Annotated in this window: 52 protein-coding genes (1 of these 52 only partly in view); 23 read left to right on the top strand and 29 right to left on the bottom strand. The window is 64.4% G+C overall.

Annotation, left to right across the window (positions count from 1 at the left end):
* The 13 genes from EPN80_RS15870 to EPN80_RS15810 form a co-directional block, all read right to left on the bottom strand.
* On the bottom strand, positions 1-2624 hold the 5' portion of the coding sequence (locus tag EPN80_RS15870) for a neuraminidase-like domain-containing protein (RefSeq protein WP_293029335.1). The gene continues 1060 nt to the left of window position 1, outside the view; only the first 2624 of its 3684 coding nucleotides appear in the window; it begins with the start codon at positions 2622-2624; its stop codon lies off the left edge, out of view.
* A gap of 23 nt (positions 2625-2647) precedes the next feature.
* The gene (locus EPN80_RS15865) at positions 2648-6208 is read right to left on the bottom strand and encodes a Tc toxin subunit A (RefSeq protein WP_293029332.1); all 3561 of its coding nucleotides are present in this window, start codon (positions 6206-6208) and stop codon (positions 2648-2650) included.
* A 58-nt stretch (positions 6209-6266) separates the two neighbouring features.
* Entirely contained in the window at positions 6267-6572 is a 306-nt protein-coding gene (locus EPN80_RS15860; protein ID WP_293029329.1) for a phage holin family protein, read from the bottom strand.
* The gene (locus EPN80_RS15855) at positions 6569-6931 is read right to left on the bottom strand and encodes a putative holin (RefSeq protein WP_293029326.1); all 363 of its coding nucleotides are present in this window, start codon (positions 6929-6931) and stop codon (positions 6569-6571) included. The genes EPN80_RS15860 and EPN80_RS15855 overlap by 4 nt, the downstream gene beginning before the upstream one ends.
* An 89-nt stretch (positions 6932-7020) precedes the next feature.
* Entirely contained in the window at positions 7021-10248 is a 3228-nt protein-coding gene (locus EPN80_RS15850; protein WP_293029324.1) for a fibronectin type III domain-containing protein, read from the bottom strand.
* Positions 10249-10487: 239 nt separating this feature from the next.
* Positions 10488-11213: a sulfite exporter TauE/SafE family protein gene (locus EPN80_RS15845; protein WP_293029321.1), complete on the bottom strand. Its 726-nt coding sequence runs from the start codon at positions 11211-11213 to the stop codon at positions 10488-10490.
* A 43-nt stretch (positions 11214-11256) separates the two neighbouring features.
* Positions 11257-12006, bottom strand: coding sequence for a glucose 1-dehydrogenase (locus EPN80_RS15840; RefSeq protein ID WP_293029318.1), 750 nt, complete (start codon positions 12004-12006; stop codon positions 11257-11259).
* A 25-nt stretch (positions 12007-12031) separates the two neighbouring features.
* Positions 12032-12814 carry an ABC transporter ATP-binding protein gene (locus tag EPN80_RS15835; RefSeq protein ID WP_293029315.1) on the bottom strand — a complete coding sequence of 261 codons (783 nt, stop codon included), beginning with the start codon at positions 12812-12814 and terminating at the stop codon, positions 12032-12034.
* Between the two features lie 28 nt (positions 12815-12842).
* Positions 12843-13694, bottom strand: coding sequence for an ABC transporter permease (locus tag EPN80_RS15830; protein ID WP_293029312.1), 852 nt, complete (start codon positions 13692-13694; stop codon positions 12843-12845).
* A 74-nt stretch (positions 13695-13768) separates the two neighbouring features.
* On the bottom strand, positions 13769-15061 hold the full coding sequence (locus tag EPN80_RS15825; protein ID WP_293029309.1) for an ABC transporter substrate-binding protein: 1293 nt from the start codon (positions 15059-15061) through the stop codon (positions 13769-13771).
* Between the two features lie 117 nt (positions 15062-15178).
* Positions 15179-16660: a pyruvate carboxylase subunit B gene (locus tag EPN80_RS15820; protein ID WP_293029306.1), complete on the bottom strand. Its 1482-nt coding sequence runs from the start codon at positions 16658-16660 to the stop codon at positions 15179-15181.
* A complete protein-coding gene (gene accC, locus EPN80_RS15815; protein ID WP_293029303.1) occupies positions 16657-18015 on the bottom strand; it encodes an acetyl-CoA carboxylase biotin carboxylase subunit in 1359 nt (452 codons plus the stop codon). Before accC ends, EPN80_RS15820 begins: the two co-directional genes overlap by 4 nt.
* Before the next feature lie 89 nt (positions 18016-18104).
* Complete coding sequence (locus EPN80_RS15810; RefSeq protein ID WP_293029300.1) at positions 18105-18707, bottom strand: biotin/lipoyl-containing protein; 603 nt, start codon at positions 18705-18707, stop codon at positions 18105-18107.
* A 221-nt stretch (positions 18708-18928) separates the two neighbouring features.
* Here EPN80_RS15810 and EPN80_RS15805 point away from each other — a divergent pair, with 221 nt between their 5' ends.
* From EPN80_RS15805 to EPN80_RS15790, 4 genes are all read left to right on the top strand, one after another.
* Positions 18929-19762, top strand: coding sequence for a 3-keto-5-aminohexanoate cleavage protein (locus tag EPN80_RS15805; protein WP_293029299.1), 834 nt, complete (start codon positions 18929-18931; stop codon positions 19760-19762).
* Positions 19763-19843: 81 nt separating this feature from the next.
* Positions 19844-20662 (top strand): IclR family transcriptional regulator, encoded by an 819-nt coding sequence (locus EPN80_RS15800; protein WP_293029296.1) that lies wholly within the window; start codon positions 19844-19846, stop codon positions 20660-20662.
* A 264-nt stretch (positions 20663-20926) separates the two neighbouring features.
* Positions 20927-22246, top strand: a complete 1320-nt coding sequence (locus EPN80_RS15795) for an MFS transporter (RefSeq protein WP_293029294.1) — start codon at positions 20927-20929, stop codon at positions 22244-22246.
* Positions 22247-22451: 205 nt separating this feature from the next.
* On the top strand, positions 22452-22988 hold the full coding sequence (locus tag EPN80_RS15790; RefSeq protein WP_293029291.1) for a hypothetical protein: 537 nt from the start codon (positions 22452-22454) through the stop codon (positions 22986-22988).
* A gap of 23 nt (positions 22989-23011) precedes the next feature.
* Here EPN80_RS15790 and pal read toward each other — a convergent pair whose 3' ends face one another.
* The 3 genes from pal to EPN80_RS15775 all read right to left on the bottom strand — a co-directional run bounded on the left by pal (position 23012) and on the right by EPN80_RS15775 (position 24894).
* Positions 23012-23551: a peptidoglycan-associated lipoprotein Pal gene (pal, locus tag EPN80_RS15785; protein WP_293029289.1), complete on the bottom strand. Its 540-nt coding sequence runs from the start codon at positions 23549-23551 to the stop codon at positions 23012-23014.
* Between the two features lie 213 nt (positions 23552-23764).
* A complete protein-coding gene (locus tag EPN80_RS15780; RefSeq protein ID WP_293029286.1) occupies positions 23765-24325 on the bottom strand; it encodes an acyloxyacyl hydrolase in 561 nt (186 codons plus the stop codon).
* A 47-nt stretch (positions 24326-24372) separates the two neighbouring features.
* Positions 24373-24894, bottom strand: a complete 522-nt coding sequence (locus tag EPN80_RS15775; RefSeq protein WP_293029284.1) for a DinB family protein — start codon at positions 24892-24894, stop codon at positions 24373-24375.
* Positions 24895-25133: 239 nt separating this feature from the next.
* Here EPN80_RS15775 and EPN80_RS15770 point away from each other — a divergent pair, with 239 nt between their 5' ends.
* Positions 25134-25778, top strand: a complete 645-nt coding sequence (locus EPN80_RS15770) for a restriction endonuclease (protein ID WP_293029281.1) — start codon at positions 25134-25136, stop codon at positions 25776-25778.
* Positions 25779-25791: 13 nt separating this feature from the next.
* Here the strand turns inward: EPN80_RS15770 and EPN80_RS15765 are convergent, their stop codons facing one another.
* From EPN80_RS15765 to EPN80_RS15745, 5 genes are read right to left on the bottom strand one after another with little or no spacing between them, the layout of a single operon-like run.
* Positions 25792-27336: a class I adenylate-forming enzyme family protein gene (locus EPN80_RS15765; protein WP_293029278.1), complete on the bottom strand. Its 1545-nt coding sequence runs from the start codon at positions 27334-27336 to the stop codon at positions 25792-25794.
* 5 nt (positions 27337-27341) lie between these two features.
* A complete protein-coding gene (locus tag EPN80_RS15760) occupies positions 27342-28079 on the bottom strand; it encodes a CoA-transferase subunit beta (RefSeq protein ID WP_293029276.1) in 738 nt (245 codons plus the stop codon).
* Positions 28072-28905 (bottom strand): CoA transferase, encoded by an 834-nt coding sequence (locus EPN80_RS15755; RefSeq protein ID WP_293029274.1) that lies wholly within the window; start codon positions 28903-28905, stop codon positions 28072-28074. The genes EPN80_RS15760 and EPN80_RS15755 overlap by 8 nt, the downstream gene beginning before the upstream one ends.
* A 16-nt stretch (positions 28906-28921) precedes the next feature.
* Positions 28922-29692, bottom strand: coding sequence for an enoyl-CoA hydratase/isomerase family protein (locus tag EPN80_RS15750; protein WP_293029271.1), 771 nt, complete (start codon positions 29690-29692; stop codon positions 28922-28924).
* On the bottom strand, positions 29689-30864 hold the full coding sequence (locus EPN80_RS15745; RefSeq protein WP_293029268.1) for a CoA transferase: 1176 nt from the start codon (positions 30862-30864) through the stop codon (positions 29689-29691). Before EPN80_RS15745 ends, EPN80_RS15750 begins: the two co-directional genes overlap by 4 nt.
* 156 nt (positions 30865-31020) lie before the next feature.
* Between EPN80_RS15745 and tcuC the strand changes: the two genes are divergently transcribed.
* Together tcuC and EPN80_RS15735 are read left to right on the top strand one after the other, a co-directional pair.
* Positions 31021-32319, top strand: a complete 1299-nt coding sequence (gene tcuC / locus EPN80_RS15740; RefSeq protein WP_293029266.1) for a tricarballylate/proton symporter TcuC — start codon at positions 31021-31023, stop codon at positions 32317-32319.
* Between the two features lie 77 nt (positions 32320-32396).
* A complete protein-coding gene (locus EPN80_RS15735; protein ID WP_293029263.1) occupies positions 32397-33146 on the top strand; it encodes an IclR family transcriptional regulator in 750 nt (249 codons plus the stop codon).
* A 26-nt stretch (positions 33147-33172) separates the two neighbouring features.
* On the opposite strand, the gene EPN80_RS15730 is transcribed toward EPN80_RS15735, so the two are convergent.
* Positions 33173-34399 (bottom strand): MFS transporter, encoded by a 1227-nt coding sequence (locus tag EPN80_RS15730; protein WP_293029261.1) that lies wholly within the window; start codon positions 34397-34399, stop codon positions 33173-33175.
* Positions 34400-35039: 640 nt separating this feature from the next.
* Between EPN80_RS15730 and EPN80_RS15725 the strand changes: the two genes are divergently transcribed.
* The 13 genes from EPN80_RS15725 to EPN80_RS15665 all read left to right on the top strand — a co-directional run bounded on the left by EPN80_RS15725 (position 35040) and on the right by EPN80_RS15665 (position 46378).
* Positions 35040-35219, top strand: coding sequence for a Flp family type IVb pilin (locus EPN80_RS15725; protein WP_293029389.1), 180 nt, complete (start codon positions 35040-35042; stop codon positions 35217-35219).
* A gap of 93 nt (positions 35220-35312) precedes the next feature.
* Positions 35313-35810, top strand: a complete 498-nt coding sequence (locus EPN80_RS15720; protein ID WP_293029258.1) for a prepilin peptidase — start codon at positions 35313-35315, stop codon at positions 35808-35810.
* Between the two features lie 22 nt (positions 35811-35832).
* Entirely contained in the window at positions 35833-36816 is a 984-nt protein-coding gene (gene cpaB / locus EPN80_RS15715) for a Flp pilus assembly protein CpaB (RefSeq protein WP_293029256.1), read from the top strand.
* 64 nt (positions 36817-36880) lie between these two features.
* Positions 36881-38287 carry a type II and III secretion system protein family protein gene (locus EPN80_RS15710; protein WP_293029253.1) on the top strand — a complete coding sequence of 469 codons (1407 nt, stop codon included), beginning with the start codon at positions 36881-36883 and terminating at the stop codon, positions 38285-38287.
* A gap of 21 nt (positions 38288-38308) precedes the next feature.
* Positions 38309-38701, top strand: a complete 393-nt coding sequence (locus EPN80_RS15705) for a CpaD family pilus assembly lipoprotein (RefSeq protein WP_293029251.1) — start codon at positions 38309-38311, stop codon at positions 38699-38701.
* A gap of 16 nt (positions 38702-38717) precedes the next feature.
* Positions 38718-39944 (top strand): AAA family ATPase, encoded by a 1227-nt coding sequence (locus EPN80_RS15700; protein ID WP_293029248.1) that lies wholly within the window; start codon positions 38718-38720, stop codon positions 39942-39944.
* Entirely contained in the window at positions 39944-41338 is a 1395-nt protein-coding gene (locus tag EPN80_RS15695; RefSeq protein WP_293029246.1) for a CpaF family protein, read from the top strand. Before EPN80_RS15700 ends, EPN80_RS15695 begins: the two co-directional genes overlap by 1 nt.
* Positions 41335-42312: a type II secretion system F family protein gene (locus EPN80_RS15690; protein ID WP_293029243.1), complete on the top strand. Its 978-nt coding sequence runs from the start codon at positions 41335-41337 to the stop codon at positions 42310-42312. Before EPN80_RS15695 ends, EPN80_RS15690 begins: the two co-directional genes overlap by 4 nt.
* A 5-nt stretch (positions 42313-42317) precedes the next feature.
* Positions 42318-43259, top strand: a complete 942-nt coding sequence (locus tag EPN80_RS15685; protein WP_293029386.1) for a type II secretion system F family protein — start codon at positions 42318-42320, stop codon at positions 43257-43259.
* Complete coding sequence (locus EPN80_RS15680; RefSeq protein WP_293029241.1) at positions 43256-44137, top strand: tetratricopeptide repeat protein; 882 nt, start codon at positions 43256-43258, stop codon at positions 44135-44137. The genes EPN80_RS15685 and EPN80_RS15680 overlap by 4 nt, the downstream gene beginning before the upstream one ends.
* Positions 44138-44175: 38 nt before the next feature.
* Entirely contained in the window at positions 44176-44607 is a 432-nt protein-coding gene (locus EPN80_RS15675) for a TadE/TadG family type IV pilus assembly protein (RefSeq protein ID WP_293029384.1), read from the top strand.
* Positions 44608-44616: 9 nt separating this feature from the next.
* Positions 44617-45681, top strand: coding sequence for a TadG family pilus assembly protein (locus EPN80_RS15670; protein WP_293029238.1), 1065 nt, complete (start codon positions 44617-44619; stop codon positions 45679-45681).
* 67 nt (positions 45682-45748) lie between these two features.
* The gene (locus tag EPN80_RS15665; RefSeq protein ID WP_293029236.1) at positions 45749-46378 is read left to right on the top strand and encodes a class I SAM-dependent methyltransferase; all 630 of its coding nucleotides are present in this window, start codon (positions 45749-45751) and stop codon (positions 46376-46378) included.
* 40 nt (positions 46379-46418) lie between these two features.
* Here the strand turns inward: EPN80_RS15665 and EPN80_RS15660 are convergent, their stop codons facing one another.
* Positions 46419-46733, bottom strand: coding sequence for a hypothetical protein (locus tag EPN80_RS15660; protein WP_047213556.1), 315 nt, complete (start codon positions 46731-46733; stop codon positions 46419-46421).
* A gap of 208 nt (positions 46734-46941) precedes the next feature.
* On the opposite strand from EPN80_RS15660, the gene wrbA reads away from it, so the two are divergent.
* Entirely contained in the window at positions 46942-47544 is a 603-nt protein-coding gene (gene wrbA, locus EPN80_RS15655; RefSeq protein WP_293029230.1) for an NAD(P)H:quinone oxidoreductase, read from the top strand.
* A 10-nt stretch (positions 47545-47554) separates the two neighbouring features.
* Here the strand turns inward: wrbA and EPN80_RS15650 are convergent, their stop codons facing one another.
* From EPN80_RS15650 to EPN80_RS15635, 4 genes are all read right to left on the bottom strand, one after another.
* Complete coding sequence (locus tag EPN80_RS15650; protein ID WP_293029228.1) at positions 47555-48019, bottom strand: GNAT family N-acetyltransferase; 465 nt, start codon at positions 48017-48019, stop codon at positions 47555-47557.
* Positions 48020-48044: 25 nt separating this feature from the next.
* On the bottom strand, positions 48045-50732 hold the full coding sequence (locus EPN80_RS15645) for a transglycosylase domain-containing protein (RefSeq protein WP_293029225.1): 2688 nt from the start codon (positions 50730-50732) through the stop codon (positions 48045-48047).
* An 88-nt stretch (positions 50733-50820) separates the two neighbouring features.
* On the bottom strand, positions 50821-51615 hold the full coding sequence (locus EPN80_RS15640) for a sulfite exporter TauE/SafE family protein (protein ID WP_293029223.1): 795 nt from the start codon (positions 51613-51615) through the stop codon (positions 50821-50823).
* Between the two features lie 262 nt (positions 51616-51877).
* The gene (locus EPN80_RS15635) at positions 51878-53176 is read right to left on the bottom strand and encodes an NRAMP family divalent metal transporter (protein ID WP_293029220.1); all 1299 of its coding nucleotides are present in this window, start codon (positions 53174-53176) and stop codon (positions 51878-51880) included.
* Positions 53177-53561: 385 nt separating this feature from the next.
* On the opposite strand from EPN80_RS15635, the gene EPN80_RS15630 reads away from it, so the two are divergent.
* Complete coding sequence (locus tag EPN80_RS15630) at positions 53562-53873, top strand: high-potential iron-sulfur protein (protein ID WP_293029217.1); 312 nt, start codon at positions 53562-53564, stop codon at positions 53871-53873.
* 47 nt (positions 53874-53920) lie between these two features.
* On the opposite strand, the gene EPN80_RS15625 is transcribed toward EPN80_RS15630, so the two are convergent.
* Both EPN80_RS15625 and EPN80_RS15620 read right to left on the bottom strand, forming a co-directional pair.
* Positions 53921-55381, bottom strand: coding sequence for an MFS transporter (locus EPN80_RS15625; protein WP_293029214.1), 1461 nt, complete (start codon positions 55379-55381; stop codon positions 53921-53923).
* Positions 55382-55422: 41 nt separating this feature from the next.
* The gene (locus tag EPN80_RS15620) at positions 55423-56049 is read right to left on the bottom strand and encodes a TetR/AcrR family transcriptional regulator (protein ID WP_293029211.1); all 627 of its coding nucleotides are present in this window, start codon (positions 56047-56049) and stop codon (positions 55423-55425) included.
* Between the two features lie 222 nt (positions 56050-56271).
* Between EPN80_RS15620 and EPN80_RS15615 the strand changes: the two genes are divergently transcribed.
* Positions 56272-56910, top strand: coding sequence for a glutathione S-transferase family protein (locus EPN80_RS15615; protein ID WP_293029208.1), 639 nt, complete (start codon positions 56272-56274; stop codon positions 56908-56910).
* Positions 56911-57063 lie beyond the last annotated feature (153 nt).

Genomic DNA, 57063 nt, shown 5'->3' with positions numbered 1-57063 from the left:
ACTCCCGCCGCCGTCGCAAGCGCGGTCGACGTGCCGAACAACGTATTGCCCACGGCGTAGCCCGCGCCCCCCCAACGCATCCCGCCATTGGCCAACCCAAACGTATTCGGCATCAGATCCAGCAGGTTGCCGACCGCGAACGCCACGCTGCCGGCCGCCGATACGGCGCCCGACGTGCCCCGCAACGCCATGGCAGCGACTTCGGCATCGGAGATATTCTCGTCGGCCAGGCTCCGGTAATGGCTTTGCCGGTGTTCCGCGCCGGCTTGCCCGGTTTGCAGCGCCAGCAGGGTTTGCTTGCCCATCTCGATGGTCTGGCGTTGCATATCGAGCGTGAACGTCAGCAGGTCTCTTTGCTGGGTATGCTGCAGGCGCTCCAGGTATGCCGCGTCTTTGCGCTCGAGCGCGGATTGCAGCGCATTGCCGAACTGGATCAGTGCATCGGTCGCGCTCACGGCTTTGGTAATCATCAGCGGAAAGCGGAACGGCGGCACCGCCAGCGGCACGAGCGAGTTGCCGCGGCCAATGCCGGCGTCGCGGCCGCGCTGGCCCAGCACGCTGGCCGGATCGGCCGGCGGCTCGAACAGCGTCACGGAAAGTGGTTTGCCGTCGAGCGTCAAGTGATGACGCAAGTGGTTCAGGCGGGCGTCAATCATTTGCCAGTACTGCAACAATTGCTGATTGCGCGGCACCGAGAACACCCCGGTATCGAGGGCAAACAAGGCCGGATCTGCAACCGCGCTATCCTGCCTCGGCGACCGCGCGGCAAGATGCGTGCGCGTCTCGGCGTCGCGCAGAAGGCGATTCTTGCCGGCAGCCGCCTCGGCCAGCGTTACCGCTCGCCAGCGCCGCGCCGCAGCCGTATCGGGGCGCTTGCCCAGCAGATCGCGCGCCATCATGTACCACCCCTTGGCGTCGCTCAGGCCATCGCGGCTCAGCTCGCGGTATTTGGCGTCCCCCAGGTCGATCAGGTTTTTCACGTAAGCGAAGAAAATCGTCTTGCGATAGTGCACCGGTGCGGCGGTCGCAATCTCGTGCGGATCGCTCAACACGCGATCAGTGCCCTGCCGCCCATGCTGGCGCGCATCGACGAGCGGGCGCACTTGCCAATATCGTCCACCGATGCGATGCGGCGTAAAAATGCGATGCAGCCAGCGGCGCGCCTCGGCAAACCGATGCTCGCGATTGCAGCGATGCGCGATCAGCCAGGGCAAGTGAAAGAACAGTTCCCAGAAGTACTTGCCGTAAGGTCCGTCGAAGTCGATTTGCTCGGCTGACGCGCCTGGCTTGTAGGGCGGCTCGGTAAGTTCCTGAGTGCTCCAGTCGAACAACCGGTCCAGCCCCGCGTTGGCGCGCTGAATCAACGGCCGGGCAAAGCGCGTGGCAAGCATGAAATCACGCTTGTCCGGTGTTTGCAGATAGCGGATCGACCCGATAGCCGGATCGGCCGGTTCGTGCACCAGACCGCACAGGTCGTTGCGCCAGTGCTCCTGCGCGGCGGCCTGCTGGACCAAATAGGGCGCAAACCAGCCATTGCTCATCACGTAAGGGCTCACGCAGCCTCGATCGGACGCGCCAAGCGGCGCCGCGTTGAGCAGCGTGTCGAACTTGACGCCGTTCCAGCGGGTACCATCGGTATTGCCGATCGGATCGGTCGTCTCGACACCGCACAGATAGATATGATCAACACCGTCCAGATTGCGGTACTTGAGCGCAACCAGATGCATCGGATCGAAGTCCGCGACGGTGATGGTGTGCGCGATCGTCCAACTGTCGTCGAATTTACGGAAAGCCAGCTGAATTTTTGTGTCGACGCCAACCACGCTGCCGTTAGTGCCGCGCCGTTTCGTCAATTCGTACCAAGCCAGGTAGAGACGGTTGCCAAGCACTACCGGCCGAACGGCCTGATCGTGTTCGGCGCTGCCCAGCGGCAAATCGATCTTGCGCCACTCGCTCCACGCGTTGGCGGCCAGCTTGTCGCCAGTGCTAGCCTCGCGCGCGGTAGTCGGGGCACGGCGGCTCATGTCGAGCGAGCGCCAATAGTATGTGGCAGGCGATGTGCGCGTGCGGCCAAGAATATACACGGTGTCTTTCGTGCAATCGGTGCCTGCGAGGTAGGCGGTAAGAATTTTGAGATTGCTGATCGCCTCGAACTCATTGAGATAGCCAAGCACCGCTTTTTGCACAGTGGCCTCGGTAAGCCGGCCTTGCTGCAAGTTCTCCTCGAGTCCCACGAACAACGCCGATTTACCGCCGCGCAGCGTCGGATCAAGACTGTTTTCGGGGTAGACGGCCAGTTGCCGGCCCGCCGCCCACAGCGCATATCGATCATGCCCGGCTTGCCACTGCGCCAGTTCGTCGGAAGCAATCGATAACCCCGGCTCACGGCGTTGCGCAATGCGGTTCACATATTGCTGCAGGCTGGCGATGGCTTCGGCCACCGCGCTGGTGGTAACCTCGCCCGAGACCAGCGGATCGATCAGCAGATACTCGTAGAGGTCGTCTGCCGTCTTGATTTTCTCGCCTAGCCGGGGATCCTTGCGGATGACCTGGCCCAGCAGGTAATCGACCAGCGCGTCGCGCTGGCTTTCTTGCAGTTGGTGTTCAAGCGCCTTGAATTGCATGTTATAGATCCTTGTCCAGAAACTTATTGCGCGGATTTGGCGCGCGCGGCCGACATGACCGCATTGCCGAACGCTTGGCGGCGCGCAAAATCCCCGTCGGGGGTCAGGGCCGCTGCCAATTGCAGGGCATCGACGGGCAGACCGCTTTGACAGGCTTGGGCCTGCATGCGCATCAGCACATCGAGGTGCGCAAGGCTGCGTGCCTGTCCGCCCTCGAAAAGCTGCGCGGCGCGCGCGGTCTCGGATGCGTCCCAGGCCAGCAAATCCGCCAGCAGTTGATGCGAGGCGGCACTCTGGCTGGCGGCTCTGCCGGATGCGGACTCAGCGGTGTTGACGTGTGCCAGATATGCCAGCACGTGGTCTTCATCCTGGGGCGTGGCGGCCAGCAGCGCGGTATAGCGGCTCAGCAGGTAACACAGCGCCAGCGTCAGCGATGGCCCCGTTGTGGATGAACGTGCCTGCATGCCGAACCATGCGGGTCGCTCGAGCAGCATCGTCACGGCCGCAGCGCTCAATTTGAAAAGATTGACGACGGCGGCATGGCGGGTGACGTTGTAGAGCAACGCAAGGTGCTCCGGCAGGGCCCGATGGCCCGCCGCATGATGCAACGCGGCGCCAAGCACGGCGTGCTCGTCGCTGCCGACCCAACGCAGCAGCAATGGCGGCATTTGGCCGGCGACCGTGGTTTCCTTGGCCAGCACCGCGCTGACGGCCTGCATCTGGCTGTTGCGCGCCTGGGTTAAGCATTCGAGCAATCTGGCGCGCAGTGCTGCGATCGGCTCGCCGGCTTCGAGAGCGACCAAGGCGCTGTCGACTTGCAACGCCAATGCATCGTCGCTGCGCATGGCCGGCAAGATGGCGCCGTTGACGTCTCGCACCTGTGTCAAGCGCCCTGCCCAATCGATCGGGCGGTTATTCACGTCGACCGCCGGCACGCCGTGACGGGCCAGATAAGCGTCGTCGGCCAGCGTGCTTTGCACCAGCTGCGCCAAGCTGTCGAACAGTGCATTAATACGCGGCGTGATCGTGAGCGTCGGCACGTCGTCCTTGAGCAGCACAGCCAGCGTCTCGGCATTGAGCCCGGGCGTCGATTCGGCCTGCTCGCGAAGCCATTCGGCGGCGGCCTCGAAAGCCAGCAGCACGTCAAGAATATCCGGCGCGTCGGCATCGAGCGGCCGCCCCGCGGCGTCGAGCGGATGAATGACCGGAACCCCGGCCAATCGATGGACATAAAGGCCGCGGTTACCATCCATCAGATTGAGCAGCGCCAGCCCGGCCTCGGGACTCAGACCGAACAGGCGCGGCACGGCGACCAAGCGATACAACGCCGAGACCACCGGCAGCGAGCGCCGCAAATGATCGGGGGCCAGAGTCATTTCGCCGGTGCCTTGCTGCGCATCGCGCACCAGCGGCGCGAGCCGCGCGAAGGTTGTCTCGGCAATGCCCAGCCCGGCGCACAACTGTTTGATGGTGCGCGCATCATCGCCGTCGGCCGCCGACGCGTTAAACGGCTTGCCATCCAGGACCAGCGGTGCGTCGAATATTTTTACGGCATTGAAGACGCGATCGAAAAATGGCACCTCGCTGCCTACCGCAAACGGCGAAATCTGGTGAATGAACGCCGCGAAAGCATCAGGCTCGACCCCGTGCGTCTCGTGCAAGTAGCGGAACAAGCCGAGCGCGCGCACCGTGTTCCGATTGGCGGCAAGCGCCAGGTTATGTTCGCCTTCGGCGCGGGCGATGGCGCTGAGCAGCAGATCGACCTTGTCGGGCGCCAAACCGAGCCAGCGTTGCAACCGTATCAGGCGATTGAGGCGATCGAGTCCATGCGCGCCGCATTCGAGTACTGGTTTGGCGTCAGTGCCGCCAGTCTTGATGCTGCGGCACAAACCGCCATGCAAATACACGGCGCCGTAGTGATATGGGGCGGGGAACGGGTCAGCGGCGCGGCCGTTACTGAAAATCCGGTTTGGTGTTTCGCAGTTCGGCGATACCCGCGGGGCATGCTCGTGCACACACAACAGGCGGTCGAGTTCGGCACGCGAGAGTCCGGTGGATTGGCACAAGGCAGCGACGTCGATCTGCGTGTGGGTGCCGGTCGACAAGCCGCTTTGCACCAGCGGGTAGCCATAATTGCGTTCGCAATAATCGAGCGCCGCCCTGAGCGTCGGATCGCCCTGCTTGCCGGCAATCACGATGCCGTAGGTCATCTCGGCAAACGACGGCCCCTGGTATTGCTGCGCGATGAAGCGGATCGACCCGACGTAGCTTTGTCCAGCCTTGTGTCCGGCGATACTTTGCACGTCGAGCACCAGGGTGCGTTGATACGGCTTGCCCTTGCGGCTATTGGCATTGTTCACCGGGCGCGCCAGGTCGCCCTCGCGTGCGCTCACGTGCAGCGTGACCTGAGCGGTGTCGTCGGGATGCAGATTGCCTTGCGCGTCGATGGCTTGGCACGTCACTGCGATAACGCTGTAGGTCTGGCTGCTTTTGCCAGCGATGATCTGGTTCAGATTCTCGCCGCCGGGCACCGTGACGCCTGCCTGCGGGGGCACGCGAAACGCGCAGCGATATGCGTGCGTTTCGTCGCCGCTCCAAGGCAGCATCGCAATCACGTCCGGGCTGATCAACGTTGCTCCGGGCGAGGCAAGCAGCGCCCCGGTGGCGAACGCGGGTGACTCGGCCAGCAGCTTTTGCTGCTCGGGGGCAAAACCGCTATAAGCTTGCAATGCCCGCGGATGGACATGCTGCGCATGCGGCATCGTCGCCCCGGCCCGGCTTGCCGGCACGAAAGCCGGCAAGCCGGGATCTGCCTGCCGGATCAGATCGCCCCAGCGCATGCGGCAGCTTCGCAGACCGCGATGGATTTGCTCAGTGGGCAAGTCGAACGGCAAATTGAACGGATAGCGGGTCGTAGCCAACGAGGCGTGTGCCGAGATCTGCAACTCGAAATTTTGTGATCCCGAGTCGATCGCGCTGCGCAAAATGCGGTTCACCAGGTCGAGAGTCGGCACTTCGCGATACGCAGCGTCATCGTCGAGCTGCAAATCCGCCAAATCCGGCCGACGCTGTTTCAATAGCATCGCTCCAGGGCTCGCGTCCGCTTCGATCTGCTTGACCAGTTTGTACAAGTCGGTCAGGTAGGCGACTGGGGAATCGAGCGATTCGATCGTCCCCGGACGGCACAGGCTCGCCCACGCTTCCTTGAAGAGCGCGTCGTAGGTCGGCAGATCGTCGAACAGGCTTGCCACGGCCGCACCAATCGCGCTGCGCGCCGGTTTGCCCGATGGCGTGCCGGCCGGGGTGGCCGCGGGCGCATGCTCGCCGTTCATATCATGCGAGTCATGCAGCACCTGCTCGCAGTGATGGCGGGCCAGGACGCTGGCGCGAGCCAGCGAGGCGTCATGAATCTCGCCAGCAACCTGCTCGCCCACAGTCGCGCCGTGACGCATTACAAAGCGCTCGCGCGAGACGCCGGCGGCATCGAATACCGATTGAATTTTCAATTGCTTGAGCCGGCTTGCCAGCCATTTTTCCTGGGCTGGCGTGCCATTGGTGAATTGAAGATGGGTTTGTTTTTCCATGTTGGTGGATTCCTGGTCAAAGAGATAAATTGCAGTCCGGCAAATCAGAGCCGGCACGTCACGGGCCGCCGTTGGGATGCCGAGCTGGCCGGAACAACCCCGCGACGTTGCCGCGCACGCGGAAAATCGCGACCGCCAGCACAACGTTGATGGCAAATTCGGCAAAGTCGACCTCACCGTGATATAAGCCGAAGAAGCATCGCAGTGACACCGTGCCGGTCGTGACGATCAGCGCGTATGCCAGCAGCGATTTACCCCGGCAAAACGTCGCGCCAAGCCGGCGGTAGCACAGCAGGCGCAAGCATGAGGCCCCGGTCACCAGGCCGTTGAGCAGCAACAGCAAAGCATTTGTCGCGTCGGTCATTTCCTCCTCCCACGCACGGTGTTCCACAGCGCGGCCAAATCGCATTTGTCAAGCGCGTCGATCAGCGCGCGAATCAGCGTGACCGCGCAAGCCGCGGCAATGGCGGCACTCACGCCCGACTCGCGCACCGGCAAGTGATCGAGCAGTTCCGGCGCCGCCAGATAGCCGATGGCCACCGACGCACAGAAGTGCAACAGGCGCACCACCAGCAGTTGCTCGCGCCGATGGAGCACAAAGACCGCAGCTCCGGCAAACGCGCCGATCAGCGCGTTGCCATCAATGCTTGGCCAAAAACTGGCCACACCAACGCTGCCGGCCAACAGGGCGGCAGCTTTCAAAGTTGAGACAGGTTCAGACATGGCTCCTCGCAAAAAAAAAGCCAACGGACGCGCCGTTGGCTGGAGTGAACAAAGACCGAGGTATCACGCGGGGTTCACCCGTCGCATTGCTAATGAGGTTTGGGACAATGAATCGATAAGTCCTCGTCGACCAGCTCAACGTCGATCCGGTGACCTAACCAGAGATTGCCGCTCACAGTGGCCGCCCCCGCCTGGATTTCGCTGCATAGATCCCCTACTTCGTTACCGTCGAGCTTGACCGGCACGCGCAGCACGGCGCGCTGCCCCGCGGCCAGCGCCGCAGTCCCACCGAGCAAGTTAGCCTTGGCCGGCGTACCCTCCCAGTCTGCGTTCAAGCCTTGCTGCAGATGACTCTGACTGTCGAAGCTCGGCGCGCCGTTGCGATGCAGGCCACGCGGCAGCACATAATTGAGCTGCGCGCCGCGCATCGGCCAGTGCTCGGCGGCGAGCGTCACCACATATGTGAACGGCGTTCCCAGCGGCGTCAGTCCATCGGGCAATCCTTCCGTCGCCATGCTGGCCGAGAGTGCTTTGGCAACCGGGAAACCGCCGGCCTGCATCACCACGTCCACACTGCCCGACTCCTCGCCGACAATTGCCGGATTACTCCCCGACCACGCGCGGGCCTGCGCGCTCAGAGTCCCCTTCGCCGTATCGAGCAGTACGACTGGAATGTCGAGCACGACGACATCGCCTTTCTTCAAGTCCGGCGAGCCGTAGCCGTCTTTCTTCACGAGCAGCGCGGCGTCGCCGCTTGTGCCTTGCCAGCTCTGATTGAGCCGGTGCGTGATCAGATAGCCATGCGACGTGTCGATACGCGTGGCCGGATTGATCTGTACGCGGCTGCCGGGGTTGCGGTCGGTAGCGACGCCTTCAGGCAACGTCAGCGACACCTGAAAGTTCTTGATATCAACCCCCGCAACGAAGCGCAGGCGGTAAACAAGTTTGTCGCCCGGGGTGAAGCCGCCGGATCCGTCAACGTCCTGATGCGCCTCCGGGCTCAGCGTGAATTGGTCGAACACTTCGCTCGCTGCTTGCCAGGTCCAGGCGCGCCGCCGCTCCGTGGGCTGCGCCGCGTTGCCCGCCGCGTCGGTAGCCAGCAGCTTGAACTCGTAATGGGTGCCTGGCACCAAGCCGGTGAAGGTGTGGCTGAAACTGCCGTCCGCCCCTGCTTTTACGCTCACGTACTGCCACGGGTCGATCACGCGCCCCCAGCCAATCTTCACGTTGGCCAGCGTTGGAGACGCGTCGCTCAACCGCCCACGCACGGTGATCCTGTCGCTGCCGGGCTCGATAGCGTTACTGTCGGCCCAAGCCACCACCGGCACCGTGGTCTTGACCTTGACGAAGGCCGAGCCGCTCCAGGCCGATACGTTGCCGGCGCGGTCGGTCGCGCGCAGTTGAACTTCGTAGGCGGCATCTTGTTCGAGCAGCGACAGCGTGCCGGCAAACGCACCGTCAGCACCTGCCGCGAGTGCCGCCGATTCGGTCCAGGCCGCCCCGGCAACCGCCGTATTGCGCCAGCGGTATTGCCCACTGGCCACGCCCGATTTGCTGTCGGTGCCAGTGCCGCCCAGCGTCACCCGCGTCGACTTGAACCAGGTGGTCTGCCCGGTCGCCAGGCCAGATCGCCAGGCCACCGTGGGTGCATCAGTGTCGACCTTGACATGCAGCCCCGTGCTTGTCGAGTACGGGCCAGGCACATAGCCAATGTTGCCCACGCCATCTTCCGCGCCAACAGCGATCTGCAAATCCTTTCCCCCAAGACCGGTGAGCGTGGCATCGAGCACGCCATCGGCGCTCAGCGACACCTCATGCCATTGGTAGTACGATCCCTGCCCCGCATGCCACGATCCTAGCCACACCTTGCCGACGCCGGACACCGGATCTTCGATGCGGCCAATCACGCGCAAGCGCTCGCCGTCATACCAGCTATTGTCGGAGGGACTCGCAATCGTGATCACCGGCGCCGTACGATCGACGACGAAGGTGCGCGTCTCGCTCCAGGCGCTGACGTTATCGACCTTGTCAATGCCCCGCAGGCGCACTTGATACGCTCCCTCGGCGCTGACGTTGAAGTTGTGGCTGAACGAACCGTCGCTGTTCAGCGCGGCGCTCACCGGCGCCTGCCATGCGCCATCGCCCGCCTTGAGCTGCAGTTCCGCGCGCGCCGGACCGCTGCCGGTGTCGGCAACCTTGCCTTTGATCACAAGATCCTTGACGATCGCACCGTCGGCCGGACTGCCTTCCCATGACACCGTCGGCGCCGTGCGGTCGACATAGATCGTCCGCCATTCGGTGTACTCGCCGTAATGACCGCCCTCGCGCTGGGTCGCGAAAGAAAACCTGTATTCGCCGTCGCTCCATTGGGCCGACTCAATGAGTGCTATGTCGACATGCCCGTTGCCGTCGGGCGTGACGGGAATCTCCCATATGCGCTGCAATGTCGGCTCGGTCACGCGCTCCCATCTGACCAAGGCCCCAATGGCGTAATGGGTCGTCTTTCCGGTCACCACCACCTCGCTGCTGGGGTTATGCCATGAGCCGTTGGCCGGTGAAATCAGCGTCGGCTTGGGTGGTGGCGGCGGAATGTGCTGTTTCGTTATCTTGATCGTTTTAATCTTTCGCCAATGCATGCCGGTGGGTAATGAAGCATATGCCCACATGTCGAGATTCCATGACCCGCCAATCGGCACATCGCTGATATCCAGGATCCCCGAGAAACGGGCGCTGTTTGCAGGCGCTTCGAAGCGCTCCAGTTCGTGGTTTCCGTGATAAACCGCGACGCCTTGCGCGCCGTCATACGCGTAGCCGCTCAAAGTCATCTGCGACGTGTTGTACGGAATCGTCACGTCGCCCTGGTTCACGGAGGCGCCAATCTTTCTTAAATAGAGATAAGGCGTGTGCGCTGTGTCGGTGCCCGACGTGCCCTGGCAGTAAAACCTGAAGCGGATCCGATCCCCAGGCCGCCCGAATACATTGACTGACGGAGATATCTTCGCGTTGTCGAGCCATGCCGTGTCGGTGCTGGTGGCGAGGCGATGATCCGACGTCGAGCCATTGGGTCGCTTGAGTTCGATATACCAGGTTGCCCGTTGGCGCGTTTCCAAAAAGCCCTTTTCACACGAGCCGTGCAAAGGTATCGAATCGCGGATGTCAGGCTTGGTGTCGTATTCGCTTGTATAAATATGCGCCGTGACTGCCCGCGCCGCAGGCGCCCAGATGCTCAGGGCAAGCAACAGAAACGCCGCCAGACAGGCAGTGCTCGACCATTTGGGCAACCCCTTCCTGGTCAATATTTCAAAAAAGTATTTCATCGATATATGCATTTCATTCGGTGCAACGCAGGCAAAAAAAAAACCCGCCTGGCAATGCCGGCGGGCGGGTCGATCGGGCAGTACTGGGGGAAATCGTCTTCGCATCTGGCGTGGCACGCACGCTTCGCAAAGCTTAGCGCCACTCTAGGTCAGCACGGACATGAATTCAACAAACGACGCCATATCTCACGGTTAAGTGATTGATTTTCAAACGCTCATATCGTGGCCGGCACGCAAGGTCATCGCGCAAACAGCGCGGCCACAGACACCAGCAACAGAAACAGCACGGTAAATTGCCGAAATCGCGTTTCGTTAAAACGTCGAAATAATTGCGATCCCAGTACGATGCCGCCATAGAAGCATGGCGCCATTGCCAGCGGCGAGAGCGGTCCGCCCAATGCAAATACGCCTCGCACCCAGAGCATGAGCAGCGCGGCGATGGAGATGGCCACCACGCACAGCGTCAGGTTCGCGCGCGTCACCACCACCGAATCCGGGCCCGACAGCAGATACAAAATGACCGGCGGCCCGCCGATCCCCGTGCCGCCGAGCAAGACGCCGCATAAAGCCCCCAAGCCGATCGAAGTACCCAGCTTGCGGGCGCCCCGGTAACGCACGCCCCTGAGCAGCAGCACGCAAAACAGCGCGACCATCGCCGCAATGCCGCGTCTGAGCAAGAGCGGATCGGCATGCACCAGCACGTAACCGCCCAGCGGCAGCGTGACGAACGCGGCCAGGCAAATCGGTGCAATGACCCGGTAGTGCGCCAAGCGAGCCGCGTCGCGCAACATCGGCGCGGCGGCGAACGCCTCGAGCAGCAGCACGGTTGGAACCACCAGCTTGGGCTCGAACATCAGCGTCAACAGCGGCGTCATCACCAGCGAGCCGCCAAAGCCGGTTATGCCGCGAATCAGCCCCCCGGCGCCGGCAATCAACATCGATATCACCAGAATCTGAGAAACCATGGATCGCCTTTTGCGCCAGCCTGCATGGCAGCATGCATAACCGTCAAGTCACCAGGAATCCGCCATCGACAGCGATCACCTGCCCGGTGATGAACGATGCGGCGTCCGACGCCAGAAAGACCGCCAGATTGGCGACGTCGGTCGTGCTGGCCAAGCGCCCGAGCGGGAAACGCGCGAGGATGCGCGGCCGCATCTCGTCGGTGAGAAATTCGCGCACCATGTCGGTTTCCACCAGTCCTGGGGCGATTGCATTGACGCGCACGCCGCTCGGCCCGAGCTCGCGCGCCAATCCCTTGGTAAGCGCGGCCACCGCCGCCTTGGTGGCGCCATACCAGACGTTGCCGACCGCGCCGCCGCCCTTGACAGCCGAAACCGAAGCGATATTGATGATGGTTCCGCCGGCGCGTTCGATCATGCCGGGCGCGACTGTCTGGATGCAATTGAAGACGCCGGTGAGATTGACCGCCAGTTGATCATTCCAGGCCTGGCCGTCGGTGCGGGCAAACGGTCCTTGCGTCATCAAGCCGGCGTTATTGACCAGTACGTCGATCACGCCACGCTCGCCAACGATGCGCGCAAGCGCGGCGCGCACCTCGGGTCGGTCGCGCACGTCCATGCGCAGCGCATGGGCGCGCGCGCCCAGCGCCGCGGCCGTGCGGCGCGCCATCTCGCCATCGATATCGGTGACATACACCACGCAGCCGCACTCGGTCAGACGCGTTGCGATCTCCCGGCCGATGCCGCGTGCCGCGCCGGTAACGACGGCCACCTTATCTGTCAAATCGTGCTGCATCGATCGCTCCCTTGTATCGCGTGCCTCAGTGCTCTTGCTCGAACTCGTCGTGAATCAAGTCTCTCAGCTGCTTCTTCAGCGTAATGAAAGCCATATCGGTCTCGTCGCGCGGCCGCGGCAGGTCGACCTCGATATCGGCCTTGACCTGCCCGGGGCGGCGCGTGAGCACGATGATGCGATCCGATAGGATGATCGCCTCCTCGATGCTGTGCGTCACCAGCACCATGGTCTTGCGGTGCCGCACGTCGCTCGAAGCAAGCAGGCGCCCCATTTCTTCCTGCATCAATGCACGGTTTTGCGCATCCAGCGCGGCGAAAGGTTCGTCCATCAGCAGCACATGCGGGTCGACCGCCAGCGCGCGCGCAATCGACACGCGCTGCCGCATGCCGCCCGACAATTGATGAGGATATCGCCCCTCGAACCCGGCCAGACCGACCAGCTCGATCTGGCGCCGCACGATATCGCCTCGCTCCAGTGCCGGCACCCGCTTCATCTCCAGCCCGAAGGCAATATTCTGCGCCACCGTCATCCACGGAAACAATGCGTAGTCCTGGAACACCATGGTGCGCTCCCAGGCCGGCTTGCATACCGACTGTCCGTCCACGGCGATGGTGCCCTCGGAGGGCGTCTCGAACCCGGCCAGCAGGTTCAGCAACGTGGTCTTGCCGCAACCGCTATGGCCGAGGATCGAGCAGAACTCATGATCCCTGACCTTGAAGCTGACGTTATCCAGCGCAAGCACCGACGTATCTTGCGCGCCGTGGCCCGGATAGACCTTCGACACATTGGCAATGCTCACTTCGCTCATGCCTTCCCTCCTCCTGCGACCGCGTCGCTCACCGCCCGACCGAACGCGACCACGGCAACCAGCGCCGCATCGCCACGCGTATGACGCGATCCATCACAAACCCGACCAGGCCGATGGTCGCCATGCCGACGATCACATAATCGGTGCGCAGTACCGTCCGGGCGTCGTTGATCATGAAGCCCAGGCCAGAGATCGCTCCCACCAGCTCGGCCGCCACCAGCGCCATCCAGCCGACGCCCAGGCCGATGCGAATGCCGGTCATGATTTGCGGCAGCGCCGCCATCAGGGCAATACGCCAGAGTATCTTCCACTCCGGCGCGCCCAGACAGCGCGCTGCTCGGATCAGGTTGGGCTCGATTCCCTTGACGCCAGTGATGGTGTTGAGCAGGATCGGGAAAAAAATGGCCAGGAAAATAATAAAGACGTTCTGCGTGTCGCCAATGCCGAACCACAGGATCGACAGCGGAATCCACGCCAGCGGCGGCACCGGACGCAGAATTTCGAAGACCGGGTCGAGCTGCTCCTCGACCCACGGCCACCAGCTCATTGCGATCCCGATCGGGATCGCAATGGTCGCCCAGGCGAACGCCATCAGCTCGCGCCGCACGCTATCGCGCAGGTTCTGCCACAGCTCGCCCGACTTGATCAGCTCAAGCGCGGCACGGGCCACCGCCGAAGGCGGCGGCAACAGCGTGCGCGTGGTATCGCTCAGCACCACCCGGCTGACATACTCCCACACCCCGAGCAACAGCACGAGCAGAATCAGCCGGCGCAGCCTGCGGGCAATCTGCGCCACCATGCCCGGCGGCTTGCGCGCCGCCAGCGCCTCTTGCGGGGGCGTGGCAGCGCGGACGGTTTTACGGCTTGCTTGCTGCACCATATCCATGTCTCCTCCTTGCCGATACGAATCCACCGCCGCGCCCGTCGACCGGGCGCGAACCGAGCCGCGATCCGTCACGGCGCATACTGCTTGCCGTCGAACATCCACGGCTTGGTCAAGTCGCCGGGCTGCGGAAACACTTGTGCCTGTTTGAGATTCTGTGGCGTTTCATAAGCCGGATATGGAATCTTGTCGGGCGAGCCGCTCCAATGCGCCGGAATGAACGGCGGCTGCGCAGGCCGCGCCCAGCCCAGCTTTTCGAACGTCTTGTTCATGAATTGCGGGTCGACCGCGGCTTCGAAGTCCTTGGCCGTGAGCGCGTGTTCAATACGCTTGTTCTGGTAAAGCCACTTGAAGATCGTCTCGTTGGCCGCGCCCCAGAACGCGCCATTGGGGTACACGTAGGTCGGCTTGTAGAGGTTGTTGTAGGCCTCGATCTGCTGCAGCAGCAACGTCTTCGAATAATTCCTCAACTGCGGATCCTCGCTCATCAACTGCGCGGCCTGCCTGGGATGCAGCCGGGTCCAGAGCGTCGCCTCGACGAATGCGTCGGATAAAGCCTGCGCGACATCGGGCGCGTGCTGAATCACGTCTTCACGTACATAGAACTGCCCTTCATACATGTTGTAAGGATAAATCGAGTCGATGATGCGTCCGGTCTTGCGCTCGTTGACGATCATGGTCGGCGTCGGGTCCCACGAAGCGACAGCCGCCAGCCCCTTGGGCATTGCCATCTGGTCGCCCGGCGACATGTTCTTCAGGATGATGTCCTTGCCGATCTTCACGCCATTGACTTCGGCGGCCATCTGCACGTAGAACTCGGCCGACGAGCCTGTCACCAGGCCGATCGCCGCGGGCGGATTGCTGCCCTTGAGATCCTTGAAGCTTTTCAGCGGCGAGTCGTTCGGCACCACCAGCGCGTGCAGAAGATTCGGGCTCTCGATAGCGATCGCCTTGACCGGAATGCGCTTGTCGATCAGCGAGGTGAACGGAAAATTGCCGCCGCTGCCCGCCTGGAAGCGGCCCGAGACGATCACTTCGTTGATCGCCGGCCCTGAGGCGAACGCCTGGAATTTCGTCTCGAGTCCGCGCTTCTTGAGCAGGCCCATGCGATCCATCACGATGTTGATCGTATTCTGCCCCGACCAGGGCGCCTGATAGGCAATCTTCAGCGGCCACCAGCCCTGGCTCTTGAGCCATTGCACCGATTGCGGCGAAATCTGCTGGTACGGCAACGGCCAGCCCCAGTCGGTGAATTTCTGTTGAGCAAAGCCGAACGACGGCGCGGCCACCAGCAGCAGCGTCGCAACGATCCGCCACAGCCAGGCAAGACGGGCGGGATGGGTAGGCCTTGAGTGATGCATCATTGTCTCCTCGCTAAGTGGGAGCCCGTCGGAACCGACCGATGGGCCGCAGCGACCTCTCGATCGCGCCAACTGCAACCGCCCCTCTTTATCCCGCGACGTCATCGACTGCGCCGCTTGTCATATCCTGATGGTCATCTCCGTACCGGCAAAGCGCACACGCGCATAGCCAATATCCGCGCGCGCGCCCAGATAGCCGAGCAGCTCGTGCAAGGGCGAGGTCCTGAAGCGGCACTCCGGCACCGGATTCCTCAGGCTCTTGAGCAGCGCCTCGTCATAGAACGCGTGCAGCAGCAGATCTTCGTCGCTCGCGCTCTTGCCGAGCGCGCGACGCAGGCGCGGCAGCCCCGGCGCGAGGTGCTCGCCCGGCCGGGCCGTGACGATTTCTTCAGGCTTGATATTGGCGCGCTCCCAGAATGCGTCGGCCGGCTTGGCGGCCAGCTTGCCGTAATAGCCCATCGCATACTTGCGCACCTCATCCGGAATCGTCTTGTAGCGCTCGCCCTGCACGACATTGAGCACCGCCTGGGTGATGATGTACTGGGCAAACGGGCTGACCAGGATCGGGTAGCCAAGATCCTGCCGGACCTGCGCAGCCTCCTCCAGAATCTCCGGCAAGCGCGCCGCCATGCCCATCGTCTCCAGTTGCGACTTGAGATTCGAGATCATGCCGCCCGGCACCTGGTGTTCATACAAGGCCGGGTCGTAAGCAGCTACTTTGCCGTGCGGCTTGCCTTCGCGCTCGCACAGCCAATCGAAATAGCCGGAAACCTCCCGCAGCGCGCCGCGATCGATACCAGTGCGCAAACCCAGCGCCCGCGCCTTGTCGTCGATCTCCTCGGTGGCCGGCAACGACGCGCCATTGGCCAGCGGCTCGACGGCCGTGTAGCCGTAACGGAAGCCGCTGGCCATTGCCACCTCGTAGACCGCGGGTGCCAGCCCCGACTGGCAATGCGAGTGCAGCTTGAGCGGAATCCCGCCGGCTGCGGCCACCAGCGCCGGGAACAGCGTGCGGCCCCGCGCCGGCGTGAGCAGGCCGGTGGGGTCCTTGACCGAAATGAAGTCGGTCCGCAGCGCAACCAGCTCCTTAACGCGTTCGACGTAATAGGCGTCGGTATGCACCGGGCTCAGCGTGTATGTGACCATCGCGTTGATCTTCATGCCGGCCTCGCGGCCTGATTTGACCGATGACTCGATATTGCGATTGTCGTTGAGCGCGTCGTACACCGTCAGAACCTTGATGCCCCGCCGGGCCAGCGCTTCGGAGTTCAATGCGATGACATCGTCGGGAAACAGCTCGAAGGTGTACAGGCTCTGTCCTCGCGTCAGGCCATCGCAGGGCGTGGCCAGGCGCTCGCACAGCAACCCCACGCGCTCCCACGGGTTTTCGTGCAGGTAGCGCACGCACACGTCGAACACCGCGCCGCCGAGAATGTTCACGTAGCCGTAACCGGCATGATCGATCGCCTCGAGAATCGGCGTCATCATCGCGGTGGTCATGCGAGTCGACCACAGGCACTGATGGGCATCGCGCAGTGTCACATCGACCAGCTCGAAAGTCTCACGGGGCGTGCCAGCGGGCACCTTAGCGGCTTGCGTCATAGCGCCTCCAGCATGTTTTCCTCGACAAACCTGGTATGTACGTCGCCTTGCTGGAACCGCGCATCGCGCAGCAGCTTCTGGTGAAACGGCAACGTGGTTTTGACTCCCTCCACACGCATCTCCCACAGCGCGCGGCGCATGCGCGCCAACGCCTCCTCGCGCGAGTGGCCCCAGGCGATGACCTTGGCCAGCAGCGAATCGTAGTACGGCGGCACGCGATAACCGGTGTACAGATGAGAGTCAACCCGGATGCCGGGGCCGCCAGGCATATGAAAATGAGCGATCGCGCCGGGACACGGCGCGAAACCGTTGTCCGGATCCTCGGCATTGATGCGGCACTCGATCGCATGGCCCTGCAAGCGGATCTCGCTCTGGTCGATCGCCAGCGGTTGCCCCTGGGCAATGCCGATCTGCGCCTTGACGATGTCGATGCCGGTCACCAATTCGCTGACCGGATGCTCGACCTGCACGCGGGTATTCATCTCCATGAAATAGAATTCGCCGCTGGCCGGATCGAGAATGCATTCAATCGTGCCGGCGCTCGTATAGCCGACATGCCGGCACAGGCGCACCGCGGCCTCGCCGATGCGGGCGCGCACGGCGTCGTCCAGTACCGGCGACGGGCTCTCTTCGAGCAGCTTCTGATTGCGTCGCTGAATCGAGCAATCGCGCTCACCCAGATGCAGCACGCGCTCGCCATCGGACAGGATTTGAATTTCGATGTGCCGGATGCGCGTCAGGTACTTTTCGACATAGATCGCATCGTCGTTAAAGGCCGCCTTGGCCTCGCGCGCTGCATTGAGATACTCGGTCTCGAGGTCCTTGTCGGCATGCACTATCCGCATGCCCCGCCCGCCGCCGCCGGCGGCCGCCTTCAAGATCACCGGATAGCCGAGGCGGGCCGCCACCGCACGCGCCTCCGGCACGCCCGAGACGGTGCCCGCCGAGCCCGGCGTGGTCGGCACCCCCGCCTCGTCGGCCATGCGCCGTGCCATCGCCTTGTCTCCCATGAGCGTAATGACATCCGCGCTCGGCCCGATAAAGGTGATCTCCTCCTTCTCGCACAAACGCGCAAAATGCGCGTTTTCGGAGAGAAAGCCGTAGCCGGGATGAATCGCGTCAGCGCAGTGCATCAGCGCGGCCGAGACGATGAACTCCGCATTCAGATAGCTTTGGCTCGAGCGCGGCGGCCCGATGCACACCGCCCGGTCGGCCAGCCGCACGGCGAGCGAGTCGCGGTCGGCCTCGGAATAAATCTGCACGGTTTCCAAGCCGAGTTCGCGGCAGGCCCGCAAAATGCGCACCGCGATTTCACCCCGGTTGGCCACCAGTACACGCTTGAAAGGTTTTGCCATGATCGTCACGCGTTAGTCCCGTGTTGTTGCCGTACCCTGCACCGGCATGCGCCGGCCACCCGAGCTGATCCGTCCGCCGCGTTTGACGCTCAGTCGGGGTCGACCACCATCAGCACCTGCCCGTACTCGACCGGCTCGCCATCCTCGACCAGCACGTGGGTCACGATGCCGGCTCGCCCGGCCGGGATCGAATTCATCAGTTTCATCACCTCGATGATGCACACCGTGGTGTCGGGCGCCACACGTTGCCCGACCTCGGCGAAGGAGCGCGCACCGGGCTCGGGCGCGCGGTAGAAGGTGCCAACCATCGGCGATTTGATCAGGACCGCGCCGGGCGGATAGGCCAGCGGCGCCTGGCGCGCTTCTGCGCTCCCGTCCCCTGCCCCTTCGCCCGGTTCCGAGGCAGTCGGCTCGACAACGATTTCGCCGCCGCCGACGTGACCATGACGCTGACGCGTGGCGGGTGCCTCAGCCGGCAGCTGCGCCGATCTCGGCGCGGCGGCAGGGGCAACGGCCCGGTCTTCGCGGGCGGCCGGCAGGGGCGTGCTGGCCGGCGCTTCGCCGCCATCGCGCCGCCGCAGATCGATCTCGAGGTCGCCCATCTTCAAATGGAACTCGCCGAACTGCGACGACGATTTGATCAGCTCGATGATTTGCAGCAGATCCTGGTACGTCATGTCTGAATTGCTCACGGCAGTCGTTCTCCTGTGGATCGCAACGCGTCGATGAAAGGCCTGCTGGGTGCCGCCGGCAATGCCGAGGAGCAATGCCAACAAATTTCATCCAATGAAAGAATTTATTTCTCTGAACAAAATAATTGCACAACAGTTTAGTAATTGCAATAATGGAATACATCATTTCATTGAGTGACATTTGCATCACCCTGAGCGCGATCCACGTGAGGAGATTTGGCATGACCGAGCCTGTCATCATTACCATAGCCATCACCGGCGCGCTGCCGCGCAAGAAGGACAACCCCGCCGTGCCGGTCACTCCGCCCGAGCAGATCGAGTCGACGCACGAAGCGTTCGAAGCGGGTGCTTCGCTGGTCCATATCCACGTACGCAACCCCGACGAGTCGCCAAGTTCCGACCCGGAGCTGTACGGGCGGGTGCAGGAAGGCGTGCGCAAATACTGCCCGGGCATGATCGTCCAGTTTTCCACCGGCGGACGCGGCCGCGATCAGGCCGCGCGCGGCGCGATGCTGCACCTCAAGCCAGACATGGCGTCACTCGCCACCGGCTCGGTCAACTTCCCGACCAACATCTACGAAAACCCGCCCGATTTCGTCGAGGGGCTCGCCGCCACGATGCTCGAGAACGGCATCAAGCCGGAAATCGAGGTGTTCGATCTGGCGATGCTGTACAACGCGGCCAATCTGCTCAAGAAAGGGCTGCTCAAACCGGCGCCGCACGTGCAGTTCGTCATGGGCATCCCCAACGCCATGCCGGCACGGCGTTCGATCTTCGATTTCCTGCGCGCCGAGTTGCGCGCCGTGATGCCCGAAGCCACCTGGGTCGCGGCCGGCATTGGGCGGCACCAGTGGGAAGTCAATCAATGGTGTCTGGCCGAAGGGGGTCATTGCCGCACCGGACTGGAGGACAATACGCGCTTCGACCAGAGCCGTCTGGCCGCCAGTAACGCGGAACTGGTCAAGAAGATCGTCGACGTCTGCGCCCGGCATGGGCGGCATCCGGCCAGCCCGGCCGAGGCGCGACGCTTGCTGGGCCTGAAGCCGGCGCTCTGACCCGCTCGGGGCCCTGGCGTCTTGGGAGCGACGCACATGCAATACAATATCGAACCCCTTGGTTCCGCTGCCCGAAGCCTTATGCCGACAAAAGATGTGGCCCCGCCCGAGTCCACCGCACTGCGCGCTTTTTCCGTGCTGGAGTATGTCGCCAGGGCCAGCGTGCCAGTCTCGCTGGACGATGCCACGCAAGCCTGCAACCTGCCCAAGCCGACGGTATTCCGCATTTTGGCGATGCTCCAGGAGGCCGATCTGCTGCAGCGCGAGCCGCTCAGCAAGCGCTACATCATCGGCGCCCGCCTGTCGTCGCTGGCGATCGACGTCATGCAGCACTCGACATTGCGCGCCCAAAGTCATTCAGTACTGCAAACGCTGGTCGACGAAATCGGCGAAAGCTGCAACCTGACGATGCTCGACGGCAACGAGGTGCTGTATCTCGACCGGGTCGAGACGCCGCTGCCGCTGCGCCTGCATCTCGAACCCGGCACGCGCGTGCCGCTGCATTGCACCGCCAGCGGCAAAATCTTTTTGAGCCGGATGTCCTCCAAGAGCGTGCACCGCCTGCTGGGCAAAGAGCCGTTCAAGCGCTATACGGACAAAACCATCACCGACCTGCAAACCCTCGAGAAAGAGTTGCGCCAGGTCAAGGCCACGCAAATCGCCATTCACGATGGCGAACTATTCGATGACTCGGTGGCTGTGGCCGTGCCGGTGTGCGACCCGCGCGGGCAAGTCTACGCCGCCGTTGCCTTTCACGCCCCCGCCTCGCGGGTGAGCATTGCCCAGGGCCTCGAACTCGTGCCGGCCCTGCGTCGTGCGGCGCAGGCCATCGGATCGATCTTCACCCCCAGCCGCGAGGACGACGACGAAACCCCGGCGGCGGCCGCCCAGCGCGGTTGATCGTCCCCGGTGGCGCCGGCCTTGCGCGCATCGGTCGCGCCATCCGGGCGCCCGTACCGTTTCCCCGTATTTTCGACGAAATTTAGGGTAAATCTCTATCAATGGAATAATTCATTCCAAAAACGCAAGCCTATACTTTTAATGTAATTTTTGTTTATCAATTTCGTTCCAATTTTTTATTAAAAGAAGAATACGCTTCAAGCTGTACCGATCACCGATGTGCCGTTCAGGTTGTGAAAGACAAAGCACCCCTCAGGAGACATCATGGAAATCGCAGACCGCAGCGCCTCACCACCTTCAAGCAAGTCGCTGATCGTCCTGGCCAGCACTTTGGGCACCACCATCGAGTGGTACGATTTCTTCCTTTACGGCGTGCTCACGCCGATCGTGCTCAACCGCCTGTTTTTCCCGAGCATGTCGCCCGTGATGGGCACCATCGCCGCCTACACCACCTTTGCCGTCGGCTTCCTCTCCCGCCCTATCGGAGGGATTATTTTCGGACATTACGGAGATCGCCTCGGCCGCAAGACCATTCTCGTGCTCACCATGCTCATCATGGGCGGCTCGACCTTCCTGATCGGCGCGCTGCCCACCACCGATTCGATCGGCATCGCCGCACCGCTGCTGCTGTTGCTGCTGCGCATTCTGCAGGGTATCGGCATCGGCGGCGAATGGGGCGGCGCCGTGCTGATGACCATCGAGCACGCGCCGCCGGGCAAGCGCAGTCTTTATGGCAGCTGGCCGCAGCTGGGCGTACCGCTGGGGCTGATGAGCAGCGCCGGAGTCGTCGCCGTGCTCAATTTGTTTCCCGACACAGCCTTCATTGCGTGGGGTTGGCGCGCGGCGTTTTTCGTCAGTGCGGCGCTGGTGGCCATTGGCCTGTATGTGCGGCTGAAAATCATGGAGACCCCTGACTTCGAAAAAGCCCGGCTCGAAAACAAGATCGTGCCGGTGCCGATCACCGAGCTGTTCAGGAACTACAAGCGTGAAGTGCTGCTGACGCTGGGCGCGCGCTATGTCGAAGGCGCCTGCTTCAACACCTTCGGGGTATTCATCATTTACTACGTCACCCACTCGCTCGGGCTCACGCGCGGCCTGGCGCTCAACACGGTGATCATCTCATCGGCGATCATGCTGCCGTTCATCATCGTCGCCGGCATACTCGCCGATCGCTTCGGATTGCGCCGCGTGTTCGCCTGGGGCACGATCATGATCGCCATCCTGACGGCGCTGTCGTTCTGGACCATGGACCGCTTCGGGGCACAGCATCCGGGCATCGTGATGATCGCGGTGATCCTGCCTTTCTCGCTGGCCTATCCGATGGTGTACGGCACCGAGTCGTCGCTGTTTGCCAGCCAATTCGACGCGAATGTACGCTACACCGGTGTGTCGTTTGCCTATCAATTCTCCGGGATCTTCGCCAGCGGCCTGACGCCGCTCATCGCCACTGCGCTCATCAATGCCGGTGGCGGCAAATCGGGCCTGGTGGTCTTGTACATGGTGATTGTCGCCGGCATCAGCCTGATTTCCGTGCTGCTCATGAAAGGCATCTCCGCCAACCTGCGGCGCGCCGCGCTGGCCTGAGCCAACGCCTCAGTCGCCGCATCCGGGAGCGCGGCCACGACGCTTGACGTCGTGGCCGCCGCCTGTCGAAGCCTTTTACAAATTGATGCAAAATTTTTGCACGAATGTCCGTCGGACCGCGGTGCGTTTCATCTAGCATGTTGACGCTGATTCCCCTTGCCGGGATTTTCGTCGTCATGCGCATCACGCACGCCAGGAGACATTCATGCCATTTAACGCCAGCGCCCTGCAGGATCTGCATCAAGCCAATGCTGAACTTGGCGCAAGCCTCGGTCATATTTGCCTTGCGCAGGCCAGTCACATGCAGGCCGGTGCATTGCAGAATGTTCAAGCGAGCGCCGCCGCGCTGTGCGAGTCGATGACCGCCATCGCCGGTGCCGCGGACGCGGCCGCCGCAATGTCATTGCAGATGCAACTGGTGCGTCGGCAAACCGAGCATGCGGGCAATTTCTGGGGCTTTCTCATCGAGACGCAAAACCGCCAACAGGCGGTCCTGGAACATTTGAATGCGGCGATGCAGCGTTGGCAGGATGATTGCGCCAACGCGATCGAGCGCATCGCCGATACCACGCCGGCGGTCTGCGCGGCCGGCATGGTGTGCCAGCCATTGCACATTGCCGCGCAGCAGGTATTCGACGTCGTCACCGCCACGTTCGGCGGCTTGCGGGCCGAGCCCGCTGTCAAACCGGCGCCGGCCGCCGCGGTCACGGCAACACCGCAGCGTGCCCGACGCGTCGCCTGAGCTGCGGCGCGCAGCGCGCGCGCTTATTGATAAACGATATCGGCGCGCCGGTTCTCCGCCCAGGCCGCTTCGTCGTGGCCCAGCGCTCGCGGCTGCTCTTTGCCCAGACTGACCGCTTCCATCTGGTTATTCGGCACGCCGAGCAGCGCCAGATACTTCAGCACCGCTTCGGAGCGCTTCTCGCCAAGCGCCAGATTGTATTCACTGGTGCCCCGCTCGTCGGTGTTGCCCTGAATCAGAATATGCTGCTGAGGGTGCGCAATCAGGTATTTTGCGTGAGCTTCCAGCAAACTTTGAAACTCGGGCTTGACCGTATAGCTGTCGAAATCGAAGTAGATGCTGCGCTTGGCCAGCGGGCTATTCGGATTGTTCAGGTTATCGGGGCTGTTCAATTCGCTGGTCTGCGTGGTGACTGGAGCAACCCCTTGGGATTGCGAAGTGCCATTGGCGCTACCGTTGCCCGCACTCGTGATCGGCGCCGGCTCGGTCTTGTTGCCCGAGGAACACGCGGCCAGGAGCGTGACGCAGGCAATCACGAGAAAGTTGCGAAGTGCAGAGTGCATAGAGACCTCGATGTGCGACACAAAATGGAAAAAACCCCGCGAGTATCGACCGGCCAATGCTCGCCCGGCGGTCGGGCCAACGCGGCTGGCGCATCGCGCCCGCCACCGCGTGCCGGCTGATTTGCCATGAGTGTAGAGGATTTTCGCGATGCTGGGGACACCCGCCCGCGAGCGTATCGGGTGCCGCCTGCACATGATACGGTGCGTGCATCGTCAAAAATTGTATTGAAGGTAAATTTGACTGAAATTGGCGCCGGGATTCGGTTGTTTGATATCCGCGTTCGACACATGCTGGAAGCGGAACCCGGCCAGATACTGTTGACGATGGCCGAATTGCACGCCGACGCCCACCATATCGGCGAACTGGAATGCGGTCGACAGGCGGTAACTGCTCGAGATGGTTGGACTCGACAGCAGCCGCACGCCAACGCCGCCCTCGATGAACGGTCTCACCGCGCCTGACGATTTGATGAAACGCACCACCGGGGTGACGCCGACCTCGGCAATATTCTCATGCACATCGCCCTCGTCGGTATGCCACCACGCCAGATGCGCCTCGCCGATCAGCGAAAAATGCCAGCCGCCGACCTCCCACCAGGTCACGTTCGGATCCCAGGCCACGCCGAGATCGAGCTTTCGGACGTGATGCTGGGCGATGCCGCCCGCCAGTTGAACGCCGAAGGTGTCGGCCGATGCAGTACCGCTCGCGCCGAGTATCGCCACTGCCAGCGCGCCGGCGAGCGCCTTTTCCTGCCATGCCTTTTTCTTGTTCATTCATCAACCGGTTGTGAAGATCGGGAATAGTCCTGCCGTCGGATCGCTCAAACCAGCCCTCTATCGACCAGCCGCTGAAAAATAAGCAGGTCGAGCTCCGGCGCCTGCCGGCCGAGCCCGGTCAGTAAGGCGTGCACCTGCCCGCGGTGATGCGCGTGGTGATTGAACCAATGCGCGAGGGCCGGCGCAAGCGGCTGCGTCAGCACCTCCGGCGTGGACACGCGGCGGTAGGTGATGACGCCGGCCAGGGCCGCCTTATCGAGCCCCGTCACGTAACGTACGATGCGCGCATCTTCCATCTCGCGCGCGCGGCGCAGCTCGTCGAGGGACTCGCACAAAATCGCATCGAGTCGATCGGGGGCATCACCCTCGCCGGTAAAGCGCCGCATCCAGACGCGGTCAGTCACCAGCAGATGATTCAAGGTCCCGTGCACCGACCTGAAAAAGGCGCCACGGTCGGCACGATAATCGGCGTCGGGCAGGTTGCCTGCGGCCTCGAACAAGCGGACATTGGCCCAGGCGTTGTAGCGTGCCAGCATATCGAAATGTTTCTTGAGCAGTCCTGACATGACGTTTCCTCCACCGAAATTTTCGCGCAACCGACGCGCCCATCCCACAGGCGACTATCGGGATGATCTTAACGCCGCAGCCCTTGATGTCAATCCTGCTGGCTCGCTAAGTCATGGTGAGATCATCACGCCCCGGATCGATGACGGGTTGGACCCACCCCCTTTTCGCGCACGCCCTGCCCGGGCGAGCCGTTTTGTAGTATTTTTCTCCCCCGACGATTTCTCCGCGCATCCCCGTCATGGCCCATCGCAAGTCCCGACGCTCGAAACGATCCAGCCCCTCGTTGCGCTCGGCTGTCGCGGTACTGTCGCTGCTGGCGATATTGGCAATTGTGAACCGGCATCTGCCTGCGCTCGAGCGGCTCGTCATCCATGCCGCGCCCCGCGTGCTCGTGTTCTTCGCCGTCGCGCTGGGCTTGGCGGGGTTGGGCTGGAGCACTGGCAAACTCGCCGGCGCCTGGCGCCAGGCGCGCCGCCAGCGGGCCATTCGGCTGGCGGACATCGATCGCATGACCGGTCATGAATTCGAGCACTACGTCGCGGGCCTGCTGGCCCACCGCGGCTTCGATACGCGCGTGACGCAACGCTCCGGCGATCTGGGTGTCGACATCGTCGCGCACAGCGCGCAGGCGCGCTATGCAGTACAGTGCAAGCGGCAAAACGGCAACGTCGCACGCACCGCAGTCAGTGACGCGGTCGCCGGCAAGGCGCCGTATCGGTGCACGCACGCGATGGTAGTGACCAACCGCTATTTCACCCCGGGCGCGGCCAAACTGGCGCGCGCCACTCAGTGCATTCTGGTCGATCGCGACCAACTGGCAACATGGCTGCTCGAGCTCCAACAGCACCACGGTCGCCGCGCATTGCCGCGCGACGCCGTGTGAACATCGCCCGGGATCAGGCCGCGACGCCTTGCGCGACCCGCGCGGCCAGTACCTTGCGGTCGACCTTGCCCACCGCCGTCTCAGGCAAGGCAGGCACGAAAAACACCTCTTGCGGAACATAGATGCGCGACAGCTTGCGGCGCACCGCGTCGCACACCTGAGCGGCGTCGACCGAGACTTCACCGCCACGGACGACGAACGCCACCGGCACCTCGCCAAGATCTCGATCGGCTCGGCCGACCACGCAGCAGGCCGCCACGCGCGTCTGGCTGACGATCACGCTCTCGATCAGCAGCGGCGAGAGATTCTCGCCGCCGCGGATGATCACGTCCTTGATGCGCCCGGTCACGTACAGATAGCCGTCGCCATCGAAACGGCCGAGATCGCCCGTACCGAGCCAGCCGTCGACCACCGCGCGACTGGTGGCATCGGGCGCACCCAGATAGCCCGCCATCAGGCTGGGCCCGCCGATGCAGATCTCACCCTCGCGACCCGGGGTATCGGTAAGCGAGCCGTCCGCCTCACGCAAACGCACGCGCTGTCCGCGCAGCACTGTGCCGACCGAGCCGATGCGCCGCGCCGCCGGCGGGTTCATCGTGCTGGTGCAGGTGGCTTCCGACAGGCCATACGACACCACCAGCGGGCAACCGAGTTTCTGCTCGACCTGGCGGTGCAGGGTCTCGGTGATGGGCGCCGAGCCGCAGCGCGCCATGCGCAGATTGCTCAGTGCCTGCGCCTCGAACGACTGCGCCAGCATCCGCGAATACATCGTCGGCACGCCGGTGATGATGGACGGCCGATGCCGCGCCATCAGCCCCGGCATGTCCTCGGCGCGAAAGCGCTCGGCGAAGACAACGCATGCGCCGGCCAGCAGTGGCGCGAACAACTGATTGTTCACGCCATTGGTGTGATAGATCGGCATCACGTGCAGCAGGCGGTCGGCGTTGCCGAGTTCACTGTGCGCGATGACCCCAAGCGCATTGTTCAGCAGCGCCGCCTGAGTCAGCTCGACCGCCTTGGGCCGGCCGGTGCTGCCTGACGTAAACAGCAGCAAGGCGCGCGTGCCAGGCGCAATCCCATTGGCTGCGTGCTCCACCGTGACGACATTACCTGGCATGTCGGCTGCTTCGAGCGCATCGAACTCGAAGGCATCGAGTGCGGGCAAGGCCAGCGCGCCAGCCAGCGTGCGATGGTCGCCGTCGAACGCGAGCCAGCGGGCACCCACCAGCGCCAGGCGCTCGCCAACCTCCTCGGCCGGCAGCATCGGTTCGAGCACGCACGGGCACATGCCGGCGCGAACGCTCGCCAACAGCAGCAGCACTGCGTCGAGCGAGCGCCGCATCGTGATTGCGAGCACGTCGCCGGGCGCCGCGCCGCGCATTCGCAGCGTTGCCGCCAGGCGCGCCGTGCGAGCCTCAAGTTGCGCGTAGGTGAGGCTGCGCGCGCCGTCGCTCAATGCCGTCAACGATTGAACCTGCTCGGCACGCCAATAGCTTGCCATTGCATGCGCCAACGTTGCCGGCGGGTCGCCGGCATCGAGAATCGTAGGAATGCGCATGCCGCTCACCGAAGACGAATCGCGGCGTCACGCTCGAACTGGCCGTGCGGATCGAGCGAGCGCAGCGCCGCCTGCTCGCGCGGGCTCGGCAGCGGCGTGGGCGTTGCGTCGGTAGCATCGAACTCGAAGCCGGTGCGCTCGCGGACCTCAGCCAGGCTCGACGCGGGATGCCACGACTGCAGCGCGAGCCGATCATTGCGCTTGACGAACACCGCGATCGGCGTGGCCACGCCATGCATGCCGCCCCACGATGTCATGAAATCGAGCTTCTCCACCAGCGTGCGGCGCGAATGCTCGGTGCGCCACGTGCAGGCGCGCCGCGCGGTGGGCAGCATCACCGCGCCGCCCCCGCCGCCCGGCAGGCGCACCTTGGGGTGCGCCCACTCGCCGATGCAAGAATTGTTGGCGCAGCCCGCGCCGTCGAGCTGCGCCGCGCCGAGAAAGGTCAGATCCATGCGCCCGCGCGTGCACAGATCGTAGAAATCCTCATTGGCGAAAATCGACGCCGAGCCTTCAGCCAGCACCGGGTCGGAGCTCGACAGCGGAATCGAAGACGGACTCGGATCGACCCCACCCGCCACATTGATGTAGACGAAGTTCCAGTCATAGGCCCGCTTGGCCATCAGGCAGGCCAGCATCGGCAAGGTCGAATTGACGCCGCTGAAGGTGATCTCATTGGGACGAATGAAACGCGCCAGATTGGTCACGATATAGGAAAAGCCAGACCATTCTTCCTCATGCATGATGCTTGCTCCTTGCTTCCGGCGCCCGCGCCAGGTGGGCTTCGAGCGCGCCGGGTTCATTGGACAGATACGCCTCGACCGCCGGATAGTCGATCTCATAGCTCGGCCAGCACGAACCCGGCCAGGCCCCGCCCGGGACCACAGCGTAAGCCTGCACCATGAAATAAGGCACGACCGTCAATTCCGGCTGCTTCGCAAAGTCTTCCTCGGATACCGCCTCGGCCACCACCAGCACGCTCCTGGCCGCGCGGCTGAGAATGCGGTCCCAATGATAGGTGCCAGCGATGCGCACGTTACCGTCCGGGTCGATGCTGCTGGCATGCAGCACCGCAAAGTCGGGGGTGATTGCCGGAATCACCCAGGTCTTCTCGCCGCTGCCATAAGGGTCTTCGATGCATTGCCAGCCGTTGATGCGCGTCAGGTCGCTACCGTGCAACCCGCCGCACGGCTGGAACGGCACGCCATACGCGGCCGCGCGCAACCCGGCTGTCAAGCTCGCGCAGGCATGCTCTTCCAGCGTGAGCGCGCCGCGCTCGACCGCCTTGCGGTAATGCGGCGCCAGACCGAAATTGCCTTCCATCGCGACAATGCCGCAGCGCGCGCGCGTGGCCACGCCGGCACGACACAGAATGTCGATATCGTAGCCGGGCGATTGCTTGATGATTTCGAGCTCGCGCTTTTCCTGGCGAATCAGTTCGCGCACAAAAGCGAACGGGCCGCGATGCAGAAAGCTGCCGCCGAGCGCGACTGACGCGCCGCTGGGAACGAGCGCCGCGAGCGCTTCCAGTGTCACACGCTTGTTTTTATCGGGAAAACCTGAACTCATGGGAGCTCCTTGCGATCTAGGAACGTTGGGTCGGGGCCGAAGCCGTGCCCGCCTGGCCTGCGCCGGCCGGATGGCGATAGGCGTCGATGCGCTGCTTGAGTCCAGGCACGGCGGCCGAGCGCACCAGCGCAGCGAGTTCGGCATCGGCCTGGGCGAGTTCGGGCGCGCGCAGCACGGCGAGCAACTGCGCGCGGCTCGCCGCCGGTAACGCCGTGGCGCGGGCCACCGCCTCGGCCCGCACTTGCCCGAACTGCTCGGGCGCCGCCACCTGCTCGATAAAGCCGTTACGCAATGCGCGTTCGACGTCGAATGTCGCCGAGGTCTCCAGCAGCCGCTGGGCTTCGCGCACACCGACGATGCGCGCCAGACGGGCGGAGCCCAGCACCAGCCCGAACTGCAGGCCCGGCATCCGGAACGTCGTGCCGGGTGCGGCCACGCGCAAATTGCAGGCAGCAATCAGATCGACGCCCGCGCCAAAATTGCGGCCGTGCGCCAGCGCAATGGTGTGAAACGGCGCGCCGGCCACGCGCTGCAGCAATTGCTCGATACGCACGAAACGCAGCAGCAAATCCCCTTCGCTGTGCCGCTCGACCTCGCTCATATCGAATCCCGCACTGAAACAGCGTCCCTCACCCTGCAGCGTCACCGCCGCCACCTGGGCTGCCGCGGCTGCATCGAGCGCGTCGATCAGCGCCTCGACCATCTCGGCCGACAGCGCGTTGAGCTTGTCGGGCCGGTTCAGCGTGATCGACCAATGGGCCGTCTGCTTGTCGATCGCCAGGATCATGCTTCGTCCTCCGTCACGGGAGCGGCGGCAGGCGCGGCAAGGCCGCCAAGCAATGCCTCGTTGTGCTCGCCGAGTGCCGGCGGGCGCAGGCGAATGGCCGGCGTTTGGCCGGAAAAGCGGATCGGCGAGCCAAATGTCCTGGTCGCCACGCCATTGGGCAAAGTCAGCGGCTGCACCCAGCCCATATGCTCGACCTGCACATCGGCCAACACTTCGGAATAGGTATTGATCGGCGCGCATGGCACCCCGGCGGCACGAAACCGTTCAAGCCACAGCGCGGCATCGGCATCGGCGAAGATGTCTTCGAGCAGCGCGCGCAATTCGGCCTGGTGGCGCGCGCGCAGCGTAGTGCTGGCAAAGCGCGCGTCACCCGCCAGTTCGGGGCGCCCGATCACCTGGCATACCGCGCGCCACAGCGCATCATTGCCGGCAGCCATGCCGAAATACGTGTCGCGCGCCTTGAAGGCCTGGTAAGGCGCATTGCGCGGATGCGCCGAACCGAGCTTCGCCGGATCCTTGCCGGTGCCGAAATACTCCGAAGTCTGCAGCGCCGCGATGGCCAGTGTCGCGCCCAGCATCGGCACGTCGATATGCGTGCCCTGCCCGCTCCCGGCAACGCCACGCAAGGCCGAGACGACCGCGAACGCCGCATACAGCCCGGCGGAGAAATCCGCCAGCGGCACACCGCACTTGACCGGCGCGCCGCCCGGCTCGCCGGTCACGCTCATGATGCCGCTCATGGCCTGCACGGTCAGATCGAAGCCGCCTTCCTGCGCGCGCGGCCCGCTCTGGCCGTAGGCCGAAATCGAGCAGTACACGATGCGTGGATTGAGTGCCCGGGCGTCTTCATAACCCAGACCCAACCGGCTCATCACGCCCGGGCGATTGTTCTCGATGACCACGTCGGCCGAGCGAATCAGTTCGCGCGCCTGCGCGGCCTGCGCCGGCGCCTTCAGATCGAGCGTGACCGAGCGCTTGTTGCGATTGAGCGACGCGAAGTTTTCGCTGAAGCCATCGGAAATCGGCGGCCAGGCGCGCAGCGTATCGCCGCCCCCGGGGTGCTCGACCTTGATCACGTCGGCGCCCATATCGCCCAGTAGCATGCCGCAATAAGGTCCCGCTGCGACGTTACAGAACTCGATCACCCTAATGCCCTGTAGTGGTGCTTCCATCTCGATCCTCATCGGTTGATTTGATGACTGCCGCAATTGCCGCTTGACTCGTATTGTGCAACGGTGCCAGTATCCTGTAAACCAAAATATAAAACATTAATCCTAAATAATAGGATTCAATAAAATCATGCCTACAACCAGGAGATATCGACTGTGATGCAGACGCAACCAATCAGACAAGCCAGCGCCGGTGCCGTATTCCGTGTGGTCAGCGGGAATTTCCTTGAGATGTACGATTTCATGGTGTACGGGTTCTATGCTTCGGCGATCGCCAAGGCGATGTTTCCCGCGCACGACCCGTTCGTCTCCCTGATGCTGTCGCTGGCGACCTTCGGCATGGGATTCCTGATGCGCCCGCTCGGCGCCATCGTGCTTGGCTCCTACATGGACACGCACGGGCGGCGCGCCGGGCTGATCGTCACCCTGAGCCTGATGTCAATAGGCGTGCTGTTGATCGCGCTCACGCCCAGCTATGCCGCTATCGGCATCGCGGCGCCCGCGCTGGTGATCTTCGGCCGCCTGCTGCAGGGTTTTTCGGCAGGCGCCGAATCGGGCGGTGTTTCTGTCTATCTGTCGGAAATCGCGCCGCCGGGCCGGCGCGGCTTCTTTGTTTCGTGGCAGTCGGCCAGCCAGCAGATTTCAGTATTGTTGGCGGCCGTGCTGGGCGTGGCGCTGCGCTTTTCGCTGAGCGACGCGCAAATGCAGGCCTGGGGCTGGCGCATTCCGTTTCTGTTCGGCTGCGGGATCATTCCCGTACTGTTCTGGATTCGCCGCTCGGTGGAAGAATCGCACGTGTTCAAGGCGCAAAAGCGGCAAAGCGCCGGCGAATTGTTCCGCTCGCTCGGCGCCAACTGGAAGATCATCTTCTGGTCGATGCTGCTGGTCACCCTCACCAGCATCATGTTCTACCTGATCACCGCCTACACGCCCACCTTCGGCCGCGTCGAACTCGGCCTCAAGCCGATCGACACCTTCTGGGTCACGATCTGCGTGGCGCTGACCACGTTCACGATGATTCCGGTCATGGCCATCGTCTCCGACCGGGTCGGCCGCCGCCCCATGCTGATTGGCGCGTCGCTGGCGATCGCCGTGGCCGCGTATCCGATGATGCGCTGGCTGATCGGTGCTCCGTCGTTCGGCAACCTGCTGCTGGTGGAAGTGGCATTTGCCGTGCTGTACGCGACATATCAGGCATCACTGGTGGTCACGCTCACCGAGATCATCCCGGCCAATGTGCGCGGCACCGGTTTCTCGCTGGCCTACAGTCTGGCCCAGGCGATTTTCGGCGGCTTCACGCCGGCGATCTGCACGGCGCTGATCCACACCACCGGCAACAAGGCCATGCCGGGCGCCTGGCTGGCCGCCGGCGCGCTGCTCGCGCTGATCGCCACGCTGGTCGTGGTGCGCGGGGATGCTCCGGGCATGCGCAGGACGGCTGGCGCCGCGACGCCATAGCGCTTGGCGCGCATGGGCCATGCACTGGGAAAAGGTCTCTCGCATGATAGACTGCCGCACCCTCAGGACGCTTCCCCATGGACAAGACACTGCTCAAGGGGCTCATGGTGCTCGAAGCCGTCACCGACGTCGCGCACCAGCCCAGGACCATCGACGAATTGGCCGCGCGCGTCGGCCTCACGCGCAGCAACACGCACCGTACGCTGCAGACGCTGATGCATGCCGGCTACGTGGTCAAGGACGAGCAGTCCGGCGGCTATCGCGGCACCATTCGCCTGTTCGAGCTCGGCGCGCGGCAACTCGCGCAGCTCGATGTGCGCAAGGTCGCACTGCCCGCGATGCGCGCGCTGGCCGAACTGACCGGTGAAACGGTCCATCTATCGGTGCTCGACGGACTGGACGTGGTCTACGTCGAAAAAATCGACAGCGCGCAGCCGATCCGCGCCTACTCGATGGTCGGCGGACGCGGCCCCGCCTATGCGGTGGCCACCGGCAAGGCCTTGCTCGCCTACCAACCGGAAGGCTACCTCGAGCGCTATGCCGATCGGCTCGTGCGGCACACGCCGCAGACCATCACCGCACTGCCGGTCCTGCACGACGAATTGCGCAAGGTCGTGCGCCTGGGCTATTCGATCAATCGCGGCGAATGGCGTGACGGTGTGGGCGGCGTTGCCGCGACAGTCTTCAACGGCCTCGACCAGCCGATTGCCGCCCTTGGCATTTCCGGCCCGATCGAACGGCTCAGCCCGAAACATATGAAGGAATTCGCGCCGCACGTGCAGGCGCGCGCGCTGGAAATTTCGCGCGCGATGGGCTATCGCGGTTGACGGCCGGCGCAGGCGCTCCGAGAACGTTACACCGCCGCGGCCAGGGTTCGGCGCGGGCGCATCAGCCAGGCCAGCCCGGCGGTCACCGCCAGCGTAAAAACGTACAGGCCACCGGTGCCAAGCACGCGCATGCAGACTGCGGCGATGGCCGGACCGGCACTGCCGCCGAGCGAGAACGTCAGCAGCAAGGCGGCGCTGACGGCCACTCGCTTGCCGGGGTTGATCCGGTCGTTCACGTCCGACACGATCACGCCATACAGAGAGAAGATCAGCGCCACATAAACAAACAGCGTCGTGTCGACCACGACATGCGAGCGCGCCACCACCAGCACCGCGCTGGCAAGCGCGGTCATCAATGCCAACGTGCACAGAATGGTCCGGCGCTCGCTGAAATCCGACCAGCGCCCCACCGGCCACTGGGCCAGCAAGGCACCGATCAACGCGATCCCCATCGCCTGTGCGATCGCCGCGTTGCCATAGCCGATGCGCGTCAGATAAACCGGCGTCATCGCGTAGAACGCGCTCGAGAGCACGCCCGCGATGACACTGGCCGGCACGCAGCGAGGCGCGGCGTCCCACAATTCGCGCAGTCCGTCGAGCGCGCGCGCCTGGGCGCGTGCCGAAGGCAGCGGCGCCGGCAACGGACCCGCCCCCACATGCCCGGCAGGAATGCTCGATGTATTCACCGCCGGCGCCGCCGGCAATTCGGCCTGCGGCACGATCCAGCTTCCCAACAGCGCCGCCGGAATCACCGATCCCACCAGCAGGGCGGCCACCATCAGCCATTGCAGTGCACCGCCCGCCTGTGTCGTACCCAGCAGGAACTGCCCGGTGCTCACCCCCAGATAAGTGACCACCAGGTAGGCGCCAAAGGCCCGGCCGCGTTCGCTATTCCGAACGGCTGTATGGATGCTGCTCTCGAGCGAGGTAAAGATAAACACCATGCTCACGCCCGAGATCGTGCGCAGCAGCGCCCACGCCGCCGGGTCGTCGAATCGCGCGAAGCCCAGCGCGCTGAGCGTGCCGAGCGCGCCGAACGCAACGAACGCGCGGTGCTGCCCGACGTGCGTCACGAGCCGCCCGGCGAGCGGTGCGCCAAGAATAAAGCCGACGTAGTAGCACGACTGCACCAGCCCGACCGTCAGCGAGGTCCATTGACCGTGCAGCAGTTGCAATGACACAAGGGTGGTCAGCAGGCTATTGCCTGCGACAAGAATCGCATAGCCCAGCAACAGGCCGAACAGTGCGCGCACGCGAGGCTCCTAATGCGGACGAACTCGTTGTGCGCTCGCGCATCTTTCGCAGGCGGATCGTGATGGAGGTCGCGAATGCTTGGCGGGTGGGCCCGACAATCGATCGACATCACTCATCTTGCTGCCTGCCATCTGTTGCTCCCATGCATTGGCGCCCGGCGCCGGGGTGCGCGCCGCCACGGCGGCATGCACGATCCTGAGGTTTACCCTTGGCATCATACTCGGCCGCGGCCAAGGCGCAAACCCTTTAGCCTGCCGGCGCACGGCGTCGCCCAAACCTCCTCGCGACGGGCCCCGCATAAGCCGTAAATTGATCGTTGTTTTGACTTCATTTCGACCGATCGCGCAGTGATCGGCAGCGCTATTCTGCAATGGCTTGATGAACCCCTGTGAAAACCGCTTTGCAGCGTTTTTTGTAGGTGTTTATCGGTGTCTCTTGTAGGTGTTTTTTACCCCCTTGGCATGGCAGGGGTCTATCGAGCCGCTCGCTTTGCGTTTCGTCAAATTCATTCGCGAAACGATTAAAGAAACGCGTGGCGCTGCCGATGATGTTTATGGTGAGTTAGATAACCCTAATTCAGCCGATGCTAAACCGAGGCGAGATTCATTGCCCTACTTTGTCGATCGATTGGAGGTTTCCATGCTGCAATTCATCAAATCACTCTCCCATGACGAGCGCGGTGTCACTGCACTCGAATACGCGGTCCTCGCCGGCATCGTGGTGGTGGCCGTGGTCGCCGCCGGCGCGGTACTCAGCGGCACCGGCGGTTTGCCGGGCCTGTTCACCACGCTGATGACGAAGATCACCGCGGCGATGTGAAGCACGATGGCGAGCGAGCCGATCGCTCGCGTTTTTCGGGCGGGGCGCTGTCAACGGCGCCCCTTCCGACACTCATGACTTCAGGTGGTTGCCATGCTTTACCTGGTGCGACTGGTCGCTTGCCTGGCGCTCATTGCGCTGGCGCTGTTCGACCTGCGCGCGCGGCGCCTGCCCAACGGCGCGGTGCTCGCGGTGGCCGGCCTGTATATCGTATTCGCCTTGCTGTCGCACGCTGGCCGCACCGACCTGCCAAGGCATCTCGCGATGGGCGCCTTTGTCCTGGCGCTGTGCGCGCTGTTTTTCCGCTTCGGCTGGCTTGGCGGGGGTGATGCCAAGTTCGCGGCGGCCATCTTTCTGTGGGCGGGCCCGCTGCTGGCGGTCCCCGTCCTGTTGATCGTTTCCCTGTCGGGATTGATGCTTGGCCTGATGCTGCTGGCGATTCGCGCCTGCTATGGCGTCTCCGAAGCGCGCTTGCCAAGCCTGCTGCTGCCGCTTGCTCCGGCGCGCGGCGTGCCTTATGGCGTCGCGCTCGCGCTCGGCGGTCTCGCCGCCGTGTGGATGCCGCTGCTGCACCACGCGTCACCCGCTTAACCTTCTTCCTGCGATTGCCCTTATGTCGAGCTTTCTGAAAATTGCGGGATTGTTGATCGTCGCGGCCGCCGGCGCCTTCGTGCTGCGCGCGCTCTATATCGCCGCCTCGCACCCCGGACCGCCCAAGCCGGCGGCGATGGATCGCGTGCGCGTGGCCGCCGCCGATCTGCCTCAGGGCCTGTTGCTGCGCGACAGCGATCTGGCCTGGAAGCAGATACCCCATCGGGACGTGCCGCCCGGCGCGCTGATCGAGGCTCAGGCGCATGGCGAAGATCTCAAGGGCGCCGTGCTGCGCAATGCCACGCCGGCCGGCAAGCCGCTCGGCCTGGGCGACGTGATCACGCCGGACGCGCCGGGTTTCCTGGCCGCCGCCCTGAGCCCTGGCATGCGGGCAATTTCGGTTGCCGTCAACGACGTTTCCAGCAATGCCGGCCTGATCCAGCCCGGCGACTACGTCGATGTGCTGCTGACCCAGCAACTTGCCGGCCCCGATGGCAAAGGTGCGCCGCCCCAGCGGGCCGTCGAGGCCGAGACCGTGGTCAATCGGGTACGCGTGCTGGCGGTTGGCTCGGCGTTCCGGCGCCCGAAATCCGATGCCACCGAAGCCGTCTCCCATGCCGCCGAGCCGAATTCCAGCGCCCGTACCGTGACATTCGAGGTCACGCCGCGCAATGCGCAAGTGGTTGCCGTGGCGTCCCACCTCGGCACGCTGTCCCTGGCGCTGCGCAGCTTCGCCACGCGCGATCGCCAGCCGCTGCCCGCCCAGGCGCCGCCGCAGACGCCGCCGGTCTGGGCTGGCGACGTCTCTCGCGCGCTTGGCAGCGAAGAGGCGCCCGCCGGCCACGGCAGCGTCAGGCAGGCCCGCACAGCGCAGGTCATCGTGTATCGCGGCTCCACCACGTCGGACGCCGGCAATGCGCCCGCAACAGGCGGCGCGGGCAACACCGCGGCGGCCATTGCGGCCGCGCCGGGCCCGGCGCCGATGCCGCTGCCACTACCACATTGATCGCTCAGGTGCCGGCATGGAACCTCTACCGTTGCCGTCCGTTGGAATTGACAGGAAATTTGCTATGTCGTGCTTGTTAGGTTCGATTCGTCGCTGCGCAGGGCTGTGGGCCATCGCGGCAGGCATGGCGCTGTCGCCACTTGGCCAGGCAGCCACGCCAGCCGAGACAACATCGCCCGGCCAGGGCGCACCGACGCTCGCGATCGCGGCCGGCGGCGGCCAACTGCTGCGCTTGCCGGCACCGGCCAAGGCAGTGTTCGTGGCCGACCCGGCGGTGGCCGACGTCCACGTCCCGTCACCGCAAACCGTCTTCGTGCTCGGCAAGAAAGCCGGCACCACCACGCTGTATGCGCTGGGCGCCGACAACCGCACGATCCTGCACGAAACCATCGTGGTCAGTGCGGATACCGAATCGCTGCAACGCATGCTCGATGCGCGCTTTCCCAAAATGCAGGTGCGCGTGAGCGGCGCGCCGGGCTCGCTTGAAGTCTCCGGTCAGGTGCCCAGCGCCGCCGATGCCGACGCCGTGGTCCAGTCGCTCACGCCGTTCCTGCGCAACAAGGAGACGCTGGTCAATCGCCTCACGCTGGCCCAGCCGATCCAGGTTCACCTGCGCGTGCGCATTACCGAAGTGGACCGCAACGTCACGCAGCAGCTCGGCATCAACTGGAGCGCGCTGGGCAGCACCGGCAACTTCATCGGCGGTATTTTCAATGGCAGCGCCATCGGAGCGACCGGCGTCACCCAATTTCCCGGTGCGTCGACCTCGGGCGCTTTCTCGATCCTGGGTGGCTTTCACACCGCCCACACGAGTATCGACGGCATTCTCGACGCGCTCGACCAGGAAGGCCTGCTGACCATGCTGGCCGAGCCGAACCTGACCGCGATGTCGGGCCAGACCGCCAGCTTCCTGGCCGGCGGCGAGTTCCCGGTGCCCGTCGCGCAGGACAAGAGCGGCGCGATCACGGTTGAATTCAAGCCCTACGGCGTGTCGCTCGATTTCACGCCGACCGTGCTGGCCGATAACCGCATCAGCCTGAAAGTGCGTCCGGAGGTTAGCCAGATCGACCCGAACAACAGCATTACCACCGGCACGCTGAAAATTCCGGCGCTGACGGTGCGCCGGGTCGAGACCACGGTCGAGCTCTCGAGCGGACAGAGCTTCGCCATCGGCGGACTGCTGCAAAGCAACACCAGCGACGTCCTCTCGGAATTGCCCGGCCTGGGCAAGCTGCCGGTGCTTGGCAAGCTGTTCTCGTCGAAGGACTACCAGAACAACAAGTCCGAAGTGGTAGTGATCGTCACGCCCTACATCGTGCGGCCGACCGGCCCGGGCCGCTTGAGCCAGCCGATCGACAATGTCACGCGCCCGAGCAGCGACATCGAATATGTGCTGCAGCGCAGTGTCGGCATCGACCCGCTGGCCGGCGATAACCCGCGCCTGGCCGGCGCCGCCGGTTTTGTTTATTGACGTTATCTGGAGACTGAGCTCATGTCGCTTCGACTGCTTGCCGTGGCCTTGCTGCCGCTCACGCTGCTCGGCTGCATGTCGACGCACCCGCCGCTGGGCATGCCCGACGTGTCGGTGATCGGCTTTGACGGACAGCACGCGGTGCCGCCCGATTGCGCCAAGCTGGTACAGCCCTCGCATCTGGTCGATGCCGGCGTGGGCCGCCCGGGCATGGCCTTCGGCTGCGCCACCTACAGCAACCTTGCCGCCATGCTGGCGCGCCCGGCTGACCTGGTGGCCCCGCTGCCCTATGGCGGCACCGACGCGAACACGGCCGCCGCGGCGGTGCGCCGCTACCAGGAGGGCCGCGTCATGCCGTTGAACGCGACGTCGACCGTTTCCTCACCCGCCGCCTCGAGCGGCACCGGACATTGATAAAGCCGCCCCCCGTATGAACGCCGCCGACTTCCTTCGCCCAAAACGCAAACCCGATGTCCTGTCGGTCGACTTCATCGCGGTCATGGCCGACAAAGGCAGCACCGACGCCGTGCGCAGTCTGGTCGTCGACCAGGCAATGACCAGCGCGCACGTGCAAACCGGCTCGCTGGACGACACCATCGAGCTGCTGCAGGCCGCGCAGCGCTCCCCCCGCCTGCTGATGGTCGACGTCTCCGGCTCCGCGATGCCGCTGTCGGATCTCGCGCGCCTGGCCGAAGCGTGCGATCCGTCGGTCAACGTCATCGTGGTCGGCGACCGTAACGATGTCGGCCTGTTCCGCAGCCTGCTGGAAATCGGCGTACAGGACTATCTGGTCAAACCCCTGACCGTGCCGCTGCTGCAGCGCGCGCTCACGGCCAGCGATCCCAGCGCCAGAATGCGCACCGGAAAGGCGATCAGCTTCATCGGCGTGCGTGGCGGCGTCGGCGTGACCACCCTGGCGGTGTCGATGGCGCGCTACCTGGTCGAGCACACTCATCGCCGCATCGCTTATGTCGACCTGAATCTGTACGGCGGGGCTGCCAACGCCCTGCTCGGCATGACCAGCAACAACGGCCTGACCGATCTGCTGCGCGGCAATCAAGCGCTCGACGCGCCGCTGCTCGAGCGCGCCTTGACGAATCAGGGCAACCGTCTGTTCGTACTGTCGGCCGAACTCGACTACGGCACCGACATGCCGGTGCGGCCGGGCGCGGTCGGCGAAGTGCTGAGTTATCTCAAGCATCATTTCCATTACGTGTTGCTCGACCTGCCGGGTCGCTCGGGGCGCATCGTCGAGGAGGCACTCGACGCCTCCAAGCACGTTTATATCGTCGCCGAGCGTTCGGTGTACGCGGCGCGCGAGTGCGCGCGCCTGAGCCGCTTTATCGAGGATCGCGCGGGCGAGCCGACTGTCTCGCTGCTACTCAATCACCCCCAGGAGCCGGTGCCGGATCGCGTCCAGAGCAACGATTTCAAACGCGCGCTGGGCAGCGCCACGGTGTGCGACGTGCCCTATGCGCCCAAAGCCCTGGCCCGCGCGGAAAACCTCAGCGAACCGATCTCGCAGCGCCAGGGCAAGGCGTTCCTGGCCGCTATCGGGAAAATCGCCGACAACCTCACGGGCAGCGAAACGTCCGCCCAAGGCGAAGCTGCAACGCCGTGGTACAAACGGCTGGCCGGCCGGCGGAGGGCATCGTAATGTTCGGCCTGAAAAATACCCCGCCGGCATCCGCGGTGCTGGCCGGCTCGCCGGCGGCCGCGCCGGCCGCAAAAACGACAGTCGCCGGCGCCCCGGTGCCCAACCCCGTGCCGACGCCCAGCGGCCACGAAGCGCTGATTCGCTCCGACAAATTCAAGGCGATCCGCACCATCGTGTTCGCCTCGATGAATATGTCGGCCGCCTTGATGAAAACGCGCGACGAGGTTCGGGCCGGCATCGAGACGATCGCCGCCGAGGCGGCACTGCGCGAGCAGTTGAATGTCACCCCGAGCGAGCAGACGCTGATCATCGACGAGATCCTCAACGATATGTTCGGGGTCGGCCCGATCGAGCCGTTGCTGGCCGACGAGTCGGTGACCGATATCCTGGTCAACGGCCCCGACCAGGTGTATGCCGAGCGGCATGGCCGGCTCGAACTCACGCCGATGAAGTTTCGCGACAATGCGCACGTGATCAATGTCGCGCAGCGCATCGCCGCGGCGGTCGGCCGCCGCGTCGACGAAAGCAGCCCGATGGTCGATGCTCGCCTGGCCGACGGCAGCCGGGTCAACGTCGTGCTGCCGCCGATCGCGATTCGCGGCGCGTCGATCTCGATTCGTAAATTTTCCAAACGCAACATCACGCTCACGCGCATGGCGCAGCAGGGCAACCTGTCGGCGCCCATGACGCAGTTGCTGAAAATCGCCGGCGCCTGCCGCCTGAATATCGTCATCTCCGGCGGCACCGGCTCGGGCAAGACGACGTTGCTCAACGCACTGTCGCACCATATCGACGAACACGAGCGCATCGTGACCATCGAGGACGCCGCCGAACTCCAATTGCAACAGCCGCATGTGGTCAGCCTGGAGACGCGTCCGGAAAACAGCGAGGGGCTGGGCGGCGTCTCGCAACGCGATCTGGTGCGCAACGCGCTGCGGATGCGGCCTGACCGCATTATCCTCGGCGAGACGCGCGGCCCGGAGGCCTTCGACGTGCTGCAGGCGATGAACACCGGCCACGACGGGTCGATGACGACGATCCACGCCAACACGCCGCGCGACGCCGTCACCCGGCTCGAGAGCATGGTGATGATGGCCAACGGCAATCTGCCGCTGCTGTCGATCCGCCGCCAGATCGCCAGCGCGGTCCACCTGATCCTGCAGATCGAGCGCATGCGCGACGGCATGCGGCGCGTCACGCGCATCACCGAAGTCACCGGCATGGAGGGCGACGTGATCATCACCCAGGATCTGTTTGCCTTTCGCTACGATGCCAGCGCCTACCAGGAGGGCGTCAAGGGGGCCTTCGAGTCGTCGGCGCTGCGGCCCGCCTTCGCCGCGCGCGCCCAATACTATGGTCTCGAGGAAGCGCTGTTGGAGGCGATGCGCCCATGACCCCTGTCGATATCGTCACGGCCGCGGGCTTTTTCTCGATCGTGATCATCGGTCTGATCGTCTCGGCGCTGCGCGACATGCTGCGCCGCCGGCCCGGCCGCCGCGTGCAGGAACGCATGCGCGGCATGCGGCAGACGCTCATCGTCAACAAGCCGGCGCCCACGCCCGGCGTCGAAGTCGAACTGTTCGAGCGGCCCACCGAAAGCGGTGCGCTGAAGGCCTGGCTGCAGCGTCACGCGCAGCGCGTGCACACCGTCAGCGGCGCCGCCGGCATGCGCCTCATTTACCTGAGCGCTTTCGCCGGGCTGGTGCTGGCGGTGATCGTCGTGGCGTTGAGCTCGCCCCCGGGGTGGAGCCGGCCATTACTCTATCTTGGCGTGCCCCTGCTGGCGGTGCGCATGGCATACCGTTTCCTGATCGCGCGTTTTCGCAATCGTTTTCTGGCGGTGTTTCCCGATACCCTGGACCTGATCATCCGCGCGGTGCGCGCCGGCATTCCGGCGGTGCAGGCCATCAGCACGGCCGGCGACGAAACCGAAGAACCGGTGCGCTCGACCTTTCGCATTCTCGGCGACAGCCTGCGGCTGGGCGCCGAACTCAAGGATGTGCTCGACAAGGCGGTGGAGCGGGTGCAAATCGCCGATTTTTCCTTTTTTGCGGTATGCCTGCTGCTGCAGCGCGAGACCGGCGGCAATCTCGGCGAAACGCTGGAAAATCTCGCCAACATCATCCGCACGCGGCGCGATATCCGCATGAAGACCAAAGCGCTGACCGCCGAGGGCCGGATCGCCAGCAAGATCATTTCGGCAGTGCCGTTCGCCATCGTGGGCCTGCTTTACCTGATCGACCGCCCCTATATCTCGTTGCTGTTCGAAAAGCCGTTGGGCCACCACATCCTGGAATTGGCGAGTGTGCTGATGGCGGTCGGGCTAGCGATGATCAACAAGATCGCCAAGCTGGATACATCGCGATGACCTCAATCTCGCCCGAACTCGCGCGCAAGCTGCTATTGCTGATCCTGCTGATCGTCGGCATTGGCCTGGTACTGCGCTGGCCAGGCAGCCGCCGCCGTCGCATCGCGCAGCGCGCCCGCCACGCCGTCACGCGGGTCGACGCCAGTCAGCAGGCCGAGGTGCCACTGCGCCCGGAGAATGTTCGGCAAGCGTTCGCACAGCGCTTCGCGCTGCTTGGCGAGCAGGTACCGATGCTCGACGCGATGCAGCGCACCCAATTGGCCCAGAAGCTCACGCGCGCGGGCTTTCGCGACCGGCGCGCAGTCTCGATACTGGTCGGCTGCAAGCTGTCGGCCGGCGCGCTGCTGGGACTCGGCGGGATCGCTCTGGGGCCGCACCTGCCGGTGTTCGGCAAGTACTTCATCTTCCGTGCGTTGCTGCTGCTTGCCGCCTTCATGGTCGGCATGATGATTCCCGAGATCGTGTTGAACTCGCGCACCAAGCGGCGCCAGCGCGTGATCAGCTCGGCACTGCCCGACGCGCTCGATCTGCTGGTGATCTGCACCAACGCCGGCAACAGTCTGGTGGTCGGCCTCAAGCGCGTGGCGCGCGAGCTGAAAAACATTTGTCCGCCGCTTTCGGACGAAATCGCAGTGACCGCGGACGAGCTGCAGATCGGCGGCGATAGCGCGGTGGCGCTGCGCAACATGGCCGAGCGCATCGGCTTGCCGTCGGTGCGCGGGCTGGTCTCGACCCTGATCCAGTCGCAGCGCTACGGCACGCCGATCACGCAATCGCTGCGCCAGCTGTCGCGCACCGAGCGCATGGCGCAAATGACCGCGCTCGAGGAAAAGGCCGCCAAGCTGGCGACCAAGATCACCCTGCCGATGATGTTTTTCATTCTCCCGACGGTCGGCCTGATTTCCGCCGGCCCCGCGGTGATCCGCTTGATCGAGGTATTCAAATGAATCGTTACGCCGCGCGCGCCCGCGCACTCCTGTTGATGCCGCTGGCGGTCGCCTTGCTGGCGGCCTGTGCCGGCCCGCGCCTGGATGTCAAGCCCGTAAGCGCACAGAACGGGGCTGACCGCACCACCGACCTGCGCCTGGCCGACAGTGCGCTGGCGGCCGACGACGTACCGCTGTCGACCTCGCTTTACGAGAAAGCGCTCCAGGCCGATCCGAATTCGCTGGCCGCGGGGCTGGGCCTGGCCGATGCCAAATACGCGGCCGGCGATCTCGAGCAGGCCCGCGTGTTATATCAGCGCGCCGCCAGGCAGGCACCGAAGGCTTTTGCACCCCAGCTCGGGCTGGCTCGCGTGGCGCTGCGCCAGCGCGATCTGGCCGACGCCGAGCGCCGGTACCGCGATCTGGTAGTACATCACCCCGACAGTCCGTTGGCGGTCGAAGGGCTGGGTACCGTGCTCGATCTTGAGGGACGTCACGCCCAGGCGCAGAAAGTCTACCGCGTCGGGCTGCAGACGTGGCCGTATATCAAAGGCCTGCGCGTCGACCTCGGCCTATCGCTGATTCTCGATAACCAGCCGCGCGCCGGCGCGAACGTGCTGCTCGATATCGCCGGCCTGTCCGATGCGCCGCGCCAGGCGCGCCAGAATCTCGCGCTGGCCTATGGACTGCTGGGCAATGACGATGCGGCGCGGCGCATCCTGCTGGTCGATCTGCCGGCATCCTCGGTCGACGATAACGTGCGCTTCTACCACCGCGTGCGTGAAGCGCTGGCCTCGCGCGCGGCGAACCACGCCGATGGCGCCGCACCGGGTGCGCACCCGGTGCCCACCGCGGCGTCGGAGACGCACCCGCTGGCTGCGGCGGAGTCAGTGCAATGAAGCGCGCCGCCGACTCGGTGTCGCATCGCCGCGCGCGCATGGCGCGTGATGGCGGCACGCTCGTTGGCAACGAACGCGGCGTGGTCGCGCTCGAATTCGTGCTGGTCTTTCCGTTTTTGATGATGGTGCTGTTCGGCATCATCGACACCAGCCTGTTGCTGTGCGACAAGGCTGTGCTGATCAATGCCAGCCGGGAGGCGGCCCGCGCCGGCGTGGTGGTGCGCGTGCCGCAGTTGTCGCCCGCGCAAATCACCACCGTGGCGCAAAACTATATGCAAAACCGCCTGCTCACCGGCGGCACCGCGACCACGCCAACCGTGACGGTCAATCAATCGTCGGGGACCTCCTCCGGCAATCCGTTGACCGTCACCGTCACCTACACCTATCAGGGCCTGGTGCTGGGATCGGCATTCAGCGCGTTGACCGGGCCGGTCACGCTGACGGCCAGCACCGTCATGAATTACGAATAGGACCGCACCATGCGCTCCCCTCGTGCATTGCGTCACATCGCGCGCGGCTCGGCCGGACGCCGGCAACAGGGTTCGGTGGTGCTGTTCTTTTTGCTGTTTCTCACCGCCCTGCTCTCATTCGGCGCGTTTGCGATCAATGTCGCGCACATCGATGTGGTCAGAAACGAAATGCAGAATGCCGCTGACGCCGCCGCACTGGCTGGCGCGGGCGCCCTGCTGGGCAGCGCGGCCGGCCCTACCTGGACAACCGGGCAAAGCGCCGCACTCAGCGCGATTCCATTGAATGCCTCGGATGGCCAGGCGCTCTCGAGCGGCACGGTGCAAACCGGCTACTGGAACCTGACCGGCAACCCGTCGACCCTGGAAGCGCAAACCATGACGCCCGGCCCGTACGACGTGCCGGCCGTGCAGGTTACCGTCAATCGCGATACCGGCGTGAACGGCGGCCCGGTGGCGATGGTGCTGGGCAAACTGCTGAATCTGCTCTCGGTGCCGATCGGCGCGACCGCGGTGGCGGTCGTCGCGGCGCCCGGCACCGTCGGTGCCGGCGGGCTTTTTCCGGTCGCGCTGGATCGGTGCATTTTCGACCAGTACTGGAATTCGTCGACCAACCAGCCGCGCCTCGATCCCTCCACCGGACAACCCTACGAGTTCCAGATCACCAATGGATACGCGTATGGCAGCAGCGACGATGGCAGCGACTGTTCGGCCGGTCAGTGGACTTCGTTCCTGGTCAATGCCGACAACGTGCCGACCATCCGGGACTTGATGGCCAACGGCAACCCGTCGCCGCTGAGTATCGGCGACAGCATCTGGATCGAGCCGGGCGCGAAAACCACGCTCTACAGCTCAGTGCCGGTCGGCACCACGGTGGTGATACCCGTGGCCACACAGATCAGCGCCAAAAGCTACGTCACGATCGTCGCGTTCGCCGCGTTCCATATCGATGCATCCGTCGGCGGCAGCGGCAAATACATCCAGGGTCATTTCGTCAGCGACTACCAGATCCCGTCGTCGGCCTCCGGCAACGGTCCCAACTACGGCGCCTACGTCGCACCGCGCCTGGCGCTATAGGCCACCGGCAAAGTTTGGGCGCCGGCGGTATCATGCGCACACCCCCCGAACCTCGGAGCCGCATGAGATGAACGACGAAGCAAAATGGAGCGCCCGCTACCGCGAGGCTGGCGACGAGTACCTGTTCGGCACCGAACCGAACCGCTTTCTGGCGCAGCATCAGGCGCTGTTCAAGCCCGGCCAGACGGCGCTGTCGGTTGCCGACGGCGAAGGCAGGAATTCGATATGGCTGGCCGGGCAAGGACTCGTCGTGACCGCCAGCGAGGTCTCCGAGGTGGCTATCGCCAAGGCCAGGAAGCTGGCCGAAGCACGGCGCAGCCAGGTTTCATTCACGCACGGCGACATGCTGTCCGAGCAGTGGCCGCCGCGGGAATTTCTCGACGCGTTCGACTGGGTCATCGCGATTTTCATTCAGTTTGCCGACCCTCGCCAGCGGATCAAGCAATTTGCGTCGATGCAGGCAGCGACCCGCCCGGGCGGTCGCATCCTGCTGCAGGGCTATACGCCGCAGCAGCTCCAATACGGCACCGGCGGGCCATCGTCGCTCGAGCACCTGTACACGCAGGAGCTCCTGCGTGAAGCATTTGCGGGATGGGATATCGAGGAACTCGTCGAATACGAGGACGATCTTTCCGAGGGCACGCGCCACGGCGGGCGCTCGGCGCTGATCGGCATGGTCGCGCGCAAGCCCGTCTGAACCATCCGAGCCGGGGGTCGGGCGGCCAGCGCCCGGGCCCCTAGCGCCGCCGCAAGCGACGGTACAACAACAGCGCCGCGCACGCGAGCACGGCCACATACAGGCTGTCGCTGATCAGCCATCCCCACCGATACCACCAGGCCGACGAGGCGTTATCGCCCAGCACGACGGCACTGGCCCCGGCAAAGCTGAACAGCCAGGTCGAGGCGACGCCGAAGAACGCGAACAAACCGAACGAGCGCCATTGCGCCGCCCGCGTCCGGGCCCGGCGGTAGGCCAGAAACCAGGCAAGGCTGACCACGCTGCACCCCGCCGACAATTGCCGGGCCACCATCACCGAATCCACATTGATCATCGTTCATTTCCCCTGTCGCGCGGACCCAAGCCCGCTGCGCCGCCGGCGCAGTTTTTCGTGCGCCCGCATTGTACCGCCGAAGCCGCGACGCAGCGCCAGCCGCGCGAGCGCTTTTTCCCCCGGCGGCAACCGGCGGTGCTATTGTGAAAAGCAGTGCCTCCGGCACACTCGCAAGCTCCTTCGCAAGTCCTTCATCTCTGGAGAAATCATGGCGAAAGTTCTCGTGCTCTATTACTCGATGTACGGCCACGTCGAAACCATGGCCGATGCCGTTGCCGAAGGCGCCCGCTCGGTCGCCGGTACCGACGTAACGCTCAAGCGCGTGCCGGAAACCATCCCGGCGGAGCAGGCAGCCGCCAGCGGCGTCAAGCTCGATCAGAAGGCGCCCGTGGCCAGCCCTGGCGAGCTGGGTGACTATGACGCGATCATCTTCGGCACGCCGACCCGCTTCGGCAACATGGCGGGACAGATGCGAACCTTCCTCGATCAAACCGGCGGCCTGTGGATGAAAGGCGCCTTGGTCGGCAAGATCGGCAGCGTGTTTGCCTCGACCGGCACCCAGCACGGCGGCCAGGAAACCACTATCACGTCGTTCCACAACACACTTTTACACCACGGCATGGTGATCGTCGGCGTGCCCTACGCGTGCACCGGCCTGACCAAAATGGATGAAATCACCGGCGGCGGCCCCTATGGCGCGACCACCTTAGCCGGTGCCGACGGCCGCCGCCAGCCGTCGCAAAACGAACTGGAAATCGCCCGTTACCAGGGCAGGCACGTCGCCGAATTGGCTGCGAAGCTGGCCGGTTAGGCAAGCTTGCCTATAGCGTTATCCGGTAGACGACGAAACCGCTTTTCTCGGCGACGGCGTCGTACAGTTTCATCGCCGTCGCATTGGTTTCGTGAGTTTGCCAATACAGGCGCGCCGCGCCGGCCTGGCGGGCGCAGCGCGCCGCCTGCTCGATCAGCGCACGGCCGACGCCTTGCCCGCGCGCGGCTTCGACGGTGAAAAGATCCTGCAAATAACAGGTTGGCCCCAGCTGCGTCGTGCTGCGGTGAAACAGGTAATGCGCCAGTCCGACGAGCTGGCCATCGGCACCCTCGGCCACCAGCGCATGCACCGGTTCGCCGGCATCGAAAAATCGCCGCCACGTGGTTTGCGTGATTTCATCAGGCAGCGCGGTGCTGCCGGCACGGCCGTAGAACGCGTTATACCCGTCCCACAGCGGCTTCCAGCCAGTGAAATCGCCCTCTGCGATCGGGCGGATACGAATGGCAGCGTGCATCGTCGACTCCTTTGGCGAGTGAACTTCACTGACTCGGCTGCGACGCCGGCGCCTGTCTCAGGGGGCGGACCGTGATATCGCTGCCGGACGTCACCGGATCCACTGGCAACGAGACGATCGGCGCTGGCCCATTGCCATGTCGTGACGACGGAGCCGGCGCGGGCATGGGGGTCGACGGCTCGACCGGCGGCCCGGCGGGGGCGAGGCCCTCCTGCCGCTGGGTGTTCGACCGCACGGCGGGCGAGGTCTCGGACGGGGCCTGGGGCGGCGTGATCGGTGGCGTGATCGGCGGATTAACCGGCTGCGTGGGCGGATAGGCCACGCCCGACAATTGGGCCGGGGCCTCGATCGCCGGCGCGGACGACGCAGGTTCGGTGATTGGCGATGCGCCCGAGGCGGCACCGGGCGACTCCAGCGATTGCGGCGTCGCCACGGTACTCGCGGGCTCCGGCATCGGCGGCATGGGCGATGACGGCGGCGCGCGATGAGGCGCAGGATGCTGCGGCGCATGCGCCGCCGGCTTGGGCGCGTGGCCGAACAGGTATTGCATCCAGGCGCGGAATTTGGTGGAGAAGGTTTGCCGCCAGGTTTGCCGCCAATTCGGCGCCTGTATTTCGGCGAAGTGCGCGTGTGCATCGATCAGGCGCGCATGCAGCGCGCCCTGGAAGAACTCCCCGACGATCGGCAATGCGCTGTGCGCGCCCTGCCCCCAGTAGTTGCTGCGCAGTGTGATGCGGCTGTCGTTGAAGCCGACCCAGGCACCGGCCACCAGCTGCGGCGACATCAAAATGAACCAGCCATCGGCGTTGTCCTGCGTGGTGCCGGTCTTGCCGGCGACGTCTGCGCGAATGCCGTAGCGGGAGCGAATCGCCGCGCCGGTGCCATGGTCGACCACGGCGCGCATCGCGTCGATCAGGTCTGCCGTGGCCTGGGCGGATAACGCGCGCTCGGGGCGGGCCGGGCGGAATTGCGCCAGTACCTTGCCATCGCGGCTCTCGATGCTGGTCACCATCATCGGCGCGATATAGCTGCCGCCGTCGGCGATCGTACCGTACGCGGTGACCATCTCCTTGAGCGTGACCGGGCTGGTGCCCAGCGCCAGCGACGGCACCGGGTCGAGCTTGCTGCTGCGCACACCCATCGCCCGCGCGAGGCTGGCGACCTTGTCCGGCCCCACCTTCATGATGAGTTGCGCGGCAATCGTATTGATCGAATTCGCCAGCGCGTCGCGCAGCGTCATCGGGCGATCGGTCGCGGCCTCGTCGTCCTTTGGCTTCCATACGCCGCCGCCGGGCAATGGAATGTCCTGCACCTTGTCGACCAGCTTATCGTCCGGCTTGGCGCCATCCTCGAACGCCGCGCCGTACACAAACGCCTTGAAGGTCGAGCCGGGCTGGCGCCGCGCCTGCGAGACGTGGTCGAACGCATCCTGGCTGTAGTCGCGGCTGCCGACCCATGCCTTGATCTCGCCGTTGTCCGGATCGATCGCCAAAAAGCCGGCCTGCACCCGGGTTTTGTCCTCGCGCAACCCCCGCATGAAGGCCCGATCGGACATCAGTTGCTTCATGGCCTGCTTGTCGGTCAGCCCGGTATCGCGCGCCGCGCGGTAGTCGGCGCTCTCGCGCACGAAGCTCTCCACCAGCGCGCGGTGACCGGCCCAGCCGGAGCGCTCGCCCCAGGCGGCGTTGGCCACCCCCTGCAATAGATTGCCCTGGCGCGCCACCGCCTGATTGGCCAGCGCCTGCAGGCGCGAATCGATGGTGGTGCGCACCACCAGGCCGTCGGTATAGATGTTGTAACCGTTGCGATCGGCCCAGCCGATCAGCCATTTGCGCAACTGCTGGGCGAAATGCGGCGCCGGCCCCGGCGACTCGGTCAGATGCTGAAAGTCGACTCGTAGCGGCTGGCGCTTGAGCGTGTCGAACTGGGCCTGTGACAGGTGCCCATACTTGACCATCTGGGCCAGCACGATATTGCGCCGTTGCAGCGCGCGTTCCGGGTTGAGTACCGGGTTGTAGTAGCTGTTGCCCTTGAGCATGCCGACCAGCGTCGCGCTCTCGAGAATGTTGAGCTCGTCGGCCGATTTGTCGAAATACGTGCGCGCAGCCATCTCGATGCCGTAGGCGTCGTACAGGAACGGCACGGTGTTCAGATACGTCTCGAGGATCTGCTTCTTGGTGTAGACCGATTCGATCTTGTAGGCGGTGATGGCCTCCTTGATCTTGCGCGTGAGTGTTGGCGCGCGGCCGATCTGATCGGGATAGAGATTGCGGGCGAGTTGCTGGGTGATGGTCGAACCACCCTGGCGATCGCCGGTGAGCGTATGCAGTGCGGCCGACAGCGTGCGGCGCCAATCGATCGCGCCGTGCTGATAGAAACGATGATCCTCGGTGCTGATCAGGGCGTCCACCACGTGCGGGGAAACGTCCGACAGCGGCACCCACTCGCGGTTGCCGGGCTTGAACTCGGCCAGCAGCTTGCCGTCGGCCGAGTACACCTGCGCCGGCAACTCGAGGCGAGCCTTGCGAATGTCACCGATGCTCGGCGTGAAGGGAATCAAAAACAGCACATACAACATGACGCCGGCGAGCACCGCGCACAGCGCCAGCCCCACGCCATGCCAGGTCGGATGCCGCAGGCGCCGCAGGCGTGCGGCTGCCACGGGTTTGAATTCGCTCGCCCATTGGGCCAGACGCTCGACAAGTGCAGACACAGACCAGGGCTTCACGCTGAATTATTGTCGTCGGAAAAGCCTGAATGCTACCAAAACTCAGTCATGCGCGACGAGACTGCCGGCGCTATCACAATACCCCCGACTTGCGAACCATCTGCACGGCCGCGCCCAGCACGAACAGCAGCACAAGAACGCGGAAAGCCAGGGGCGGCAGCTTGTCGCGCAGCGGGCGCGCCAGCACGATGCCCGCGATCACCGGGATACTTGCGGCGGCCGAGACCAGCAGGTCGAGTCCGCTCGCATGCATGCCGTGCCCGAGCACGACGACCAGCGTGACGATCGACACCACCAGAATAATGGCGATGCGTTTGGTGAATGCCTTGCCGGTGGCCCCCGTGGCGATCAGGTACATTGCCAGCAATGGCCCCGGCACAGACGCCATGCTCTCCATCATCGCGGCCCCGAAGCCCAGCACGAAGCCGGCAGGCTTTTCCAGCGCGGGCGGAAATTTGAGCCTGGGAGAAACGAGCATCAACAGCGCGGCAAAAATCAGCACGAAACCGGATACTGCCAGCGCGTGGCGCGGCGCGAGCGAAATCAGCACCGTCACGCCAAAGATGCTGCCCAGCACGGTTCCGATCAGCGGCGCGGCTATCTCGCGCGTGGTCTGCCAGGTCTTGCCGCCCTCGAGGGCTTGCGGAATATTGCCTAGAATGATCGGCATCGACAGCAGCAGCACCGACTGCTTGACCGGCAGGAACAGGGTAAGAATCGGCATCGCCACCAGTGGGACGCCAATACTGACGACGCCCTTGACCATGCCGCCGATGAGCAGCGCGGCCACAATGCCGAGAAGTGCATTCAGATGCAATGCCTGCAGGCTGGCGCTTAACGCGCCCTCAGAGAAATAGCCGTGAACCATCGGGGAATCCGCGAATTGTCGTTGTATTGTGTGCCTTGGCAGGACTGGCCCACCCGTTCGGCGAACGCTGCCGGACACGCCATCGATGCGCTTGCCGGGGCCGGCCCGGCATCGAGGCCCGACGGGTCACCGCGCCAAGGGTCCGAGGCGGCCGAATGCCGATGCGAGAGCCGCATGATACCGCGCCTGGGAAATTTCCGGGAAAGCGCCGGTCCGGGCAACACCTGTCGAGACCCCGGGAGCTGTCCCTCGAGCAGGACGATCAATGAAGCGCGAACATCCCCACGGCGGCCACCCCCATGACAGCGACCGTCATCCAGCCCAGCAGGCGCAACGGGCCGCTGGCGGTGAACGCTCCCATCACGGCACGCTTGGAAACCAGCAGAAGGATGACCACCAGAAGCGGCACAGCCACCACGCCGTTGATCACGGCGCTCCAGAACAGCGCCTTCATCGGGCTGATCGGCGAATACTGAATCCCCAGCCCCGCCAGCACACTGACGCCGATGATTGCATAGAAGCCGCGCGCATCGCGCCATTTGCGCTCGAGCCCCTCGTGCCAGCCCATCGCTTCGGCCAGCGCATACGCGCCCGAGGCGGCCAGCACCGGCACGCCGATCAAACCCACGCCGAGCACGCCCAGGGCAAACAGCCCATAAGCGAATTCGCCGGCCAGCGGGCGCAACGCACTGGCCGCACGCGCGGCCGAGTCGATATCGGTGACGCCGGCTGCGTGCAGGGTCACCGCCGTGGCGAGAATGATGAAATACGCGGTCAGATCCGAATAGAACATGCCGCTCCAGGTATCCCAGCGAATTCGCCCCAGCTCGGCCTCGGCCGCCCCGGCATCGCTCACCAGCGGTGCGCCGCCGCGCATGCGCATCTCCTCGACTTCCTCCGAGGCCTGCCAGAAAAACAGATACGGACTGATAGTGGTGCCGAATACGCCGACGACCACGGCCGCGGCATCGGCGTTGAGCGTCAGGCGCGGCCAGACCGTGCGCAGCGCGACTTGCCCCCATGGCACATGAACCGTGAACAGGACCGCGGCGTAGGCGAGCAGCGCCGCGCTCAACCATTTGAGAAAGCTTACATAGCGGTGGTAGGGGATGAACACCTGCAGCAGCAGCGTGCCCAGCACAAAGCACGCCGTCATCAGATGCCGGTCGATGCCGCAGACCAGCTCGGCGACCTCGCCCATCGCGGCCACGTCGGCCGAGATATTCAGCACGTTGGCGATCAGCAACGAAAACACCACGCCATACACGACGGGCCGCGGGAACGCCGCCTTGATGTTGGCTGACAGCCCGCGGCCGGTGACCCGTCCGATATCCGCGCACATCAACTGCACCGCGGCCATCAGCGGAAACGCCAGCGGCATGGTCCACAGCATGTTCAGGCCGAATTGGGCGCCGGCCTGCGAATAGGTCGCGATGCCGCTGGGGTCATCGTCGGCCACGCCGGTGATCAGGCCCGGGCCGACGCGCGCGAGCGGATGCTCCTTGAGGCGGGCGCGCAGCACCTGCCAAACATTGCGTCGCAGCGGCGTGCCAGCCTCCATGATGCCACCTAGCCCAGCGGGCGCGAGATCGCGGCAGCATGGCGCGGCCGCGTCGCGCCATTGTCGATCGGCCGCGGCGCGCGCGCCTTGACCAACGTCAAGGCACGAAGCTCGCGCCGGCAAGCCATACTCAAAAAAGCCACAGCGCGGATGCGTGCGCGCTTATGCCGGCCATAAGCGCGTTCGCCGCTTGCCGGAAAATGGCGAAACGCCTAGACTGCATGGGCGCAATTTGAAGTCCGACCCGCACGCGGGCGGCCGGCCAGCCGGCAGTTCGCGCGCGCGTTGGCGCATCACCCTGGCAGCCCTGTGCAACGCGGCGTGCCGCTGCTGGCCGTGGTCTTGCGCGACCCTCGGTCCAGTCCAACAAAATAAGGAGCCCACAATGCAAACTACCCGCCGTCAGTTCATGATCGTCGCTGCATCACTCGCCTCGTCCACCGTGTTGCTTTCCAAGGAATCGCAAGCTGCTGAAGTGCTCTCCGAAAGCGATCCGACCGCGCAAACGCTCGGCTACAAAGCGGACGCGACCAAGGTCGACAAAGCCAAATTCCCGAAATACCAGGCCGGCGAGGTCTGCGACAATTGCTCGCTGTACCAGGGCAAAGCGGGTGCGGCCAACGGCCCTTGCCCGATCTACGCCGGCAAGCTGGTAGCCGCCAAGGGCTGGTGCAACGCCTACGTCAAGAAGGCCTGAGTCCCACGCCTTGAGCGGCGCCGCGTCAGACGCGCGGCGCCGCGTTGTCATTGCGCCCCGGCACGCTGGCCCGCCAGCGCATGTTGCCTGACCAGCACGAACGCAAGCAGCGTACACGCCGCGAACAGCACCACCACGATCCCCATGCCGGCCTGGAAGGCGCGAGCGTAAACCAGGGCTCCGGCGCCATGCGAGAGCGCCGAGAAAAAAACGCCACCGATGGCGGTCGCGCCAAACGCCGAGCCGATCTGCAGCATCGACGTCACCACGCCCGACGCCAACCCGGCCCTGGCCGGCTCGATCTCGCCGATCACCACACGCACGACCGACGGCAACACCAGTCCATGTCCGACACCAGCCACGAGCAGGCCAAGATAAAACACCAGTGATGGGGTCGTGCGATACCACAGCATGCCGATGGCGAACGCGAAACCGGTGGCAAGCAGGCCAAACCCGATCGTCAGGACATGATGCCCGGCGTGCCGTACGATCCTCGGCGAATTCAAAGGTCCGATGATGGAGCCAACACCGAACGGGAAAATGGCCAGTCCCGCGACAAGCGGCGACCAATGCAGGCCGTCCTGCAAATAGACGCCGTACGTCAGGAAAAACGCACTGTCACAATAAAAGCAAAATGCCAGCACCAGGCCCAGCGAAAACACCGGATTGCGAAACATGCCCAGATCGACCAGCGGATCCCCGCCTTGTCGCTTGAGTTTTGCCTCGACCCAGACGAACACGGCGAACGCCGGCACGCTCGCGGCGAAAGCGACGAGCGTCCAGGCCGGCCAACCAGCCTCGCGTCCCGCGGTTAGCGGATAGATCACCAGCGCCAGCGACAGCAACAAAAAGAACAGACCGCCAAGGTCGAGGCGCGCGCCGTGGTCCGGCCGGTTTTCCGGAACCACGCGCCATGCGCCAAGCAGCGCCAGCAGGCCGACCGGCACGTTGATCAGAAAAATCGATTGCCAGCCCAACCCAAACGGGCGCAGCGTGATCAGCGCGCCGCCGCCGATCTGCCCCACCACGGAAGCAAAGCCGAAGACGAAGCCATACAGGCTCATGACCCTGGTTTGCTGGGCTTTCGGAAATACTGCCCGAATCGTAGCCAGAATCTGCGGCACCATCACCGCGGCCGAGCCGCCCTGCAGAATGCGTCCGGCCACCAGTACGGCACCGTTCGGCGCGCACGCACACAACAGCGAGGCCGCCACGAAGCCGGCCATGCCGGTCATGAACATGCGCTTGCGGCCAAACTGATCACCCAGCCGGCCGCCGGTGACCAGCAATACAGCAAACGCCGAGGTGTACAGCGACACAATCATTTGCAGTTGCGCGGCGCTGGCATGCAAGCCCCCCTGAATTGCCGGCAGGGCCAGATTGACGATGAAATAATCGAGCGGCGACAGAAACGCGCCGGTGAGCAGCACCACCAGCGCCAGTGCGCCCGGCGCCGGGGACGCCTCGGGACAACTGGCGGGTGCCGCAATCATGGGGTTTGATTTCATGACTGTTTAGTCAAAAATTAGTTAAAAAAACAGGCGCTGCGCTATTCGAGTGCGCGCAACGCCACGTCGACGACCGCGGTCAACTGCGCCTCGTCGTGCCCCACCTTGCCCAGCACGCGCAGGCCTTGCGTGACGCACAGCAAAAACTCGCCGACGGCATTTTCGTCGAGCGTCGAGTCGAATACGCCGGCAGCCTGACCGCGAATCACCGCCGCTGCCAGCAAGGTCGAGATGCGGCGCATGACCGACGTGATGCGAGCCGCCACCGTATCGTCGCCCGGCTGCATTTCCATCGCCGCGTTGGTGATGAAGCAGCCTCGCAGGCCGGTCAGCGTCGAGACCACGCGCGTGTGGTGCAGCAAGGCATTGCGCAAGGCTTCGCGCGGCGGGATCTGCTCGTTCAGGCGCTCGGCAAGTTGGGCAAGCGCGCCCTCCGCGTAACGGTCGAGCGCCGCCAGCAGCATGCCGTGCTTGTCGCCGAATGCGCCATACAGGCTGCCACGCAACAAGCCGGTCGCCTCGCACAGCGTGTCGAGCGACGCCGCGTGATAGCCGTGCTCCCAAAACACCTCGGCGGCAGCCTCGGAGACCGCGCTGGCATCGAACTCGCGCGGGCGGCCTCGCGCCGCGCCGTGCGCACGGCGTTTGGGACTGGAAGATTGAGTCATGCGCAAAATATTATGACTGAATAGTCAAAATATCAAGCCCTCCTTTCACCGAACCGTTCGCACCACCACGTTGATTTCCTACGTGTTCTCGTGTCGGAGTGCCGATCGAAATTACGTACACTGTTCATCGTCCCTTCGGCGGCGGCTTGCCCAGGCGACCGGGCGAAGGCGAATGATCGCAGTTTGTCGGTTTTTCATCACAATCCGGACGGAGCGTTCTCAATGAATCAGGATCGCCATATCACGCTGTTCCATGCGCCCAACAGCCGCTCGGCCGGCGCGCGCATTCTTGTCGAGGAATTGCAGGCCGAGCACGACCTGCATGTGCTCAACCTCAAAACCCGGCAACAGCGCGAGCCTGCCTACCTCGCCATCAACCCGATGGGCAAAGTGCCGGCGCTGCGCCACGGCCAGACCTTCGTCAGCGAGCAGGCCGCCGTTTATATGTATCTGGCCGAGCTGTACCCGGAGCGCGGCTTGTCGCCCGCTCCCGGTGACCCGCTGCGCGGCGCCTACCTGCGCTGGATGGTGTTTTATGGTTCGTGCTTCGAGCCGGCCATCGTCGACCGGGCGATGAACCGCGACGCGGGCAACGAATCGACCTCGCCTTACGGCAGCTATGAAGCCGTCGTCAATGCCGTCGAACAGCAACTTCAGCCCGGTCCGTGGCTGCTCGGCGAGCGCTTCACCGCCGCCGACGCGCTGTGGGGCAGCGCGCTGGGCTGGGTCACCGGTTTCAAACTGATGCCGGCAAGCCCGGCGGTGCTCGCCTACCTGGAGCGCTTCCAGGCCCGGCCGGCGGTGCGGCGCGCGCAAGCACTGGACGCCGAACTGGCCAATAGCCTGGACAGCCAGGCTTGATAGGCTTGATGGGCTCGTCGGCGACGCGGCGCCCTAGCAGGCTGTTGAAAAGCGCCCCGTCATGACGACCGAAGCTACGTTCAGGAACTTGCGCGTGCAATTTCCCGCTGAATTACCGGTTTGCCGCGCGATCCGCGCGGTGCATGCGCAGGC

This window comes from Pandoraea sp., from assembly GCF_004297875.1.
In the GTDB taxonomy this organism is placed as follows: domain Bacteria; phylum Pseudomonadota; class Gammaproteobacteria; order Burkholderiales; family Burkholderiaceae; genus Pandoraea.
This window is presented reverse-complemented; position numbering and strand designations above follow the sequence as displayed.

Coding starts and splice junctions, on each gene's coding strand:
- EPN80_RS15675 (WP_293029384.1), top strand. CDS start 44,176: ATGGCGCGTGATGGCGGCACGCTCGTTGGCAACGAACGCGGCGTGGTC.
- EPN80_RS15725 (WP_293029389.1), top strand. CDS start 35,040: ATGCTGCAATTCATCAAATCACTCTCCCATGACGAGCGCGGTGTCACT.
- EPN80_RS15650 (WP_293029228.1), bottom strand. CDS start 48,019: ATGCACGCTGCCATTCGTATCCGCCCGATCGCAGAGGGCGATTTCACT.
- EPN80_RS15620 (WP_293029211.1), bottom strand. CDS start 56,049: ATGACTCAATCTTCCAGTCCCAAACGCCGTGCGCACGGCGCGGCGCGA.
- EPN80_RS15830 (WP_293029312.1), bottom strand. CDS start 13,694: ATGGTGCAGCAAGCAAGCCGTAAAACCGTCCGCGCTGCCACGCCCCCG.
- EPN80_RS15825 (WP_293029309.1), bottom strand. CDS start 15,061: ATGATGCATCACTCAAGGCCTACCCATCCCGCCCGTCTTGCCTGGCTG.
- tcuC (WP_293029266.1), top strand. CDS start 31,021: ATGCAGACGCAACCAATCAGACAAGCCAGCGCCGGTGCCGTATTCCGT.
- EPN80_RS15835 (WP_293029315.1), bottom strand. CDS start 12,814: ATGAGCGAAGTGAGCATTGCCAATGTGTCGAAGGTCTATCCGGGCCAC.
- wrbA (WP_293029230.1), top strand. CDS start 46,942: ATGGCGAAAGTTCTCGTGCTCTATTACTCGATGTACGGCCACGTCGAA.
- EPN80_RS15775 (WP_293029284.1), bottom strand. CDS start 24,894: ATGTCAGGACTGCTCAAGAAACATTTCGATATGCTGGCACGCTACAAC.
- EPN80_RS15635 (WP_293029220.1), bottom strand. CDS start 53,176: ATGGAGGCTGGCACGCCGCTGCGACGCAATGTTTGGCAGGTGCTGCGC.
- EPN80_RS15850 (WP_293029324.1), bottom strand. CDS start 10,248: ATGAAATACTTTTTTGAAATATTGACCAGGAAGGGGTTGCCCAAATGG.
- EPN80_RS15670 (WP_293029238.1), top strand. CDS start 44,617: ATGCGCTCCCCTCGTGCATTGCGTCACATCGCGCGCGGCTCGGCCGGA.
- EPN80_RS15845 (WP_293029321.1), bottom strand. CDS start 11,213: ATGGTTTCTCAGATTCTGGTGATATCGATGTTGATTGCCGGCGCCGGG.
- EPN80_RS15840 (WP_293029318.1), bottom strand. CDS start 12,006: ATGCAGCACGATTTGACAGATAAGGTGGCCGTCGTTACCGGCGCGGCA.
- EPN80_RS15855 (WP_293029326.1), bottom strand. CDS start 6,931: ATGTCTGAACCTGTCTCAACTTTGAAAGCTGCCGCCCTGTTGGCCGGC.
- EPN80_RS15805 (WP_293029299.1), top strand. CDS start 18,929: ATGACCGAGCCTGTCATCATTACCATAGCCATCACCGGCGCGCTGCCG.
- EPN80_RS15735 (WP_293029263.1), top strand. CDS start 32,397: ATGGACAAGACACTGCTCAAGGGGCTCATGGTGCTCGAAGCCGTCACC.
- EPN80_RS15760 (WP_293029276.1), bottom strand. CDS start 28,079: ATGCATGAGGAAGAATGGTCTGGCTTTTCCTATATCGTGACCAATCTG.
- EPN80_RS15765 (WP_293029278.1), bottom strand. CDS start 27,336: ATGCGCATTCCTACGATTCTCGATGCCGGCGACCCGCCGGCAACGTTG.
- EPN80_RS15630 (WP_293029217.1), top strand. CDS start 53,562: ATGCAAACTACCCGCCGTCAGTTCATGATCGTCGCTGCATCACTCGCC.
- EPN80_RS15750 (WP_293029271.1), bottom strand. CDS start 29,692: ATGATCCTGGCGATCGACAAGCAGACGGCCCATTGGTCGATCACGCTG.
- EPN80_RS15755 (WP_293029274.1), bottom strand. CDS start 28,905: ATGAGTTCAGGTTTTCCCGATAAAAACAAGCGTGTGACACTGGAAGCG.
- EPN80_RS15860 (WP_293029329.1), bottom strand. CDS start 6,572: ATGACCGACGCGACAAATGCTTTGCTGTTGCTGCTCAACGGCCTGGTG.
- EPN80_RS15745 (WP_293029268.1), bottom strand. CDS start 30,864: ATGGAAGCACCACTACAGGGCATTAGGGTGATCGAGTTCTGTAACGTC.
- EPN80_RS15680 (WP_293029241.1), top strand. CDS start 43,256: ATGAATCGTTACGCCGCGCGCGCCCGCGCACTCCTGTTGATGCCGCTG.
- EPN80_RS15865 (WP_293029332.1), bottom strand. CDS start 6,208: ATGGAAAAACAAACCCATCTTCAATTCACCAATGGCACGCCAGCCCAG.
- accC (WP_293029303.1), bottom strand. CDS start 18,015: ATGGCAAAACCTTTCAAGCGTGTACTGGTGGCCAACCGGGGTGAAATC.
- EPN80_RS15720 (WP_293029258.1), top strand. CDS start 35,313: ATGCTTTACCTGGTGCGACTGGTCGCTTGCCTGGCGCTCATTGCGCTG.
- EPN80_RS15705 (WP_293029251.1), top strand. CDS start 38,309: ATGTCGCTTCGACTGCTTGCCGTGGCCTTGCTGCCGCTCACGCTGCTC.
- EPN80_RS15780 (WP_293029286.1), bottom strand. CDS start 24,325: ATGAACAAGAAAAAGGCATGGCAGGAAAAGGCGCTCGCCGGCGCGCTG.
- EPN80_RS15770 (WP_293029281.1), top strand. CDS start 25,134: ATGGCCCATCGCAAGTCCCGACGCTCGAAACGATCCAGCCCCTCGTTG.
- cpaB (WP_293029256.1), top strand. CDS start 35,833: ATGTCGAGCTTTCTGAAAATTGCGGGATTGTTGATCGTCGCGGCCGCC.
- EPN80_RS15710 (WP_293029253.1), top strand. CDS start 36,881: ATGTCGTGCTTGTTAGGTTCGATTCGTCGCTGCGCAGGGCTGTGGGCC.
- EPN80_RS15790 (WP_293029291.1), top strand. CDS start 22,452: ATGCCATTTAACGCCAGCGCCCTGCAGGATCTGCATCAAGCCAATGCT.
- EPN80_RS15700 (WP_293029248.1), top strand. CDS start 38,718: ATGAACGCCGCCGACTTCCTTCGCCCAAAACGCAAACCCGATGTCCTG.
- EPN80_RS15615 (WP_293029208.1), top strand. CDS start 56,272: ATGAATCAGGATCGCCATATCACGCTGTTCCATGCGCCCAACAGCCGC.
- EPN80_RS15640 (WP_293029223.1), bottom strand. CDS start 51,615: ATGGTTCACGGCTATTTCTCTGAGGGCGCGTTAAGCGCCAGCCTGCAG.
- pal (WP_293029289.1), bottom strand. CDS start 23,551: ATGCACTCTGCACTTCGCAACTTTCTCGTGATTGCCTGCGTCACGCTC.
- EPN80_RS15690 (WP_293029243.1), top strand. CDS start 41,335: ATGACCCCTGTCGATATCGTCACGGCCGCGGGCTTTTTCTCGATCGTG.
- EPN80_RS15695 (WP_293029246.1), top strand. CDS start 39,944: ATGTTCGGCCTGAAAAATACCCCGCCGGCATCCGCGGTGCTGGCCGGC.
- EPN80_RS15665 (WP_293029236.1), top strand. CDS start 45,749: ATGAACGACGAAGCAAAATGGAGCGCCCGCTACCGCGAGGCTGGCGAC.
- EPN80_RS15820 (WP_293029306.1), bottom strand. CDS start 16,660: ATGACGCAAGCCGCTAAGGTGCCCGCTGGCACGCCCCGTGAGACTTTC.
- EPN80_RS15800 (WP_293029296.1), top strand. CDS start 19,844: ATGCCGACAAAAGATGTGGCCCCGCCCGAGTCCACCGCACTGCGCGCT.
- EPN80_RS15625 (WP_293029214.1), bottom strand. CDS start 55,381: ATGAAATCAAACCCCATGATTGCGGCACCCGCCAGTTGTCCCGAGGCG.
- EPN80_RS15660 (WP_047213556.1), bottom strand. CDS start 46,733: ATGATCAATGTGGATTCGGTGATGGTGGCCCGGCAATTGTCGGCGGGG.
- EPN80_RS15795 (WP_293029294.1), top strand. CDS start 20,927: ATGGAAATCGCAGACCGCAGCGCCTCACCACCTTCAAGCAAGTCGCTG.